Below are 56602 nucleotides of genomic sequence, written 5' to 3'. Positions count from 1 at the left end.
TCGAAGACATGCCCTACATGGCCGACGGTACGCCGTGCGACATCTGCCTGAACCCGCTGGGCGTGCCTTCGCGGATGAACGTCGGTCAGGTGCTGGAAGTGCATCTGGGCTGGGCTGGCAAGGGCATTGGCCAACGCATTGGCGACATGCTGCAAGCCGAAGCCAAGGTGGCTGAACTGCGCAAGTTCCTGGAACAGCTCTACAACACCTCGGGCCGTTCGGAAGATCTGGCCAAGCTCAGCGACGAGGACGTGCTGTCCATGGCGGACAACCTGACCAAGGGCGCGACCTTTGCTACGCCGGTGTTCGACGGTGCTTCGGAAGAAGACATCCGCACCATGCTCAAGCTGGCCTATCCGGACGATATCGCCAAGGCCAAGGGCCTGACCGATACCCGTACCCAGGCTTACCTGATCGACGGCCGCAGCGGTGAGCCGTTCGAGCGCCCAACCACGGTTGGCTACATGCACTTCTTGAAGCTGCACCATTTGGTGGACGACAAGATGCACGCACGCTCGACCGGTCCGTACTCCCTGGTGACCCAGCAACCGCTGGGCGGCAAGGCGCAGTTCGGTGGCCAGCGTTTCGGGGAAATGGAAGTGTGGGCGCTGGAAGCCTATGGCGCTTCCTACGTGCTGCAGGAAATGCTGACCGTGAAGTCCGACGACGTGGTGGGCCGTACCAAGGTGTACGAATCCATCGTCAAGGGCGAACACGCGATCGAGGCAGGTATGCCGGAATCGTTCAATGTGCTGGTCAAGGAAATCCGTTCCCTGGGCCTGGACATTGAGCTGGAACGTTCTTAAGTTGAAAGGGAAAGAGTCACATGAAATCGCTACTCGACCTGTTCAAGCAATTCACCCCGGACGAGCATTTCGATGCCATCCGGATCGGCATGGCATCGCCCGAAAAGATCCGTTCGTGGTCCTTCGGTGAAGTCAAGAAGCCAGAGACCATCAACTACCGTACCTTCAAGCCGGAACGCGATGGCTTGTTCTGCGCCAAGATCTTCGGCCCCATCAAGGACTACGAGTGCCTGTGCGGCAAGTACAAGCGCCTGAAGCACCGCGGCGTGATCTGCGAGAAGTGCGGCGTTGAAGTCACGCAGACCAAGGTGCGCCGCGAGCGCATGGGTCACATCGACCTGGCTGCGCCTTGCGCGCACATCTGGTTCCTGAAGTCGCTGCCGTCGCGTCTGGGCCTGGTGCTCGACATGACGCTGCGCGACATCGAACGCGTGCTGTACTTCGAAGCCTACGTGGTGACCGACCCCGGCATGACCCCGCTGAAGAAGTTCGGCATCATGTCCGAGGACGACTACGACGCCAAGCGCAAGGAGTATGGCGATGAGTTCATCGCCAAGATGGGCGCCGAGGGCATCAAGGACCTGCTGGAAGCGATCGACATCGAGCAATCGATCGAGCGTTTGCGCGGCGACCTGACCGGCTCCGAAGTCAAGGTCAAGAAGAACGCCAAGCGCCTGAAGGTGCTGGAAGCCTTCAAGAAGTCGGGCATCAAGCCCGAGTGGATGGTGCTGGAGGTGCTGCCCGTGCTGCCGCCGGACCTGCGTCCGCTGGTGCCGCTGGACGGTGGCCGCTTCGCGACCTCCGACCTGAACGACCTGTATCGCCGCGTCATCAACCGCAACAGCCGTCTGCGCCGCCTGCTGGAGCTGAAGGCTCCGGAAATCATCGCGCGCAACGAAAAGCGGATGCTGCAAGAAGCCGTGGACAGCTTGCTGGACAACGGCCGCCGCGGCAAGGCCATGACGGGCGCCAACAAGCGCGCGCTCAAGTCCCTGGCCGACATGATCAAGGGCAAGAGCGGCCGCTTCCGTCAGAACTTGCTGGGCAAGCGGGTTGACTACTCCGGCCGTTCGGTGATTACCGTGGGCCCGACGCTCAAGCTGCACCAGTGCGGCCTGCCGAAGCTGATGGCGCTTGAATTGTTCAAGCCCTTCATCTTCTCGCGCCTGGAAGCCATGGGCATTGCGACCACGATCAAGGCTGCCAAGAAGGAAGTCGAATCCGGCACGCCAGTGGTCTGGGACATCCTGGAAGAGGTGATCAAGGAACACCCGGTGATGCTGAACCGTGCGCCTACGCTGCACCGTTTGGGCATCCAGGCTTTCGAGCCGATCCTGATCGAAGGCAAGGCCATCCAGCTGCATCCGCTGGTTTGCGCGGCCTTCAACGCCGACTTCGACGGCGACCAGATGGCCGTTCACGTGCCGCTGTCGGTGGAAGCGCAAATGGAAGCCCGCACGCTGATGCTGGCCTCCAACAACGTGCTGTTCCCGGCTTCGGGCGAGCCCTCCATCGTGCCGTCGCAAGACGTGGTGCTGGGCCTGTACTACACGACCCGCGACCGCATCAACGGCAAGGGCGAGGGCCTGGTCTTCTCCGACACCGGCGAAGTGCAGCGCGCATTCGACGCGGGCGAAGTCGAGCTGACGGCCAAGATCGCCGTGCGCCTGACCGAGTGGACCAAGAACAAGGAAACCGGCGAGTTCGTGCCGGAGACCAAGCTCGTGGACACCACGGCCGGCCGTGCCCTGCTGTCGGAGATCCTGCCCAAGGGCCTGCCGTTCTCCAACATCAACAAGGCGCTGAAGAAGAAGGAAATCTCCAAGCTCATCAACGTCTCGTTCCGCAAGTGCGGTCTGAAGGAGACGGTGGTCTTCGCCGACAAGCTGCTGCAGAACGGTTTCCGCCTGGCGACCAAGGCCGGTATCTCCATCGCCATCGACGACATGCTGGTGCCGCCTGAGAAGGCCAGCATCATCGAGCGCGCCGAGGGCGAGGTGAAGGAAATCGCCCAGCAGTACGCTTCCGGTCTCGTGACCGCGGGCGAACGCTACAACAAGGTGGTGGATATCTGGGGCAAGGCCGGCGACGAAGTGTCCAAGGTGATGATGGCCCAGCTGTCCAAGCAGAAGACCATCGACCGCCACGGCAAGGAAGTGGAGCAGGAGTCCTTCAACTCCATCTACATGATGGCCGACTCGGGCGCGCGGGGTTCCGCTGCCCAGATCCGTCAGGTGGCAGGTATGCGGGGCCTGATGGCCAAGCCGGACGGCTCGATCATCGAGACGCCCATTACCGCGAACTTCCGCGAAGGCCTGAACGTGTTGGAGTACTTCATCTCCACCCACGGTGCCCGTAAGGGTCTGGCCGATACGGCACTGAAGACGGCCAACTCCGGTTACCTGACGCGTCGTCTGGTGGACGTGACGCAGGATCTGGTGGTGACCGAAGACGATTGCGGTACGCACCAGGGCTCGCTGATGCGCGCCATCGTCGAAGGCGGTGAAGTCATTGAATCGCTGCGCGACCGTATCCTCGGCCGCACCGCAGCGGACGATGTGCTGCACCCGGAAAACCGTTCGGTGCTGGCACCGGCCGGCACGCTGCTGGAAGAAGACCTGATCGACGAGCTGGAAGCAGCCGGCGTCGATGAAGTCAAGGTTCGCACGGCGCTGACCTGCGAAACCCGCTACGGCATCTGCGCCAAGTGCTATGGCCGTGACTTGGGTCGCGGTGGCCAGATCAACCTCGGCGAGGCCGTGGGTGTGATCGCTGCGCAGTCGATCGGTGAGCCCGGCACGCAGCTGACCATGCGTACCTTCCACATCGGTGGCGCGGCGTCGCGCGCGGCGGTAGCGTCGAGCGTCGAGGCCAAGTCCAACGGCATCATCGGCTTCAACGCCACGATGCGCTACGTGAGCAACACCAAGGGCGACCTGGTGGTGATTGCACGTTCCGGCGAGATCGTCATCCATGACGAGCATGGCCGCGAGCGTGAACGCCACAAGGTGCCGTACGGCGCCACGCTGGCCGTCAAGGCTGACCAGACCATCAAGGCTGGCGTCATTCTTGCCAACTGGGACCCGCTGACCCGCCCGATCATCACGGAATTCGCCGGCCAGGTGAAGTTCGAGAACGTCGAAGAAGGCCTGACGGTTGCCAAGCAGGTGGACGATGTGACCGGTCTGTCGACCCTGGTCGTGATCGATCCGAAGCGTCGCGGCTCGGCCAAGGTGGTGCGTCCACAGGTCAAGCTGATCGACGCGCAGGGCCAGGAAGTCAAGATCCCTGGTACTGACCACTCGGTGACCATCGGCTTCCAGGTCGGTGCACTGATCCAGGTGCGCGATGGCCAGGACGTGGGCCCAGGCGAAGTGCTGGCCCGTATCCCGGTCGAAGGCCAGAAGACCCGCGACATTACCGGCGGTCTGCCGCGTGTGGCCGAGCTGTTCGAAGCCCGTTCGCCCAAGGACAAGGGCATGCTGGCCGAAATGACCGGTACCGTGTCGTTCGGCAAGGAAACCAAGGGCAAGGTGCGCTTGCAGATCACCGATCCGGACGGCAAGGTCTGGGATGAACTGATCCCCAAGGAAAAGAACATCCTGGTGCACGAAGGCCAAGTGGTGAACAAGGGCGAGTCCGTGGTGGACGGCCCGGCCGATCCGCAGGACATCCTGCGTCTGCTGGGCATCGAAGAGCTGTCGCGCTACATCGTCGACGAAGTGCAGGACGTCTACCGCCTCCAAGGCGTGAAGATCAACGACAAGCACATCGAAGTGATCGTGCGCCAGATGCTGCGCCGTGTCGTGGTCGAAGCGCCGGGCGATTCCGGCTACATAGGCGGCGAACAGGTCGAGCGTTCGGAAATGCTCAACACCAACGACCGTCTGCGTGGTGAAGACAAGGTGCCGGCTACCTACAGCAACCTGCTGCTGGGTATTACCAAGGCATCGCTGTCGACCGACTCGTTCATCTCTGCCGCGTCCTTCCAGGAAACCACGCGCGTGCTGACCGAAGCGGCCATCATGGGCAAGCGCGACGAGCTGCGTGGCCTGAAGGAAAACGTCATCGTCGGTCGCCTGATTCCCGCAGGTACCGGCATGGCCTACCACCAGGCGCGCAAGGCCAAGGACCAGATGGACGAGGCCGAACGCCGCGCCATCACCGAGTCGGAAGAAGCCGAGCTGGCTGCCGCGCATGCGGGTGACGCTTCGACCGATACGGCCGAGACCAGCGAAGGAGCGGCCTCGGCCGACTAAGCCCGGGCCCTCCGGCCGGCCCTGTGTGGCTGTGACCGCGCCCCATGCCCGCCCCAGCGGGCCTGGGGCGTTTTTGTTATTCCTGGGTGCATCTTTTGGCGATACTCTCCCCCATGTTTCCAAGTCTGTGGTGGTGGATGGTGCCCGCGGTTCTGCTGTCCTGGGCTGTCGGGGCGCACAACCGGCTGGTGCGCCTGCGCGGTGCGGTGCTGCAGGCCTTCACCACGGTTGATGTCCAAATGCAGCGCTGGATAGCGCTGGCCGAGTCACCCGCGGTGCCCTGGCCCGCCGATTCTCCAGCCGGTGATGCCGCGCCAGTTGACGGTGCCGTGCCCGCTACGGCGCAGGCGCTGTGGGCCGGGGTCCACGCGGCAGCGCTGCAACTGGGCGCCTCGCTGGCTGCGACCCGCGTCCGGCCGCTGGACCTGGGGGCCTTGGCGGCGTTGGGCGCGGCACGCGAAGTGCTGCGCTCGGCGTGGCTTCGTTTGCTGCAGGATTCGCCAGCCTTTGCCAGCAGCGTGCAGGCCGGGGGCGTTCATGTACTCTGGGACCAGCAGGACACGCAGGTCCAGCTGGCATGCGATCAATTCAACCTTGCCGTGGAGCGCTACAACACGGCCATCGGAGCGTTCCCCGCCGTACTGCTGGCGTGGATCTTCCGTTTCATACCTGCGCGACCCCTATGACGTCTTCCTCCGAGCGCGCCCCCTTGCGTGCCTCCGCCCCTGCGGTTTCCTCCCCGGTCTTCCCGGGGGATATTTCGCTGTGGCAGCAATTGCAGTCGACGGCCCAGACGCTGGTGGCGATCCGCAGCGGCCAGTCGGCGACGGCCGCGCTGCTGCAGGTGCCCGACGTGCTGCGCCCGGGCGTGCGGGCGCTGGTGTTCCATGTGCTGCGCTGGTTGGGCCAGGCTGAAGCCTTGCGCCGCAAGCTGGCCCCGCGCACCCCGCCGCCGCTGCCTGACGCCTTGTTATGCACGGCGCTGGCGCTGGCCTGGCGCGAATCGGATGCACCCTACGAGCCCTTCACCCTGGTGGACCAGGCGGTAGAGGCGGCCAAACGCTCGCCGGCCATGCGTGCCCAGTCGGGCTTCATCAATGCCTGCCTGCGGCGCTTCCTGCGGGAGCGCGATGCGCTGGTGGCGGCCACGTCCCAGGAGCCACTGGCTCTGTGGAACCACCCGCGCTGGTGGATAGACCGGCTCAAGCGCGACCACCCACGCCAGTGGCAGGACATCTTGCGCACCAATAACTCCCATGCGCCGATGGTGTTGCGGGTTAATAAGGAAAAAACGACTGTAGCCCTTGTCCTGCAAGGGCTTGATGCTATTGATTTGGAAGCGGAGGCCGTTGGCGACTGGGGCATCATGCTGCAGCGCGCGCTGCCGGTCGAGCAAATCCCGGGCTTTACCCAGGGCCTGATGTCGGTGCAGGACGGCGGAGCGCAACTGGCTGCGCCGCTGTTGCTGCAGGGCATGGACCTGTCACGACCTTTGCGGGTGCTGGACGCCTGCGCCGCGCCCGGTGGCAAGACGGCCCACCTGCGCGAATTCGCCGGGGCCGCCTCACCCATGCAACTGACCGCGCTGGACATCGATGGCCGGCGCTGCGAGCGCATCCACGAGAACCTGAAGCGGCTCGACCTGCAGGCACAGGTGCTGGTTGCGGATGCGCAGGAGCCGGCCCAGTGGTGGCCGCAACATTGCGGCAGCCAGCTTTTTGATGCCATCCTGCTGGACGCGCCCTGCACCGCATCGGGCATCGTGCGTCGCCACCCCGACGTGCGCTGGCTGCGCCGCGAGAGCGACGTGGAGCAGCTTGCCATCGTCCAGGCCGGGCTGCTGACCACCCTCTGGCCGCTGCTGGCGGCTGGTGGGCGGCTGCTGTATTGCACCTGCTCGGTCTTCCGTGCCGAGGGCGAGCACCAGATAGAAGCGTTTCTTGCGCACAACAGGGATGCGGTTTTGCTGCCATCTCCTGGTCATTTGCTGCCCCGTAACGGGGCGCAGCTGCATCACGTCCCGGACAATCTTCCAAGTGATCACGACGGCTTCTTCTACGCCCTGTTGCAAAAGCGTGCGGCCTGAGCCCTGCGGCTGGCTTGCGCGCCTGCTGTGCGGGCTGCTGCTGGCGTGGTGCGGCATCTGGATGGCGCCCGCTGGCGCGCATGGGGTGGACGTGCCGCAGTTGCGGATCGAGCGCGATGACGATGGCCTGTATCTGTCGGCCATGTTGGGTTTCGAGTTGCCGCCGCTGGTGGAGGATGCCCTCTACAAAGGCATTCCGCTGTTCTTCGCCGTCGAGGCTGACGTCATGCGCGATCGCTGGTACTGGCGTGACGAACGCATGGCCCATGCGGAGCGCTACCTGCGCTTGGCCTACCAGCCGTTGACGCGGCGCTGGCGCTTGATCGTCTCGCCCACGCCCATCGGCAATGCCGGTCTGGGCGTGGCGCTGAGCCAGAATTTCGATGAGTTGGCCGATGCCATGGCCTCGATACGGCGCATTGCGCGTTGGCGCGTTGCCGACCTGGTCGACATCGATGCCGATGGCCGCTACAGCGTGGACTTCCGCTTCCGGCTGGACACCTCGCAACTGCCGCGCCCCTTGCAGATGGGGGTGATCGGCCAGTCCGACTGGAGCCTGTCGGCTGAGCGCAAGCTGCGCCTCGACCAGGACGGCGGGCGGTGAAAGCGTCTAAAGACCGCTACTCGCTGCTGCGCTCGCGCGCCGTGCGCTGGGCGGTGGGCATCGGTGCGGCGACCATGGTCTCGATTGGCCTGGTGTTGATGTTCCTGCTGACCCAGGCCACCAACAACCGCGCGCTTTACGAGCGCAACTACAGCCGCCTGTTCGGGGTGAACGTGGTCGTGGCCGTGCTGCTGCTTGCCGTCATCGCCTGGATCGCGGTGCGCCTGTATGGCCGGCTGCGCCGTGGCCGCTTCGGCAGCCGGCTGCTGATGAAGCTGGCCATCATCTTTGCCATCCTGGGCTTTCTGCCGGGCATGCTGATCTATACCGTGTCCTACCAGTTCGTCTCGCGCTCCATCGAAAGCTGGTTCGACGTCAAGGTCGAAGGCGCGCTGGACGCAGGCCTGAGCCTGGGGCGGGCCACGCTCGATGCACTGGCCAACGACCTGGCATCGAAGACGCGCGCCGCTGGTGCCCAGCTAGCCAACCTGCCCGACGCCGCGGCCGGCCTGACGCTGGAGCGCATCCGCGACCAGCTCGGTGCCAGCGACGTGGTGCTGTGGAACGCCCAGGGGCATTTGATCGCCAGCGCTGGCCAGTCGCGCTTCCAGCTGAATCCGGAGCGGCCCAGCACGCAGTTGCTGCGCACGGTGCGCAGCCAGCGCGCCGTCGCCCAGATCGAAGGGTTGGATGATCTTTCGCCCAATGCCGACATCTCGGGCGCGCGCGTGCGCGCCACCGTGCTGGTGTCTGGCAGCGGGATGGAGCTGGCCACCGATACGCGCTATCTGCAGACCACCCTGCCGCTGCCACCCACCTTGGTCGCCAACGCCGTGGCCGTGCAGGAGGCCAATCGTGAGTACCAGGAGCGTGCGCTGGCACGTGAAGGCCTGCGGCGCATGTACATCGGCACGCTCACCCTGAGCCTGTTCCTTGCGGTCTTCGGGGCGGTGTTGCTCGCGATCCTCCTTGGCAACCAGTTGGCGCGGCCGTTGCTGGTGTTGGCCGAAGGGGTGCGTGAGGTCGCCGCCGGCGACCTGAGTCCCAAGGCCGTGCTGCAAGGCAAGGACGAACTCGGCGGCCTGACCCGCGCCTTCGCAGACATGACGCAGCAGTTGGCCGACGCGCGCGCCGCCGTCGACAAGAGCATGCTGCAGGTCAACACGGCGCGTGCGAATCTGCAGACCATCCTCGACAACCTGACCGCAGGCGTCATCGTGCTGGATGGCGGTGGCCGCATCCTGTCCTCCAACCCTGGCGCCACCCGGGTGCTGCGCGCGCCATTGGCGGCTTCGGAGGGGCGGCTGCTGGCCGAGATCACCGGCCTGGAGGAGTTTGGCCGCGGCGTGCAGGCGCAGTTCGACACCTTCCTGGGCGAGCAGGAGCAGCATGGGATAGACCACTGGCAGCACTCCTTCGAATTGCATGCGGGCGCCTCCGGCCCGCAGCAGGACGTCACCACCGTCGTTGCGCGCGGCGCGGAACTGCCGGGCGCCGCCCGGCTGCTGGTGTTCGACGACATCTCCGAAATCGTCTCGGCCCAGCGCGCCCAGGCCTGGGGCGAGGTCGCGCGCCGACTGGCGCACGAGATCAAGAACCCGCTAACGCCGATCCAGCTCTCGGCCGAGCGGCTGCAGATGAAGCTCGACGGCAAGCTCGGCGCCCCGGAGCAGGCCATATTGACCAAGTCGGTGCGAACCATCGTCGAGCAGGTCGATGCCATGAAGCGCCTGGTCAACGAGTTCCGCGACTATGCGCGCCTGCCGGCTGCCGAGCTGAAGCCGGTAGACCTGAATGCGTTGATCGCTGACGTGCTGCACCTCTACGAACACGACGACGCCGGCGGGGTGCCGGTGCGCGGCGAGTTCGACCCACGCTGCCCGCCGGTGCGCGGCGATGCCCAGCAACTGCGCCAGATCGTGCACAACCTGGTGCAGAACGCACAGGATGCCACCGAGGCCGCGCGACGCGACCCGGTACCGCCGGTCCTGATCCGCACCCGCTTCAGCGAAACCTCCGGACGCGTGCGGTTGACCGTGGTCGACAGCGGCACCGGCTTTGCTGAAAGCATCCTCAAGCGTGCCTTCGAGCCCTATGTCACGACCAAGTCCAAAGGCACCGGACTCGGGCTTGCCGTAGTGCGCAAGATCGCCGATGAGCACCGAGCGCGCATCGACATCGCCAACCGTGTGGAAGATGGCGAGACAGTCGGGGCGCAAGTGTCGCTATCATTGCCGCTCGCCTCGTCTGCCGCCGGTTAGCCGGCTGGCGGGCATTTACTTACAAAGCACCTCTGACACGGTCCACGCGCATTCCGCTATGGCAAATATCTTGGTGGTCGACGATGAGCTGGGTATTCGGGATTTGCTCTCGGAGATCCTCAACGACGAAGGCCACACCGTCGAACTCGCCGAAAACGCGGCGCAGGCGCGTGCGGCCCGCAACCTCGGGCCCTACGACCTGGTACTGCTGGACATCTGGATGCCGGATACCGACGGCGTGTCGCTGCTCAAGGAGTGGGCAGCCGCTGGCACGCTGTCCATGCCGGTGATCATGATGAGTGGGCACGCCACCATCGACACCGCCGTCGAAGCCACGCGCATCGGCGCCCACGCCTTCCTGGAAAAACCCATCACCCTGCAGAAGCTGCTCAAGGCCGTGGAGCAGGGCCTGTCGCGCGGAGAAAGCCGCAAGGCGGCGGCCACGCCGGCAGCGCCTTCGCCTGCGGTCGCGCTGTCGCTGCCTGTTGCGGCAAGCGGTGACGGGGCTGCGGCCGGGGTTGCAGCGCCTGAATCGACCGCACGCAATCGCCAGACTTTTGATCTGGACCGTCCCCTGCGCGAAGCGCGCGATGGCTTCGAGAAGGCGTACTTCGAGTTCCACCTGGCGCAAGAGGGCGGCTCCATGACGCGCGTGGCGGAAAAGACCGGCCTGGAACGCACGCACCTGTACCGCAAGCTGCGCCAATTGGGCGTGGACCTGAGCCGCGGCAGGCGTTCGGCCGGTTGAGACCTATTTTTGAAAAAGCCGAAAAGCTCGTGTTATACTTTAAGGCTCAGGCCCGGTAGCTCAGTTGGTAGAGCAGCGGATTGAAAATCCGCGTGTCGTTGGTTCGATTCCGACCCAGGCCACCATATTCAGCAAAGCGCTGCAGCTTAAAAGTTGCAGCGCTTTTTTGTTGCCTCGGCCACGGAGCTTGGTGCTATTGCAGTTGGGCTGGTGCCGCCGCCACCGGCTTCAGGCTGTAGGTCAGCGTCCCGTAGCCCAACTGGTCATAGCCCCCGCTGTTGGGGCCGTAGTCGCCGCCACCGCCTTCGGGGCGCACCTTGTCCGTGAACATCCGGGTGTAGGGGGCGGGCAGGCCTTTCAGCACTACGTAGTGGTTGTAGAGCAGCTCCCAGATCGGGCGGGTGTCGCCGCGGCCGGCACCGGAAATGACGTCCTGTGTCACGTCACTGTTGCGGTAAGGCGTGTAGGGCACGTCATAGCCCAGGTTGTACTTGGCGATGTACTCGATGCCGCGCAGCAGCCGGTTGTCCTGGTAGCTGAACAGGTCGTCGTTCTGGTTCCAGGCCATCTGGCAGAAGGCGCCCACCAAGGCCAGGTCGAGCATGCTGTGGCCCTGGTCGCGCCCGCTTTCCTGGACCTGGCCCAGGCCTTCCGGGTAGAGCTGCCACACCAGTTGCTCCAGCGCGCCATTGCCCTTGCCGTGCTTGTAGTAGCTGATGGCCTCGTCGTAGATATCGTGCCGGTCGGTCAGGATGCCGATCGCCAGCATGGAATCCAGATTGGCCAGATCCCAGTTGGCCCAGTAGTGGTCGATCTTGGCGCCGTTGTGCCGCACCAGGAAGTCGTGGTTCATGGGGTAGAACACGTCCAGCATCATCTTCTGGAAGCGCTGCTGATGCTCCGCCGGCCACTGCGGGTAGCTGCGCATCATCTCTGCAGCATTGGCCAACTGGTAGCCATAGATGCCAGACGCCAGGAACTTGTCGGAGTTGCCACCGATGCTGGTCAACGAGCCAGCCCAGGCGTCGAGGATGCTCACGGCCTTGTCGGCATAGGCGGTGTCACCGCTGATCTTCCAGCGCAAGGCCAGTGCATAAGCTGCGGCAGCGTCCTGGTACAGGGCAGCATAGTTTTCGGCATGGGTTCCATCCTTGCCGCGGTAGACCGTCACCTGCGGATGGGGCGTCCAATTCAGGGACGCGTGCTTGTTTTGCAGCAGGCGGTTCCAGCCCGCCGTCCAGGGCTGCGCGCCCTCGGCCACCCGGCTCTTCATACGATCGAAGTCTGCCTGCGTATGCAAGGCCCCGGGGTGGACAAAGGAGGCCGCCTGCGCGAGAGGTGCCAGCAGGGCCGCCAAGGCCGTTGCACAAAGGATGCGGGCCCCGGGTCTGGTGAAGAGCATGGACAAGCCTGTCGATGGATGTGGAAAGCATCACAACGCGATGTCTGGCCGAACGTTGACAGGCATCCGGCATACCTTGGCGTGGTGCACAGGTGCTCGCCAGAGGTGAGTCGACACCAAGTACTGCAGTTCTCGTTACCGCTGTTGCCGAAAGAAGGACTGGTTCACCGAATAGCGTCGTCCACGCTCCAGGACGCGTAGACCAGCGCCGGCAGGTCGGGGGAGTTCACCTGGCCCAGCAGATCGCGCACCTGGTCTTTCACGCGGGCGAGTTCCAGCTGCGCGCCGCGTGCGCGCACATAGGCGGCGAAGTCGCACAGGGCTTCGATGCTGGTGGCATCCAGGTCGGGGGATTCTTCCAGGCTCAGCACCATGCGCTGCAGTGTGGGCGTTGCCGCAATCCGGCTGCGGATGCTTGCAAACACCGCATCCGCATTGCCAAAGAAAAGCGGCACTTCGGGGCGTGCGATCAGCACGCCGGCGGGCACTACCGCTTCGGGGTGGCGGCTGGTGTCGACATAGTCGTGGCTTTGGCCCAGGCGGCCAAGCCAGCTCACCGTGGTGCGCGAGAAGCCGCGCAGCAACAACAACAGGCTGACGCCAATGGCAGCGAGCAGGCCATCGAGCACGCCCAGCAGCAGCACCGCGGCCACTGCCACCAAGGCCACCAGGCGGTCGCGCCGCCACTGGAAATAGGGGCGCAAGGCGGCGGGGTTGAGGGTGTGGCTGACGGCATGGATCACGATCGCGGCCAGCAGCGGCTCGGGCGTGTGGGCAATCCAGGGCAGCAGCGTGAGCACGGCTACCAGCACCACGGCGCCCGCCACCAGGCCGGCCGCGCGGCTCTGCGCGCCAGCCGATTCATTGGCCGAGGTGGCGGAGTAGCCCGCACCCACCGGCATGCCCTGGAACAGCGCGGACAGCAGGTTGGCGCCGCCCAGCGCGAGCAGGTCCCGGTTGGCCGACATGTTGTCGCCGTGGCGCAGGGCAAAGGTGCGGATCGAGCCATAGGATTCGGCGTAAAGGATCAATGCCATCGCAAAGGCCAGTTCGCAGAGGCTCAGCCATTGGGCGCGGTCAAGCGATGGCATACGCGGGTGCGAGAAGTCGAGCGAGATCGGCCCGACCGCCGCCACGCCCCAGGCGTGGCACAGCCCGCTCACGTCGAGCGCGATGCCGCACACGATCACCAGCAGCGCGGCCGGCACCGCGCGCCAGCGGGCCAGGCTGCGCAGCAGCAGCAGCGCCACCAGCGCCATGGCGGCACCGGCAAGGTTCCACTGCCGCCAGTCGGCGGCAAGACCGGCGATGAGCCGGAAGAAATCGCTGTGCGCCGGCTGCACGGCCAGTACCGTGGGCAACTGCTTGACCACGATGGTCAGCGCCAGCCCGAGCGCGAAGCCGCGCAGCACCGGCTTGGCGATCAGGCTCGACACGGCCCCGAGCTTGGCAATGCCGGCGATGACAAAGAACACGCCTGTCAGCAGCACGATGCCGGCGCCCAGGATCAGCCGCGTCGTGGCATCGACGCCGGGGAGGGCGGTGGTGGCGGCAAACAGCACGGCGGCGGACGATGACGTTGCAGAAACAATCGCGAAGCGGCTGCTGCCGAAGAGGCCATAGACCAACAGGCCCGCGAAGAGCGCCATCACGCCGGCCTGCGGCGGCAGCCCGGCGATGCCCGAATAGGCCACGGCTTCGGGCAGCAGCAAGCCTGCGATGGACAGGCCTGCCATCAGGTCGGCGAGGCGAGGTGGGTGGCCTGATGCGTTCATGTACCAGGCCTGCGATTCACAGCTGAACCGATGCGTGCCCGATGCCGGCAAATTCGACCGTGACCAGCTCGCCTGCGGCCACTGGGAGCAGGCCGACCCAACTGCCGGTGGTGACCACCGTACCCGCGGCCAGGCTGCGGCCGTCTTGCGTGGCATGGCGCAGCCACGCCGGCAGCAAAAAGGCTGGGTCGCCCAGCGAGTGCGTGCCATGCCGCTCGACCGGCGGCTGCGTGCCTATCTGCACGCAGCAGGCCTGCGCGCCCCAGTCGCGCGGCGCAAAGGCGGTCCAGGCGCCCAGCACCAGTGCGCCATGGGACAGCTGATCGGCCATCTGGCACAGCGCGGGCGCGTCTAGCGCTTCCTGCCAGCGCGAATCCACGATCTCTATCGACACGGCCATGGCGTCGACCAGCGCGCTGGCGCTGTCGGCGTCCAGCCGCGCGGCCAGTTCCTCGTTGACATCGCACGCCAGCCGCAGCGCGATCTCGGCCTCGATGCCGCGCGGCCGCAAGAGCGGCCAGCGGCTGCCGTGGGCCGGGCTCTCACACACCCCTGCTGGCGGCAGTGGCGCGTGGCTGAGCACTGCGTTGCGCGACGGGCCACCCGATTTCCAATACTGCGGCGGCGCGGTGCCAAACCAGCCCAGCTCGTGCGCCACGCGCTGCTGCACCGCATAGGCGGCGTTGGTGTCGTTCAGGGCATGGAGCAATGGCGCGGCCTGGGGCGCCGAGCCGTCGCGGCGCGCGCGGACCAGGGCCTGGGCGACGGCGTCGAGCGGCGATGGGTTCATGTCTGTTTTTTCTGGCCGGGGCGAGTGGGGCCAGAGCGCACCGGCGGGCTCAATGCGCGGTGCGCGAGGCGGTCTTGGCGGCGCGCGGCATCTTGCCGTGCGGCACGCTGGCCAGCCGCTTGAACATGCGGCGGCAGTAGCCGGCGATGTGCAGGCAGTTGTTGATCTCTTCCACCGGCAGCGGGCCCGACACCACGACGATGTCGTTGGCCGCGTCTTGTGCGCCTGCGGCCCGCAGCCGGCGCCGGGCGCCGATGGCCCAGGACTGGATGCGCAGGGGGCTGCCATGCTGGTGCAGCACGCCGGTGCTGGCGTCGAAGGCGATGGCGACCGTGTCGGTCTTGAGCCGGAAGCGGCGCTCCCCGGTGGCACAGCTGGGGGCTTCGCGCATGTCGTACAGGTAGTAGCTGCCGGCCTTGAGCTGGTATTGCAGGTCCATTCTCGAATCTCCTTGTGCGGATTGTCGAAGGTGCCCCCGCATGGGAAGGCGGGGGAAAGGGCGGCAAAACCCGTCTTTCTTGTCCGTTCAAGAGGACTGACGGCCGGACCTGCGCAGCCGGGCGCCATTGTAGGAAAGCGCATGGGCGGCCCATGTGTGCAATGGTGACGGGCCGTGATAATGGCCGGGCGCCACTGTCGGCGCGGCCCTGAACCCTATTGCCCGATACCTGACCGTGCCCCAGCAGAAAGCGTCTACCCGTCCCTCGCGCCGCAGCAGCGGCGGCATCACGCTCAATGATGTTTCCCGGCTGGCGGGCGTCTCGGCCATCACCGTATCGCGTGCGCTGAACACGCCGGCCATGGTGTCGGCAGAGGCGCGCGAGAAGGTGCGCCGCGCGGTCGAGCTGACCGGCTACGTGCCCAACCTGCTGGCTGGCGGCCTGGCCTCCAACCGCAGCCGGCTGGTGGCCGCGCTGGTGCCGACCATTGCCGGCCCGGTGTTCCTGGAAACCATACAGTCGCTGACCGAGGCCCTGGCCGAAGAGGGCTACCAGCTGATGCTGGGGCAGAGCGGCTACAACAACGCCCGTGAAGACGCGCTGATCGACGCCATCGTCGGCCGGCGCCCGGACGGCATCGTGCTGACCGGCATCATGCGCTCGGCCGAGGGGCGGCGCCGCCTGCTGGCCTCGGGCATTCCGGTGGTGGAGACCTGGGACATCACGCCCACGCCGGTGGACATGCTGGTGGGTTTCTCGCACCAGAAGGTGGGCCTGGAGACGGCGCGTTTCCTGTACGCACGCGGCTATCGGCATCCGGCGGTGGTGGCGGGCGACGACCAGCGCGCAGCGCAACGCACGGCAGGCTTTCGCCAGGGCATGGCCAGCCTGGGCGGCGGCGCCGTGCAAGAGCGCCTGGTGGCCGCGCCCACCACGCTGGGCCATGGCCGCGAGGCCCTGGCCGCACTGCTGGCAGAGGGGCGGCCGTGCGACGTGGTGGTCTGCAGCTCGGACGGCCTGGCGCACGGCGTCATCATCGAGGCGCAGGCGCGTGGCCTGCAGGTGCCGGGCGACCTGGGCGTGATGGGCTTTGGCGACCTGGCCTTTGCGCGCGACGCGCACCCGGCCATCACCACGGTGCGCATCGACGGCACGGCCATCGGTCGGCAGGCGGCGCGCTTCATCGTGGACCGCGCGGCGGGCCGCGAGGTCGAGCACAAGGTGCTGGACCTGGGCTTTTCCATCGTCGAGCGCGCCAGCGCTTGATGCCGGCGGCGCTCTCCAGCTAGCGCTTTCCCGAATGCAGGCCGCCGCGGGAATCCTTTAAGATCGGCATGACAGCGCTAACATTTTGATTTCTGCTGCCGCCAGGACAGGGCGGCAGCCTGAATGAAACCGTAGTGCAACGCCTGCCCGAGACGCCCCTGAGAGCGTTGTCGCATTGCGATGGATTCCCCCACACAAGACAGGAGACATGCCATGTCCCGGACACCCTCTTCCCCCGCCCTGCGCGCCCGGCGCACGGCCCTTTCGCGCATTGGCCTGGCCACGGCCGCTGTGGCGCTGCCGCCAGCGGTATTTGCCCAGTCGGGCGAGGCGCCCTGGCCTTCGCGCGCCATCACCTATGTCGTGCCCTTCACGCCGGGCGGCTCCACCGACGTGATCGGCCGGGTCATTGCGCAGAAGCTGGGCGAGGTGCTGGGCCAGCCGGTCATCGTCGACAACAAGCCCGGCGCGGCCGGTGCCGTGGGCGCAACCTATGTGGCCAAGGCCAAGCCCGACGGCTACACGCTGTTTGGCGGCACCATCAGCACCCACGCGATCAACGCCAGCCTGTACAAGAACCTGTCTTATGACCCGGTGAAGGACTTCGAGCCGATCTCGCTGGTGGCCTTCTTGCCCAACGTGCTGATGGTGGCGCCGGGCCTGGGCGTGAACTCGGTGGCCGAGCTGATCGCGCTGCTGAAGAAGGACCCGGCCAAGCGCACCTTTGCGTCTTCCGGCCCCGGCACCTCCACCCATCTGGCCGGCGAGATGCTGGGCGACATGCTGGGCATCAAGCTCACCCACATCGCCTACAAGGGCACGCCGCCGGCGATGCTCGATGTGTCCTCCGGCCAGGTCACCTTCATGTTCGACCAGATGACCGCGGCGCTGCCGCTGGTGCAGGCCGGCAAGCTGAAGCTGCTGGCCGTTACCAGCGCCAAGCGCATGGCGCTGGCGCCGCAGCTGCCGACCATGATCGAGGCCGGCGTGCCGGGCTTCGAGATGGCGTCCTGGCAGGCGGTCTACGCGCCCAAGCACCTGCCCAAGCCGATTGCGCAGCGCCTGGCAACCGAGATCACCAAGATCCTGCAGCAGCCCGAGGTGCACGACAAGCTCACCAACCAGCTGGGCATGGATGTTGTGGCTGGCACGCCCGAGCAGTTGGCGGCCTTGATGCAAAAGGAAATCCCGCGCTGGGGTGAACTCGTCCGCAAATCCGGCGCGGAACCAGGCTGACCATTCCCGTTTTTCTTCCCTCCACCAACTCCCATGACCGCTACCGCCGAACTCTCTCCCACCACCCTTGAGCAACTGCGCAAGGTCAGCACCGCCACGCTCTGCACCCAGTTGTTCAAGCGCGGCTTTCGCAATGTGTTTCTGCAGGGCATTGCGCGCCTCACCACGCCCTCGGGCGGCAACCTGGTTGGGCCGGCCTTCACCATGCGCAACATCCCGGCGCGCGAGGACCTGGACCAGCTCAGCGCTTTCGATGACCCGAATCACCCGCAGCGCAAGGGCATCGAGAGCGTGCCGCCCGGCCACGTGCTGGTGCTGGATTGCCGCGGTGAAACGCGCGTGGCATCCGGCGGGCAGATCCTCACCACGCGGCTCAAGGTGCGCGGTGCCGCCGGCCTGGTGTCTGACGGCCCGGTGCGCGACAGCGGCCGCATCGCCGAGATGGATTTCCCCGTGTACTGCGCCGGCGGCAGCGCGCCGCTGAATCTGCTGCAGCACCATGCCATCGACCTCAACGTGCCCATCGCCTGCGGTGGCGTGGCGGTATACCCGGGTGACGTGCTGGTGGGCGACGACGAGGGCGTGGTGGTCATCCCCCAGCACCTGGCCGCAGAAGTAGCCGCCGACGCCGTCGAGCAGGAACTGATGGAGGTCTTCATCCTGGAGAAGGTCGAAGCCGGCGCCAAGCTGGCCGGCACCTATCCGCCCAACGCCGAGACCCGCGCCGCCTACGCGGCCTGGCGCGCCCAGCGCTGAGAGGCGGGGGTACGCCGGGCGTGAAGCTATAAAAATAATAGCTATATGCCCAGGTGGGTATTGGGCTAAGGCCACTTTTGACTAAAAAACGGTAACTACTCACCCCCGTTCGCCCTGAGCCTGTCGAAGGGCTTGCCCCACACGGGCAGGGCTTCGACAGGCTCAGCCCGAGCGGTGAGAGGAGCTGAGTAGTTACAAAAACGGAGACCTGCCATGTGCAATCCCCAACGGCCCATCACACGCCGCCGCGCCCTGCATGCGGCCCTTGTCCTGGCGGCCAGCCTGCCGCTGGCCGGCCCGCTGCATGCGCAGGCGCCAGCCTTCCCGAGCAAGCCGCTCACCATCGTCGTGCCGGCCTCGCCGGGCGGCGCCATCGACCTTGCCGCGCGCCTGATCGGCAACAAGCTGACAGAGGCCTGGGGCCAGCCGGTGCTGATCGACAACCGCACCGGCGCCACCGGCATCATCGGCACTGACTTCGTTGCCAAGAGCGCGCCCGACGGCCACACCCTGGTGCTGGTGGCCAGCAGCCATGCGATCAACCCGAGCATGGTGAAGAAGCTGCCCTTCGACACCGTCAAGAGCTTTGCGCCCGTGGTGCTGACCCATGTCGTGCCGCTGGTGCTGGTGGTCTCGCCCACGCAGCCCTTCAAGACCGTGGCAGAGCTGATCGCCTACGGCAAGGCGAATCCGGGCCAGCTCACGTTTGCGTCCAGCGGCAGCGGCGGCGCGCCGCATTTCTCGGGCGAGCTGTTCAAGACCATGGCGGGCTTGGAGATGACGCACATCCCCTACAAGGGCAGCACGCTCGCGCATCCCGATTTGATCAGCGGGCGCACCGCGCTGATGTTCGACACCGTGGCCGCCACCCATGCGCAGATCAAGGCCGGCCGCCTGCGCGCGCTGGCCGTGACCACGGCGCGGCGCTCTTCCATCCTGCCCGAGGTGCCGACCATGCAAGAGGCCGGCATGCCCGGCTTTGAGACCAGCACCTGGGGCGGCCTGCTGGCACCGGCCGGCACGCCGCCGGCTACCGTGGCCAAGCTCAATGCCGAGGTCAACCGCATCCTGCAGCTGCCCGACGTGCGCAAGAGCCTGCAGGACGCGGGCATAGAGCCGGGCGGCGGCACGGCGCCGCAGTTCGCCGACTTCATCGGCAGCGAGATGATCAAATGGGCCAAGGTTGCCAAGGACGCGGGCATACAGCCCGAGTGATCGCGCCCTGCCGTTTTCCACTTCCACTCTTCACTTTTCAACGATGCGACACCGTGTTCTTCTGCAGCAGGGCGCCTTGCTGCCCGCCCTTGAATCCCGCCTGACTGCGCAGTACGAGGTGCAGCACCTGCCGCCGGCCGGCGCCGAGCGCAGCGCTTTTCTGGCGGCGCACGGCGCGGGCGTGCAGGGCCTGGCGACATCGGCGCGCTTTGGTGCCGATGCCGCGCTGATCGCGGCACTGCCAGACCTCAAGGTCATCTCCAGCTTCGGCGTGGGCCTGGACACGCTGGACCTGGCCGCCGCGCGCGCCCGCGGCATTGCCGTGGGCTACACGCCCGACGTGCTCAACGACTGCGTCGCCGACACCGCCTTTGCGCTGCTGATGGACGTGGCGCGCAACACCAGCGCGGCGGATCGCTTCGTGCGCCGTGGCGACTGGCTGAAGGGCCAGTTCCCGCTGTCCACCCAGGTCTCGCACAAGCGCCTGGGCATCCTCGGCATGGGCCGCATCGGCCGCGTCATCGCGCGCCGCAGCAGCGGCTTTGACATGCAGGTGCGCTACCACAACCGCAAGCCGCTGCAGGACGTGGACTATGCCTACGAGCCCACCTTGAAGGGCCTGGCCGAGTGGGCGGACTTCCTCGTCATCGCCAGCGCCGGCGGCGCCGAGACGCGTGGCCTGGTGTCGGCCGAAGTCCTGCAGGCGCTCGGCCCCAAGGGCTACCTGATCAACATCTCGCGCGGCACCGTGGTGGACGAGGCCGCGCTGGTCGATGCACTGGTGCACCGGCGCATCGCCGGCGCCGGGCTGGATGTGTTCGAGCGCGAACCGCAGGTGCCCGAGGCACTGCTGGCCCTGGACAACGTGGTGCTGCTCCCGCATCTGGCCAGCAACACCCACGAAACCCGCGCCGCCATGGCCCAGCGCGTAGAAGACAACCTGGCCGCATTCTTTGCAGGCCAGCCGCTGGTAAGCGCCGCGCTATAGAGCAGAGCATGCCCGTAGCCAAAGACACCGTGGATCTGGCTCCGCCAGTCCACAGGTGTCGCCCCCGGAAGGGGGAAGGCGAAGACGCGAAGCGCGTAGCCTGGGGGCGAGCTAAAAGTCCACAATGCTGAACCCCACGCTGAACACCGTGCGCTTGTTGTTGTAGTCGATGATGCTGTCGCCATAGCCGCTGAACAGCTGCGTGTGCAGGCGCAGGCCGCTGTAGCTGTTGCCCACGCCATCGCCCAGCGAGCGCAGCCATTCCAGCCGCACCGAGCCGCGGTTGCTGCCGCCGAACGAGTTGCGCACCGTGCCCATGAAGGTGTTCTTGCGGTCCGGGTTCCAGGTCGCAAGCAGCTCGCCGCGGCCGACATAGTTGCTGATGCCGGGGTTGTTGTCGTTCAGCGCTGATTCGCTCAGGCGCTTCCAGATGCGGGCGTTGACGCTGTACTCGTTGCCGTGCTCGAAGCCGGTCATCAGGTAGACCCGGTTCCAGCTGCGTGACAGCGGATCGCTCTGGCCGTTGGACTGGTGCACCAGCCCGGCGCCGCTGTAGCGCCAGTTCCAGCCAAAGGGCAGGGCGGCGGTGGTCGGGTAGACGTAGATCAGCTCGGGCTCGTAGTCGGTGCTGCGGAATGGGCGCGAAAGTTCGGTGTTGAAGAACTGCCAGTACGACTGCTGGCTGTAGGCCACCCAGAGCGAGTCGCGCAGCGTGGAGCCGGCCGGCGTCAGCAGGCCGCTGGCCAGTTTGGTACGCACCGACAGCTGCAGCCGCAGCTCTTGCTTTTGGTAGTCGATCGCCGTGCTGGCGCTGTTGTTCGGGTTGCCGGAGGTCGGCTGCCGGTTCACGTTGTTGGCGGTGACCACCGACAGGCCGTTGGCGCGGAAGCCACGGAAGCTGAAGGTCGGGCAGCTGCTGCCCGATTCCAGCTCCCAGAAGCGCGAGACGGTGGAGTACTGCCGGTCCTTGCAGCCCTGCTCCAGCCCCACGCCGACGATGCCGACCGAATCCGTGGCCGTGGTGGCCCCTGCCGCCGGCGCGGGCTGGGCCGATGCCAGGGCGGCCGCCACGTCGGCGCGGATCGCCGAAGCCGCCGCGCCGGGCGGTGCTGCGTTGCCGATGCTGGCCGAGGCCGCTGCGGCGGCGCTGGAGCGTGACTCCACCGCATTGACCAGCGTTTGCTGGGCATGCGCCCACTGGTCGAAGCAGGCCAGGCGCACGGCGCTGTCGCTGAGGGCCGCGCACTGCTGCCAGGCGGTGGCGCTGGCGATGCGGCCTTCGGTCACCGGCGCCAGCGGCGTGGCGGCGCTGGGTACTGGCTGCGGCTTCTTGGCCGTCTGCGCGCTGGCGCCTGCGCTGGCCAGCAGCAATGCTGCGGCCAGGGCGACGGCCCGGTGGTGCGTCAGGGGCTTAGCTTGCGCAGCACGAAGGCGCGCTTGCTGTCGGTGGCGGAGTCGGTCCATGTTCCCTCGATCTTTCTGCCGCAACTGCCGGCGCTGACTTGCCCTTCCCAGAGGGCGGTGATGGATTTGCCGGTAGAGGATGCATCGATGGCGACGATGCCCTCGTCCGCGTCGCCGGCGACCTGGGCGGTGGCGTCGCCATAGCTCACGCTGCCACGCACCGCATTGGCAAAGTCGGGGTGCGGCGCCAGCGTCATGGTGCCGGTATCGCTGCGGTCGGCAAAGCGCACCTCCCAGCGGCCCACCAATTGCGCCTGGCCGACCTTGTTGGCGGCGATGCAGCCCGGGGCCGATGAAGTGGCAGGCGCGTCGGCCGCGTGCGCGCTGGCCGCGCCCAGGGCGCAGGCCAGCAAAAGGGAATGCAGTAGCTTGTTCATGTCGGTCATGTCCGGGCTTCGCTGGCAGCGGCGGCTGCTACGCCGGCTTGAGCCTTCTTGGCAAATTCGGCGCGCAGCGCGCGCAGCTTTTCGCGCGGGTCTTCTTTGGTGGTTTCCTTGTCCAGCGCCATCTCGGCGATGAAGCGGCTGGGTTGCACGGCGACCATCTCGCGGCCCTTCTTGCGCCGGCGCGTCCAGCTCACGGCCAGGCTGCGCTGGGCGCGGGTGATGCCCACGTACATCAGGCGGCGCTCTTCCTGCAGGCGCTGGGCGGTTTCGTCGCTCACCATCTTTTGCCGGCCGCCGTCGTCGTCGAGCTTGAAGGGCAGCATGCCCTCGGTCACGCCCACCAGCACCACGTGCGGCCACTCCAGGCCCTTGGAGGCATGCAGGGTAGAGAGCGTGACCATGTCCTGGTCTTTCTCGCGCTCGCTGATGGTGGACAAGAGCGAGATCGTCTGCGCCACTTCCATCAGGCTCTTGGTCTCGCTGGCCAGCACCGGGTTGGCGCCAGAGGCATCGTCGATCTGGCCACCGCAGCGCTGCGACATCCATTCGCAGAAATCGATCACATTGCCCCAGCGCGCGGCGGCGACCTTGTCGCTGTCTTCGCCTTCGAGCAGGTGCTGCTCGTAGTCGATCTCTTTCAGCCATTCCATCAGGAAGGCGAGCGCGGCCTCGGCGCCCATGGTCTGGCGCGCGCGGTATTCCAGGTCGTTCATGTAGCGGCCGAACTCAAGCAGGCCGTCCATGGCGCGCTCGGGCAGCATGCTGGGCAGCGACGCCGAGAACAGCGAGGCGAACAGGCTCAGCTTGTACTTGCTGCCGAACTCGCCGAGCTTGCCCAGCGTGGTGTGGCCGATGCCGCGTTTGGGCGTGGTGACCGCGCGCAAAAAGGCCGGGTCGTCGTCGTTGTTGACCCACAGCCGAAACCAGGCGCACAGGTCGCGGATCTCGGTGCGATCGAAGAAGCTGGTGCCGCCCGACACCTTGTACGGAATGTTGTACTTGCGCAGCGCCTTCTCGAAGGGCTTGGCCTGGTGGTTGGCGCGGTAGAGGATGGCGAAGTCGCGCCACTCCTTGTGCTGCGAGGTCTCGCGCAGGCCCATGATGCGGGCGGCGGCGCGCTCGGCCTCGTGCTCTTCGCTGTCGGCATCGACCACGCGCACCGGCTCGCCTTCGCCCAGCTCGCTGAACAAGGTCTTGGGAAACAGCTTGGGGTTGGGCCCGATCACGTTGTTGGCGGCGCGCAGGATGGCGCTGGTGGAGCGGTAGTTCTGCTCCAGCTTGATGACCTTGAGCTGCGGGAAATCAACCGGCAGCTTCTTCAGGTTGTCCAGCGTGGCGCCGCGCCAGCCGTAGATGGACTGGTCGTCATCGCCCACGGCGGTGAAGTGGCCGCGCTCGCCGACCAGGTGCTTGAGCACCTCGTACTGCGTGGCGTTGGTGTCCTGGTACTCGTCCACCAGCACATGGCCGAGCGCGGCCTGCCACTTGGCGCGCACCTCGGGGTAGTCGGACAGCAGCTTGAGCGGCATGCCGATCAGGTCGTCGAAATCCACGCTCTGGTAGGCGGTCAGGCGCTCTTGGTACAGCTCCATCACGCGCGCGATGATGCGTTCGTTGTCGTCCGCCGCCAGGGCCAGGGCCTGCTCGGCGTTCAGGCCCATGTTCTTCCACTTGCTGATGACCCACTGCCATTGGCGCGCGGTGGCCGCGTCGGCGGTGCCGCCGGCGGCGTCCTTCAGGATGCTGGTGACGTCGTCCGCATCCAGGATGCTGAACTGGGGCTTCAGGCCCAGCACCTTGCCGTCTTCCCGCATCATGCGCACGCCCAGCGCGTGGAAGGTGCACACCACCACTTCCTTGGCCTGGCGCCCGATCAGGTCCTTGGCGCGCTCGCGCATCTCGGCCGCCGCCTTGTTGGTGAAGGTGATGGCGGCGATGCGCTTGGGCGGCATGCCGCTCTGGATCAGGCGCCCTATCTTGTGCGTGATCACCCGCGTCTTGCCCGAGCCGGCACCGGCGAGCACCAGGCAGGGACCGTGCAGGTAGTTCACGGCTTCTTGCTGGGCGAGGTTCAGACCGGCGGACATGGAACGGGTGGGGAATGGGGAGCGAGGGACGGCAGGAGCGCGACGGGCCCCGGCACGGGGGTGTGCGGGGCGCGGGCAATGATAGCGGGCAGGTGTTGGCCGCCTGCAGCAGATGTAACAGGGGCTTGGCGGCAGCTTATTTGCCCCCCGGATAAGCAGGCGCGATTTCCTTGGTTCGCGTTTGCACCCGCTGACCCTAGAGTGCCGCTACCCCTGCCGTTGGCGGGGGGCTTACGGCCCCTGAACTGAAAGGAATTCCATGCCACAGCACATTCCCGCCGCCGCTCGCCCGACCCGCATCCGCCGCCTGGCCGGCGCCTGCGCGCTGGGCGCTGCAGCGCTGCTGTCGGGCGCGGCCTTTGCGGCCACGCCGATTCCCGCCGGTCCCCTGGTCTCGACTGATTGGCTCGCCCAGAATCTTGACAACAACAAGGTGCGCGTCATCGAGGTCAGTGTGAATCCCGGCCTGTACGAGCGCGCCCATGTCCCGGGCGCCGTGAACCTTTCCTGGCACAACGACCTGAACGACCGCGTGCGCCGCGACATCGTCGGGCAGGAGGCCTTCGAGGCCCTGCTGTCCACGGCGGCGGTGACGCCCGACACCACGGTGATCCTGTACGGCGACAACAACAACTGGTTCGCCGCCTGGGCCGCCTGGGTGTTCGACATCTATGGCGTGAAGGAGGTCAAGCTGCTCGACGGCGGCCGCAAGAAGTGGGAGGCCGAGAACCGCCCGCTGAACAACCGCGCGCCCGAGCTCACCGCCACCCGCTACAAGGCCGGCCCGCCCAATACCGCGCTGCGTGCGCGCCTGGTCGATGCGCTGGCCGTGGCCGAGGGCCGCAGCGATGCGCAACTGGTCGACATCCGTTCGGCCGACGAGTACAGCGGCAAGATCTTCGCCCCGCCCGGCGCGGCCGAGCTGGCCGTGCGCGCCGGCCACATCCCCGGCGCGGTGAACGTGTCCTGGGGCCAGGCGGTGCGTGAGGACGGCACCTTCAAGTCTGCAGAAGAACTGAAGAAGCTCTATGCCGCCGCCGGCATCGACGGCAGCAAGCCGGTCATCACTTATTGCCGCATCGGCGAGCGCTCCAGCCACACCTGGTTCGCGCTCAGCAAGATTTTGGGTTACAGCGTCAGGAACTACGACGGTTCCTGGACCGAATACGGCAATGCCGTGGGCGTGCCGGTGAAGAACCCGGCCGGCACGGTGTGGGCCGCCAAGTAGGAGAGGGTGCTTAGTTAGGTAGGTAGTGAGGATGCTGGGGATGTGTCTCCCCTTTGAGGCCCGCCGCGTGCGGGCCTTTTTTTTGAACGCATGAAAAGGACGTACCGATGATCTCCCTGCGTTGGGCGCTGCCCGCCTTGCTGCTGCTGGCCCTGGCGCTGGCCACGCCGCTGCTGCAGGGGCAGTCTGGTGGCCGCACGCTGGCCTTTGCGTTGTGGACGGGTGCCGTGCTGGGCCTGGTGCTGCAGCGCACGCGCTTCTGCTTTTACTGCCATGCGCGCGACTGGTTCGAGCAGCGCGATCCGCGCGGCTTGCTGGCCATCGTGCTGGCGCTGGCGGTGGGCCTGGTCGGCTACACCGTGGTGCTGGGCGGCTGGCTGCCGGTGCCCACGCCGGGGCGCCTGCCGCCGGACATCCACATCGGCCCGGTCAGCAGCGTGCTGGTGGCTGCGGGCCTGGCCTTTGGCGCGGGCATGGCGGTGTCGGGCTCGTGCATCAGCGCGCACTGGTACCGGCTGGCCGAGGGCTCGCCGGTGGCGCCGTTTGCGCTGCTGGGCACGGCAGCGGGTTTCGGGCTGGGCTTCTTGAGCTGGAACCCGCTCTACAGCCTGGCGGTGGCAGACGCGCCCGTGGTCTGGCTGCCGGCCCACCTGGGCTATGGCGGCGCGCTGCTGCTGCAACTGGGCGTGCTGGCGGCCTGTGCGGCCTGGCTGTGGCGCGGCTTCCGGGGCGCAGCCGCCAGGGCGGGGGCCGCGCCGCCGCCGCTGGGCGAGGCCTGGCAGCGCCTGTGGCAAGGGCGCTGGCCCTACTGGAGCGGCGGCCTGCTGGTGGGCGCCATCGGCGTGCTGACGGTGTTGCGCATGCGCCCGCTGGGCGTCACCACCACGCTTGGCAGCGCCACGCGCAGCGCGCTGGCGCAGCAGGGCTGGGTGCCACAGCGGCTGGAGGGCCTGGACGGCTTTGCCGGCTGCGCCACCCTGCCTGGCGCTGAGTGGCTCACGCCCCATGCGGTGTTGCTGGCGGGGCTGCTGGCCGGCGCCCTGGCTGCGGCGCTGGCCAGCGGCCAGTGGGCGCCGCGCCGGCCGACCGGCCGCGACGCGGCGCGCGGCCTGGCCGGCGGCGTGCTGCTGGGCTGGGGCGCCATGACCGGGCTGGGCTGCAGCATTGGCACGCTGCTGTCGGGCACCATGGCCGGCGCGCTCTCGGGCTGGGTGTTTGGGGTGGCGGTGTTCGCCGCGCTGGCGGCCGCGTTTGCGCTGCGCCGGCGCCTGGGCGGCGGCAGGGCGGCATAGCGGCCCCTGCGAGAATCCGGCGGTGCTTGCCGTTCTTGCCACCACCTTTCCCTTTTTTGCGCTGATCCTCTGCGGCTACCTGGCCACGCGGCGCGGCATGCTGCCGCTGGCGGCTATTCCCGGCCTGAACGGCTTCGTGCTGTTCTTTGCGCTGCCCTGCATGCTCTACCGCTTTGGCGCGCGCACGCCGATCCACCAGTTGCTGGATGCGCGCGTGATCGGCGTCTATCTGGCTTGCGCGCTGCTGATGGTGGGGATCACCGTGTTGGCCTCGCGGCGCAGCGGCACCAACTGGAACGACGCGGCCTTTGGTGCGCTGGTGGCGGCCTTCCCCAACACCGGCTTCATGGGCGTGCCGCTGCTGAGCGCGCTGCTGGGCTCCGCCGCCGCCGGCCCGGCGATCCAGACCATGGCGATCGACATGGTGCTGACCACCTCGCTCTGCATTGCCTTGTCGCGGCTGGATGGCGCGGGCGCGCATGGCGTGGCGGCGGCGGTGCGGCGCGCGCTGCGCGGCATGCTCGGCAACCCCATGCCCTGGGCCATCGTGCTGGGCGTGCTGGCCTCGGCCGTGGGCTTTGTGCTGCCGCGTCCGCTGGACCAGACGGTAGGCCTGCTGTCGGACGCCGCATCGCCGGTGGCGCTGTTCACCATTGGCGCGGTGCTGGCGCGCTCGGGCATGGACCGCGCCGAGCACGCGCCCTGGCGCAGCTACGTGCCGCTGGCGCTGGCCAAGCTGCTGCTGCACCCGTTGCTGGTGCTGGCCGCCGGCGCCGTTGCCCGGCTGCTGGGCGCGCCGCTTGATCCGCTGGCGCTGACCGCCCTGGTGCTGGTGGCGGCCCTGCCCAGCGCCAGCAATGTGTCCATGCTGGCCGAGCGCTTTGGCGCGCACAACGGGCGCATCGCCCGCGTCATCCTGGTGTCTACCGCGCTGGCGTTCTTGAGCTTTTCGGCGGCGGTGGCGCTGTTTGCGGCGTCGGGAATTGCTCCTAAATAGATAGCTGTATGCCGGGGTGTATCCTGCACTTCAGGTATAAAACTACCTGAAACACAGGGTATACGCCGGCATGGCGCTATGCATTTTGATAGTCGCCTTATACGGCCAGCGGGTCCACATCCACCGCCCAGCGGATCACGCCCTTGTGCGTCGGGTCGGCACGGGTGCTGTGCAGCAAGGGCTGCCAGCCGGCCAGAAAGCGCTGCAGCGCCTGGCGCGATGAGCTCTCCAGCAGCATCTGCGCGCGCTCGACGTTGGCCACGCGCTGCACCGTCATGGGCACGGCGCTGAAGGCGACGACCTCGCCGCTGGCGTCCAGGCCGGCGGCGGTGGCGGCCTCGCGCGCGGCGGTGAGAAAGGCCTGGGCCACGTCCTGGCTGCGCGCCTCGGCGCGCACCAGCGCCTGGGCGGCGAAGGGCGGCATGCCGGCGGCTTCGCGCTCTTTAAGCTGGTCGGCGGCAAAGGCCGGGTAGTCATGTGCCTTGAGCGCGGCAAACAGCGGGTGCGCGGGCTGGAAGGTCTGCACCCACATCTCGCTGCTGGCGCTGTGCGCGGCGTCGCGGCCGGCGCGGCCGCCGGCCTGCATCAGCAGCGCAAACAGGCGCTCGGGCGCACGGAAGTCGCTGGAGAACAGCGAGCCATCCGGGTTGACCGCAGCCACCAGCGTGATGCGGCGGAAATCGTGGCCCTTGGCGATCATCTGGGTGCCGACCAGCACATCGACATCGCCCGCATGCACCTGGGCCAGTTGCGCCTCCAGTGCGCCCTTGGCCTTGGTGGTGTCGGCGTCGATGCGGGCGATGCGCACCGTGCCGCCGTCGGGGCGGCGCAGGTCGGCCAGCAGCTCGGCCAGGTGTTCTTCCAGGCGCTCGGTGCCGCGTCCCAGCGGCGCGATGTCAAGGTTGCCGCAGGCCGGGCAGGCGCGCGGCACGCGCTCGGTGTAGCCGCAGTGGTGGCAGCGCAGCGTGCGGTCGATCTTGTGGAACACCCTGAAGGCGCTGCAGTGCGGGCATTCGCTCTTCCAGCCGCAGTCGTGGCAGGTCAGCACCGGCGCATAGCCGCGCCGGTTGAGGAAGACCATGGCCTGCTCGCCGCGCGCGATGCGCTCGCCAATGGCGGCCAGCAATTGCGGCGAGAACACGGTTTTCTGCGGCAGCAGGTTCATGTCCACCAGCCGCACGCGGGGCAGGGCGCCGGCGCCCACGCGCTGCGGCATCTCCAGCCGCTGGTAGCGGCCGCCCGCGTCTTCGGCCGTGGCCGGGCGGCTGGCGTGCCAGCTCTCCAGCGCCGGCGTGGCCGAGCCCAGCAGCACCTTGGCGCCCTCGGCATGGCCGCGCCACAGTGCCAGGTCGCGCGCCGAGTAGCGCGCGCCTTCCTGCTGCTTGTAGCTGGGGTCGTGCTCTTCATCGACCACGATCAGCTTGAGGTGCGGCAGCGAGGCAAACACCGCCATGCGCGTGCCCAGCACGATGCGCGCGCGCCCGGTGTGCGCGGCCAGCCAGCTGCGCAGGCGCTGCGGCGGCGTCATGCCGCTGTGCATGGAGACCACGGCCGGCGCGTCGCCGGTGGCGGGGAAGCGGGCGTGGAAGCGTTCTTCCAGCTGCGGCGTGAGGTTGATCTCCGGCACCATCACCAGCACCTGGGCGGCCGGGTCGGCCTGCAGCGCGGTCTGCACGCAGCGCAGGTAGACCTCGGTCTTGCCGCTGCCAGTGGCGCCAAATAGCAGGAAGGGGCCCGTTTCTGCATCAAATCGGGTCAAAGCCAAGGACTGGTCTGGGGTGGGTGCTATTGATTCAGTAGTGAATGCGATGCCCGCCGGCCCTTCTGCGCCGGCGCTGCGCTTGAGGCGCCGGGCCAGTTGCACGGCATCGAGCGTGCGCAGCGGCGGCGGCAGCGCGGCCAGCGCCACCTCGCCGGCCGAGCGCTGGTAGTAGCGCGCGGCAAAGTCCACCAGCCGGCGCCAGCCCGCGGCCAGCGGCGGCAGGGCGTCCAGCGCCTCGGTCACGGCGCGCAGCTCGGCGCCGGGCGGCGCCAGCGCCTCGGCGGCGCTGTCCCAGACGATGCCCAGCGTCTCGCGCCGGCCCAGCGGCACCCGCACCAGGGTGCCGGGCGCCAGCGCGCTGGCGGCGGCATAGGTCAGCGGCCCGGCCACCGCGCTGTGTGCGGGCATCTGCACCAGCACGGCCACGCGGAATGGCGTCGCAAGCTGAAGTGGATTTGTCGGATCGGCGTGCAAGGGCTTGATGGAAAAGGAGTTTCTGGATTACGGCCACGCCTGTGGACAAGTTTGTTGACAGGCTTGGGCAGTGGGCGCTAGTGCGGTGGGCCGTGGCTGCCGAAATTCCCGGCCGGGCGACCGAAGTGGCCTTTAAATGTTATTTAAATCAATGACTTGCAAGAATGTCCACAGATGCTTGGCGAACTGTCATTGTGCCCCACCCGCTCGCTCCCAGCTGTGTACAACCCGGTGCCGTCAAGGCGGAAAGCCGCGCCAGACGGGCCTTTTCGCCCTGTCCAGGGCGAGTGTCTCAGGGTTTTTCCCGGTCTGATGGGGATAACTTTGTTGATAGCCACTGTCGAGTCGTGCCAAAGCCGCGCCCCGTGGGGCTTTGCGCGTTTTGCCTGCAAAAAAGGCATGGGACGGAGTCCTTATGAATCAAAGACTTACAGATGGCCGACGGGCTGCAGGGGGCGATCCCGGTGTTTTCCCCGGAAAAACACCTGGATCACGTTTTGTGTGCATAAGCAAGAGGACGAGCGCTCATTTTTCGCTTGACACCGGCGGGTTCGGCCGCAGGCGGGAGGGGCGCAAAGGCCAGAGCCAGCAATGGCGCGGCCTGGCAGGGAAGGAGACACTGCGGTGCGCACGCCGGGGCCGCTGCACCCGCGGGAATACCCCTGCAAATCCCGACAAACGGCCCAAAAAGGCTTGACTGCGCCCAAACGCGCGCCTGCGCTGGCAGAAAGAAAGCTAAGTGATTGATTTACAAGTGCTTTACCGTGGACGCCTGATTTCTGTGGATAACTTTGTTGATAGTCCTGTGGCCACACCGCCCGGGCCGCATGGAATAAGGCTTTCGCCAAGTTGCCCGCAAAAAAAGCAGTTTGTTAGATCCTTATGAATCAAGGACTTAGCGTCACTATTCCTTTGATAGCGCCGTGCACGCTTGCGTGCACTTGCTGCGCTGCCGCACCACCAAATTTGTGCATAACCAAATGCGCGCACAAAGTGATGGGCGCCAAAAAGTCAAGTGCGCGGCTGGCGTAGCTGGCGCGAGTGGCGGTGCACCGCCTCCACCAGGGCCGACACGTGCTCTGGCGGCGTGTGCTGGCTGATGCCGTGGCCCAGGTTGAAGATATGGGTCGGGCCGGTGGTGCTGCGGTCGGTGTGCGGGGGGCCGAAGCGCTCCAGCACTTGGGCTACCTCGGCATCAATGCGCGCGGGCGGGGCAAACAGCACGTTGGGGTCGATATTGCCCTGCAGCGCCTTGCCCGGGCCGCCCACGGCGCCGCCCACGGCCGCGCGCGCGGCAGCCAGGTTCACCGTCCAGTCCAGGCCCAGTACCTCGCAGTCGAGCCCGGCCATTTGCTGCAGCCACAGGCCGCCGCCCTTGGTGAAGACGATGCGCGGCACGTCCTGGCCATCCGGCCCGGTGCGCTTCAACTGCGCCAGCACGCGCGCGGTGTAGGCCAGGCTGAACTCCTGGAAGGCGCCATCGGCCAGCACGCCGCCCCAGCTGTCGAAAATCATCACCGCCTGGGCGCCGGCGTCGATCTGGGCGTTGAGGTAGACCGCCACCGCGTCGGCGTTCACGGCCAGCATGCGGTGCATCAGGTCGGGCCGGGCATAGAGCATGGTCTTGACCAGCCGGTAGTCGTCCGAGCCCGCGCCCTCGACCATGTAGCAGGCCAGCGTCCACGGGCTGCCCGCAAAGCCGATCAGCGGCACCCGGCCATTCAGCGCCTTGCGGATCGAGGCCACCGCGTTGAACACGTACTGCAGCTTGGCCATGTCTGGCACCCGCAACGCGGCCACGGCGGCCTCGTCGCGCACCGGGTGCGCAAAGCGCGGCCCCTCGCCCAGCTGAAAGGACAGGCCCAGGCCCATGGCGTCGGGCACGGTCAGGATGTCGCTGAACAAAATGGCTGCGTCCAGCGGGTAGCGCTCCAGCGGCTGCAGCGTGACCTCGGTGGCGTAGTCGGTGTTGGTGGCCAGGCCCATGAAGCTGCCGGCCTGGGCGCGCGTGGCGCGGTATTCCGGCAGGTAGCGGCCGGCCTGGCGCATCAGCCAGACGGGGGTGTGGTCAGTGGCCTGGCGCCGGCAGGCACGCAGGAATGTGTCGTTTTGCAGTGGGGCGAAAGGCATTTCTCCATTGTCGCAGGGGCCCGCGCAGCTACCCCTGCAGCACGGCAGAGAACAGGATGCAGGCATCCCCGGCGATGGCAACCGCGCTGGGTTCGCCATCCACCACGGCGACTTCGACGTGCACGATGCCATCCCGCCGCAAGGCGCGCCCCTGGCGCCCCTGGAAGCGCAGCGCCAGGCCGTCGTGCGGCATGAGCCTGTGGCGCACCAGGTAGGCGCCGAGCGGCCCGTTGGCGTTGCCCGTCACGGGGTCTTCCAGGATGCCTATCGCGGGCGCAAACATCCGCCCATCCGTGACGGCGTTTTCCCCGGCCGGCTGCTGAAACACGAAGTAGCCGTTGCAGCCGATCTCCCGGCTCAGTTGGCTGAGCGCGGGCATGTCGGGTCGCAGCGCGTCGAGGTCGACCTCTGGCATCAGCGGAATGGTGAGCTTGCTGTGCCCGGTCGAGACGACCTGCACGGGAAGCGTGCCCACCACATCATTGGGCGCAAGCCCCAGTGCTGCCACGATGCGCTCGCGCAGCGCGCCTTCCAGTGGCGCCTCAAACACCGGTGCGCCCTGGTGCATGACGATCCGGTGCGCGCCCGTGGCGCTTCGGCCAATGAGAATGGTCTGGATGCCGGCCCCGGTTTTCTGCCGCAGCGTCAGCTCATCGAGCTGCAAGGCCGTGGCACGCGCGAAGTGCGCCGCAATGGTGGCGTGCCCGCACAGCGGGACCTCGGTGGTCGGCGTGAAGTAGCGTATGCGCAGATCGTGGTCGGGCGCATCGGCGCGCCAGACAAAAGCCGTCTCGGAATGCTTGAGCTCGCGCGCCAGATCCTGCATCTCGGCGTCGGACATGCCATCCGCGTTCAGCACGACCCCCGCAGGGTTGCCGCGATACGGCGTGCGGGTGAATGCATCCACATGGAAGAGGGTTCTCTGGGCCGGCGTGATGGCGGCCTCGCATGCATGCTTTGTCATGGCTCCGAGCTTGGCAGGGGTGGCGCCTGAATCGCGAGAATGAAAGAAATACACTCGTTCCCAGGAGGAATGAATGCCTGATCTGCCGCTGGAATTGATACGCGCCTTTGTCCGGGTGGCTGCGCACCAGAGCTTTGCGCGTGCCGCGCAGGACTTGCGGGTCACGCCCTCTGCCGTCAGCCGGCAGATCAAGCTGCTGGAGCAGACCCTTGGGGTGCAGCTGTTCCTGCGCACCACCCGCACCATGTCGCTCACGGATGCGGGCATGACCTACCTCGCTGCGGCGCGCGAGGCATTCGATCGGCTCGACGTTGCCGGGCAGGCGCTGGGCCGCATGCGGGACGAGGTGCGGGGCGCCTTGCGGATCAGCGCACCGGTCGCGTTCGGGCGCCGCTACATCGTGCCGGCGCTGCCCGCGTTTATGGACCGGCACCCCAAGCTGTCGGTGGATCTGCTGATGACGGACAGCTTTGTCGATCTGGCGGGCGAGGGCGTGGATGTGGCCGTCCGCATTGGCCGGCTGGAAGACTCGGCCCTGCGGGCGCGCAAGCTGGCCGCCAACCGCAGGGTTCTGGTGGCCAGCCCGGGCTACCTCAGGCGCCGCGGCTCACCCAAGACGCTGGAAGACCTGAAGCAGCACAGCTGCATCGTCCTTACGGTGAACCGGGATGGCGAGCAATGGCGCTTCTGCGACGAGCAGGGCAAGGAGATTTCCATCAAACCCAAGGGCGTGCTGCGCGCCAACAACGGGGACGCAGTGCTTGAGTTTGCCAAGGCAGGGCGCGGCATTGCGTTCTTGTCCGAGGTGCTGGTGCGCAGCGCACTAGAGGACAAGTCGCTGCTGCGGGTGCTGCCCAAGCACGGCGGCGCGGACGCCAGCGTGCATGCCGTCTTCCTGGTCGACCCGCTGCTGAACCCGAAGGTGCGCGCCTTGGTCGACTTTCTGGTCGAGCTGCTCAAGCCGCCGTCTGAGGCCCGGTAGCGGGCGGCGTGCCTGCCTTGCGCCGGTACAAGACCAGCGTGGCGACCAGGCCGCAGATCGCGGCCGCCGTCATCCACAGCCCTGGCGCGCCCTTGTCGCCGGTCATCTCGATCAGGCCGGTGGCAATCGCCGGCGTGAAGCCGCCAAAGATCGCGGTGGCCAGGCTGTAGGCCAGCGAGAAGCCGGCGGTGCGCACGCTGACCGGCATGACCTCGGTCAGGGCCACCACCATGGCGCCGTTGTAGCTGGCGTACAGGAAGGACAGCCACAGCTCGACTTCGAGCATGCGCACAAAGCTCGGCGCGCCCACCAGCCACTTGAGCGACGGGTAGGCGGTGAGGATGGTCAGTACGGTGAACACGATCAGCAGCGGCTTGCGGCCGACGCGGTCTGACAGCGCGCCCATGATGGGCAGCCAGATGAAGTTGGAGATGGCCACGCACAGCGTGACGACCAGGGCGTCGGTGGTGCTCAGGTGCAGCACGGCCTTGCCGAAGGTGGGCGTGTAGACGGTGATCAGGTAGAAGGACACGGTGGTCATCGACACCAGCAGCATCCCGGCGACGACCAGGCCCCAGTTGCTGACCATGGAGCGGAAGATCTCGCGCACATCGGGGCGGTGCTTGCGCGCCATGAACTCTTCCGTCTCTTGCAGCGAGCGGCGGATGATGAACAGCGCCGGCACGATCAGGCAGCCGACGAAGAAGGGCACGCGCCAGTAGAAATCACCGATCTCTTGCGAGGTGAAGGTGACGTTGAGCCAGTAGCCCAGCGCCGCTGCCACCACGATGGCGACCTGCTGGCTGGCCGACTGCCAGCTCACGTAGAAGCCCTTGTGGCCCGGCGTGGCCATTTCTGACAAATAGACCGACACGCCGCCCAGCTCCACGCCGGCCGAGAAGCCCTGCAGCAGGCGCCCGATCAGCACCAGCAGCGGCGCGGCCAGGCCGATGGTGGCGTAAGAGGGCACGCAGGCGATCAGCAGCGTGCCGGTGGCCATCAGCGCCAGCGTGACGATCAGGCCCTTGCGCCGGCCAACGCGGTCGACATAGGCGCCGAGAAAGATCGCGCCCAGCGGGCGCATCAGGAAGCCTGCGCCAAAGGTCATGAAGGTCAGCATCAGCGAGGCGAACTCGTCGCCTGCGGGGAAGAAGGCCTTCGATATCTGCGTGGCGTAGAAGCCAAACAGGAAGAAGTCGAACATCTCCATGAAGTTGCCGCCGGTCACGCGCAGGACGGTGGCAGCCTTGGAGGAGGGTTGGGGTGAGTGGAGTGCGGACATTCTGTAGAACCGGAGCGGGAAACCCGCTCAAGCATAGGCATGGCCGCGGCCCGCGCCATGCGGGGAATTGCGCAGCCGTTTTGTCAGGGTGTACTCAGGCTGTGTGTGTTCCAAATCGAACGGCTACAGCGCCGCCACCGCGGCTTTCACCTCGTCGCGCGACAGCAGCTCGGTCAGCACCAGCGGCGCGCGGCCGGGGGCATGCAGCACATAGACCGGCACGCCGCTGCGGCCCAGCGCGCGCAGCGCGGCGGTGATGGCCGGGTCCTGGCGCGTCCAGTCGGCGCGCAGCAGGGCCACCTTCTTGCCGTCCAGCGCGGCCAGCACGCCGGCATCAGACAGCGTGGTTTTCTTGTTGACCTGGCAGGTCACGCACCAGGCGGCGGTGAAGTCGACAAACACTGGCTGGCCGGCGGCGGTGAGATCGGCCACGCGCTGCGCGCTCCAGGGCTGCCAGCGCTCATTGGCGCTGGCCTGCGCCAGGCCGCCTTCGGGCAGCGGCCGCGTGACATGCGGCCCCAGCCCGGCAACCAGCGCGGCCAGCAGCAGCACCGACAGCATGCCCAGCACGGCGCGCGTGCGCCCGCGCAGCGACAGCGCCCAGGCCACGGCGGCCAGCGCCACCAGCAGCACCAGCAGCGCGCCCGCGCCGTCGATGCCGCTTTGCTGGCCCAGCACCCAGACCAGCCAGGCCACGGTGGCAAACATGGGGAAGGCCATCAGCCGGCGGAACACCTCCATCCACGGCCCCGGGCGCGGCAGCGCGCGCGCCACGGCTGGCAGCCAACTGGCGGCCAGATAGGGCAGGGCCATGCCCAGGCCCAGCACGGCAAACAGCGGCAGCGCCTGCGCCGCCGGCAGGCCCACGGCCAAGCCCAGCGATGCGCCCATGAAGGGCGCGGTGCAGGGCGATGCAATCGCCACTGCCAGCACGCCTGACAGAAAGGCATCGGCCGTGGGATGGCGCAACTGCCTGGCGGCCAGGCCGCTGGGCGCCAGCAGGCCAAACTCGAACACGCCCGCCAGGTTCAGCCCCAGCAGCGTGAACAGCGCCGCCAGCGCCGCCACCACGGCCGGTGACTGCAGCTGAAAGCCCCAGCCCAGTTGCGCGCCGGCCGCGCGCAGCGCCAGCATCAGCGCGCCCAGCGCCACAAAGGACAGCACCACGCCCGCGCTATAGGCCAGCCCCGCGCTGCGGTGGCTGCGCCGGTCGTCGCCATGGCGCGCAAAGCCCACTACCTTGACGGCCAGCACCGGGAACACGCAGGGCATCAGGTTCAGGATCAGCCCGCCCAGCAGGGCGGCGGCCAGGGCGGCGAACCAGGTGGGCAGCGGCGCTGCGGTAATGGTGGGCGGCAGGGCTGCGGCGCGGTTGGCGTCCAGTGCTTTGGCCAGGGCAGGCGACAGCTCGGCCGCAGCGGGTGCATGGGGCGGCGCGGGCCAGCCGCCTTCGACCTTGGCCTCTACGCGGAAACCATGGCGTTGCCCGTCCGGCCCGGTCGCGGCCAGCACCAGCGGCAGCAGTGCCGGGCTTTCGGTGCGCAGGGACGACAGCGGCACGCTGCCGCTCCAGCTGGCGCCGTTCCAGGATTGGCTGGCGTTGGCGGCGTGGTCCAGCACGTCTTGTGTCTCGGGGAACAGCTCCAGCGTGGCGCCGCGCAGCGCGGCGGGCAGGCCTTGCACCGAGATGGCCATGCTGTCGCCTTCGGCCTTGGCCGTGGCCGGGCCGGCCAGCGCCACCGGCCGCGCGGCCAGCGCCTGCTCGAAGTCCACGCCATCCAGCGCGGTGGCGCTGTGCACCGGCAGCGCCAGGCTGAAGTCGCCCTGCTCGGGAATGCATTCCTGCCGGCACACCAGCCATTGGGCGTGCAGTTGCAGCGTGATGCTGCTTTGGCCAAAGGCGGGGCGAAAGTCAGGCGCCACCTGCAGCGGCACGGGCAGCAGCACCGTGTCTTCGTAGCCGTAGTTGGCCAGCGCGCCGATGCGGATCTTCTGCGGCAGCGGCCAGTCCACCGCGCCGGCGCTTACGCCGGCCGGCAGCGTCCAGGTGAGCTGCGTCGGCAGGCCGGAGTCGCCGGAATTCTTCCAGTAGGTGTGCCAGTGCGGCTGGTGCGTGATGCGCAGCCCGGCCCACACGGCCCGGCCCGGCGCCACGCCATCGGGCGCATGGGCGACCAGCTCGGCGCGCACATGGGGCGTGCTGACCACTTCGGCGCCATCGACCGCAGCTTTTGAAAGAAATTGGGCACTAGCCGTTGCTGCGCCTAGGCATGTAGCTACGAAAAGAAGAGCGTTTGCGAAGCCGAGCGCAGAGCGCGGCAGGCGAAAGAGGGCTGGCGGCATGGTGCGGGTGGGAGCGGGCCGCGGCCCGGGAAGTTCCGGCCACTGGCGCCGGGGGATGGTAGCCCCGTGGCGAGCCCTGCGCGGGCAAGGGGATTTGCGCGTTCAACTGCCCGGCAGCGGCAACGGCTCTTCCAGGTTGGACAGCAGCCGCTCCCGGCCGGCATGCACGTGGCGCTCGGCAGCGGCGCGGGCCCGCGCCCGGTTGGCGGCCACGAGTGCGTCGAAGATGGCGCGGTGCTCTACGTTGGAGCGGCGCATATTGCCCGGGGCGTTGAAGTACTTGCGCCGCACCAGGTGCAGCTCCTTCACGTAGTCGTCGTAGGCCTGGTGGGCGCGCCGGTTGTTCGAGATGATGAGGATCAGCGAGTGGAACTGCAGGTTCAGCTCGTAGTAGAGCGTGCCGTCTTCGGCCTCGCAGGCGGCGTCCATCGCGTCCAGCAGGTCTTCGCACTGCTTCTTGCGCTCTTCGGTGAAATGCTCGCAGGCGCGTTCGGCTGCGTAGCCAAACACGAGTGCGCGCAGGTCGTAGATCTCCAGCATGTCGCGCAGCGAGAGCTGGCGCACGAAGACGCCGCGGTTGGCCACGGCGGTGACGATGCCCAGGCCCGCCAGCACCTTGATCGCCTCGCGGATCGGGCCGCGGCTGGTGCCCATGCGCAGGGCCAGCGCCGCCTCATTGAGCCGCTCGCCGGGCTTGAACTCGCCCGTGTAGATGAGTTGCTTGAGCTCGGTGACGATGGCCTGTGACAGGCCGGCGCCGCGGGGGCGAGGAGTGGGAGTCGGCATGGCGCGAATGCTAACGCGCGGATCGTGCCGTGCCGCGTACCTAGTCCACCTTCACGTTTGCGCTTTTAACCAGCTTGACCCAGAACTTGCCGTCCTCCGCCAGGAAGCGGTTGAAGTCCTCGGGCGAGGACGAGATAGATACCTCGGTGCCGTCGCGTGCCAGCGATGCCTTGACCGAGGGCTGCTGCATGGCCGTGATGGTGGCGTCGTAGATCTTGCGCACGATGGCCGGCGGCGTGGCGGCCGGCACGAACATGCCGTACCAGAACTCGATGTTGTATTCCGGCAGGCCGGCTTCGCGCATGCCGGGCAGGCCCGGCACCAGCGGCGAGCGTTCGCGCGTGCTGACCGCAAGCGCGCGCAGCCGCCCGCCGGTGGCCATGGGCAGCACCGAGGGCGAGGTGCCGAAGGTCAGCTGTGTGTCGCCCGCCATCACCGACTGGATCGCCAGGCTGCCGCCGCGGTAGGGGATGTGCGTCATCTCCACGCCCGTGACCTGGCTGAACAGCGCGGCGCCCAGGTGCGGCGCCGAGCCGTTGCCCGAGGTCGAGTAGTTGAGCTTGCCCGGGTCCTTCTTGGCCATGGCGATCAGGTCGGTGACCGAGTTGATGCCGGTGGCGGGGTTGACTGCCAGCACCAGCGGCGAGGTCGTCATCTTGGTGACGGCCGCGAGATCACGTGCCGTGTACGACAGCTTGGGGTTGAGCGCCGGGTTGACCGAGATGCTGCTGGGGCTGGCGATCAGCAGGGTGTAGCCGTCAGGCGGCGCCTTGGCCACCATCTCGGCTGCGATGCTGGAGCCGTTGCCCGGCCGGTTGTCGATCAGCACCGGCTGGCCAAGCGCCTTGCCGAGCGCATCGCTCATGGCCCGCGCCACATAGTCGGCCGCCCCGCCAGGCGCAAAGCCCACCAGCAGCCGTATCGGCTTGCTAGGGTAGTCCGCAGGCTGCGCCCCTGCTCCGCCGCCCAGCGCACACAGGCCGAGCGCCAGGATGAGTTTCTTCGTCTTCATGGGTTTGTCTCCTTCTTGGTTTTGAAGTCAGTTATCCATGGCGGCGCTGCGCGCCACCCGCAGGGCACAGACCGCACCTCTCCAAAGGCCGCGGTGCGGGCCATGCGCAGACATCCGCGGAACCGGCTTTGCCGGTCCGCTGGATGTGCCCCCTTTAGGGGGTGGCGAAGACGCGAAGCGCGAAGCCTGGGGGTTAGCCCAGCGTGATTACGATCTTTCCGACATGGCCACCGGCCTCCATATGCGCCTTGGCCTCCCGCAGCTGGGCGAAGCCGAACACGCGGTCTATCTGCGGCGTGATGCGGCCTGCGGCGATGTGCGGCAGCACGTCGGCGACAAAGCCGGGGACGGCGGCCGCGCGCTGCGCCTTGCTGCGCTGTTTGTTGGATACGCCAAAGAGCGTGAGCCGCTTGGCGTGCAGCGCGGCCAGGTCCAGCTCGGCGTGCACCACGCCATCCACATAGCCCACGGTGGCAAGCCGGCCTTCGAAGGCCAGCGCGCGGATGTCTTCGGCAAAGACGGTGCCGCCCACCGTATTGATGACCAGGTCGGCGCCATGCTGGCCGGTGGCCTGCAGCACTGCGCCGGCAAAGTCGGCCGCGCGGGTCTGCAGGGCCACGTCCAGGCCCAGGGGCGCGAGCTGGGCCAGCTTGCCGGCCGAGCCCGAGGTGCCTATGACCTTCGCGCCCAGCACCTTGGCCAGCTGCAGCGAGGCCACGCCCACGCCGGAGGACACGCCATTGATCAGTACCCATTCGCCGGCCTGGATGCGGCCCTGCAGCACCAGCATGTCGTAGGACACGAGGAAGGTCAGTGCGACGCTGGCGGCCTGCTCCCAGGACAGCGTGGCGGGCACGGCCATGGCCTCGGCCAGGTCCATCAGCGCGTACTCGGCAAACGCACCGGCGCAACGGCCCATCACGCGGTCGCCGGGCTTGAAGCGGGTGACTTCAGCGCCCACTGCCACAACCTCGCCCGCGCCTTCGCCGCCGATCGCCTTCCAGCTGCCTGCCGGGCCGTGCAGGCCGTGGCCCGACACGAACTCGCCACGGTTGAGGGCGGCGGCATGCATGCGCAGCAGCAGTTGCTGCGGCCCGGGCTGGGGCACGGGCGTGTCGCGCAGCTCCAGCAGCGTGGCCGTGGGGCTCATCTGCATCCAGTAGGACTGCATGGTGTCTTTTGCTGTTGTGGTCATGGCGGCGGGCTCAGCGGCCGGTGAAGACCGGTTTGCGTTTTTGCATGAAGGCAGTGCGGCCCTCGGTGTAGTCGGCGCTCTCGAAGCAGCCGCGTATCAGCGCGGTGCACAGGGCCTGGTCCAGCTCGGGCGAGGGCTTGAGGATTTCGCGCGTGATGGCCTTGCCGGCGGCGATGGTGAGCGGGGCGTTGTCGGCCAGGGCGCTGGTGTACTCGGCCAGCAACTGCGGCAGGGCGGCAGGTGCGCTGACGCGGGTGATGAGCCCTAGCGCCTTGGCCTCTGCCGCGTCGATGCGGCGCGCGGTAAAGAACAGGTCCTTGGCCGCGCCGGGGCCGATCAGGTCGACCAGGTTCTTCATGGCGGAGTAGCGGTAGCCCAGGCCCAGGCGCGCGGCGGGAATGGCAAACACCGAGTCGTCAGAGGCAATGCGCATGTCGCAGCTGATGGCCACGTTGACGCCGCCGCCTATGCAGTAGCCACGGATGCAGGCCAGCGTGGGCTTGGGGAAGTCGTGGATGCTCATCAGCGCGTCTTCGGCCATGGCCTCGTAGCGGGACACGGCCTCGCGTGCGGCGCGCATGTCCTCGAACTGCGAGATGTCGGCGCCCGAGACAAAGGCCTTTTCGCCTGCGCCGGAGAAGACCACCAGGCGCACGCGCGCATCGCTCTGCGCATCTTTCAGCAGCGGCGGCACGGCTTCCCACATGTCGACCGACAGCGCGTTGTGCCGCGCCGGGTTGTTGAAGCGGATGTGCAGCGTGCTGCCGTCGAGCCAGGCCTGGACGCGTTCGGTCTGGGTGGCGTAGGCGGGTTGATGGATGGGTTGGGGCATCAATAGACTCCGATGGCTTTCATGCGGGTGAGGTCCTGCGGGGCAATGCCCAGCTCCAGCAGGATTTCTTCGGTGTGCTCGCCCCGGCGCGGGGCAGAGCGGGCGATGGTGCTGGGCGTGCGCTCCAGCTGCACCGGCTGGCCGACCAGCCGTTGCGGCCCCAGCTGGGGCGAGACCACGTCCTTGACCATGCCCAGGTGGGCGATCTGCGGCTCGGCAAACACTTCGCGCATGTCGCTGATGAGGCCGCAGGCCACGCCGCCGGCGTTGAACAGCTCGATCCAGTGGTGGCGGTCGTGCGCGGCCAGGCGCTGGTTGATCTCGGCGTTGAGCGCGTCGCGGTTGATCGAGCGCGCCGGCTTGTCGTGGTAGCGCGGGTCGGTGATCCATTCCGGCGCTTCGAGGATGGCGCAGAAGCGCTCCCAGATCTTGGAGCCGAACACGGCGATGTTCAGGTAGCCGTCGCGTGCCTTGTAGACGCCGGTGGGGATGCTGGTCGGGTGGAAGTTGCCGGCCTGCGTGCCGACCTCGCCGTCGATCAGGTAGCGCGAGGTCTGGAAATCCATCATGTAGACCATGGACTCCAGCAGCGAGGTGTGCAGCCACTGGCCCTTGCCAGAGGTCTCGCGCTCCAGCAGCGCGACCAGGATGCCCTGCGCCGCAAAGATGCCGGCGCACAGGTCGGCGATCGGGATGCCCACGCGCACCGGGCCGTCGCCGGGCAGGCCGGTAACCGACATCAGGCCGCCCATGCCCTGCGCGATCTGGTCAAAGCCCGGCCGCGCCGCGAGCGGGCCGGTCTGCCCGAAGCCGGAGATGCTGGCGTAGACCAGGCCGGGGTTGTCGGCCGCGAGCGACTCGTAGTCGATGCCCAGTCGAAATTTCACATCGGGGCGGAAGTTCTCCACCACCACGTCGGCGCCGGCGATCAGGCGCTTGAGCGTCTCGATGCCTTCGGCTTCCTTGAGGTTGAGCGTGATCGAGCGCTTGTTGCGGTGCGTGTACTGGTAGTCGGAGCCGTCCTGCCCGCCCAGGGTGTCGTCGCCCCGCATGTGCTCGGGCATTTGCACCTGGACGACATCGGCGCCCCAGTCGGCCAACTGGCGGCAGGCCGTGGGGCCGGCACGTACCTGGGTGAGATCGACAACGCGGAAGCGTTGCAGTGCAGAGGAGGCGGGCAGGTGGGGCATTCGGCGGCAGACAAGTGGCTTGGAATGGATTTATTGTTTTCATATCTATTTAAAGTGTCAACACTTATGAATAAATTGAGGACTGATTTCGGGAAGACCCTAGGAAGCAGGGAGTGCGAGGAAGGCGATGGCGGTGTGCGCCGCGGCGGGGTCTTTGCGGCGAACGGCATGCCGCGGGCGAAGCGCCGGGCTGGCCGCTACGGCCTGGCAATCAAAGTGAAAACAAGGCGCGAAGCCGCACACGGTGCGGCCAGGCCAGGCAATGCGGCTATCGCCTGGATGGCGAAGCCGTATCAGTCCTTCCAGCGGCGCAGGCCCAGTTCGGTGGCCAGTTGCCGGTAGCGGCTTAGTTCGCGCTGCACAAAGTCATCCAGCGCCGCGCCGGTCAGCGAGAACGGGTAGAGCCCATGGCGCTCGCGCAGCGCCGCGTAGCCGGGCGCGGCCATGGCCTGGCGCAAGGCTTCGGCCCAGGCGCGCGCGGCGGGCTCGGGCACGTCGGCGCTCAGGTACAGGCCGCGCACCGTGGGCCAGACCAGGTCCAGGCCCTGCTCGCGTGCGGTGGGTACGCCGGCCAGCGCGCCGGGCAGGCGGGCCTCGGCCAGCACCGCCAGCAGGCGCAGCGGGGCGCCGGCATCGATGGCCTGGCGCGCCTCGGCCACGTCACCAGAGAACAGGGCGACATGGCCGCCGCGCAGCGCCGCCAATGCCTCGCCGCCGCCCTCGAAAGAGACAAAGCGCATGGCCTTGTGGTCGAGCCCGGCGGCGCGCAGCATCAGCGCGGCCTTCATCCAGTCCTGGCTGCCGACGGTGCCGCCGGCGCCAAAGGCGAGCCGCGCCATGTCTTGCCGCAGCGCGGCGACCACGTCCTGCAGGCGCTTGAAGGGCGAATCGCTGCGCACCGCGATCACGCCGTAGTCGGTGCCCAGCGCCGCCAGCCAGCGCACGGCTGAGGCCGGATGCGGCCCGAAGCGGCCCTGCGCCAGGTTCAGCAGCGAGCCGCTGGAAAACGCCACCAGCGTGCCCGGCCCGCCCATGCGGCCGGTGGCGATGCGGTCAAAGGCCAGCGCGCCGATGCCGCCCGGCAGGTAGCGCTGCGCCAGTGGCGGGCGCAGCGGGCGCACGGCCTGCAGCGCGTCGCGCGCCAGGCCGCAGGTCAGCTCGAAGCCGCCGCCGGCCTTGGCCGGGATCACGCATTCGGCGGCGCTGTTGCTGGGGTCCTCAGCGGCGGCGCTGGCGTGGCTTGCCGCGAGCAGGGCGGCCAGGCTGGCCAGGGTTTGGCGGCGCTTCATGCATTCCCCCGTGGCCACCAGAGCGCCGCGTGCAATCCAGGGCCGGCATCGCGCGGCTCCAGGCGCAGCACGCCGTGGTGCCGCTCGGCGATGGAGCGCGCAATCGCCAGCCCCAGGCCCGAGCCGCCGGCCACGGCGCGCACGCCGCGCCTAAAGCGCTGGCCCAGGCTGCCGCGTTCTTTCTCGCTCAGGCCGGGGCCGTTGTCTTCGACACCCACGCTCCAGCCCACCGCGTCACCCGCGGCAAAGAGGGTGATGGTGCCGCCCTCGGGCGTGTAGGCGATGGCGTTGGCGACCAGGTTGGCCAGGGCCTCACGCAGCAGTGGCTGGTCGGCCATGGCGGGCAGACTGGGCGCGGGCGTGTCGATGCCCAGGTCGATCTGTTTGGCGCGTGCGCGTGGCAGCAGCTCCAGTGCCACTTCGCGCAGCAGCACGGCCAGATCCAACGCGGCCATGTCGACGGCGGCGGTGTCGCTGCGGCCCAGCGCCAGCAGCTGCTGGGTGCTGCGCGTGGCGCGGGTGATTTCGGTGCCGAGTGCGGCCAGCGCGGCGCGCACCTGGCTGGTGTCGTGCGCGCGCTGGGCGTAGTCGGCCTGCATCTGCAGCGTGGTGAGGTGGGTGCGCAACTGGTGCGAGGCGTCGTCCAAGAACTGGCGCTGCTGCGCCACCAGGCCTTGCGTGCGCGCCAACTGCTGGTTGACGGCGGCCACCAGCGGCCGTACGTCGGCGGGCAGGTCGGTGTCGGCCAGCGGGGTCAGGTCCTCCGGGCGGCGGCCGCTGACTTCGCGCGCCAGCCGGGCCAGCGGGCGCAGCGCTGCGGCCAGCGCGGCCACGGTGCACACCAGCAGCAGGGCCAGCACCAGCGCATCACGCAAGGCCGCGCGCTGCACAAAGCGGCGCGTGAACTCCTGGCGCGAGCGCGTGCTTTCAGCCACCTGCACCAGCACGCTGCGCGCAGCGCTGCCGGCGGGGGCGCGGTCCAGCTCGCGCCGGTAGGCGGCCAGGCGCACGGCCTCGCCAAAGTAGCTGGCGTCGTAGAACACGGGCACCTCGGGCGTCAGCACGCCGGGTGGCGCGGGCAGGTCGGCGCTGCCCAGCTCCACCAGCCCGTCAGAGGTGGCGACGCGGAAGAACACCTGGCCGCTCGCGGTCAGCTCAAAGAACTCGAACATGCGGTAGGGCAGCTCGACCGACAGCCCGCCCGAGGCGGTGGAGATATTGGCGTCTATGGACTTGAGCGCGCCCAGCAGCGAGCGGTCATAGGCCGCGTTGGCGGCCTCCAGCGCGTCGTGCCGCGTCATCCACAACTCCACGCAGGTGAGCAGCGCCAGCACCGGCAGCAGCAGCAGGGCCAGGCGCTGGCGCAGGCTGGCGCGGTGGAGCCAGTTCAGGTCGCCTCCAGTGCATAGCCGAGGCCGCGCAAGGTGGTGATGCGCACGCCGCGCCCTTCCAGGCGCTTGCGCAGGCGGTGCACAAAGACCTCGACCGCCTCGGGGTGCACGTCTTCATCGTCGGGGAACACGCGCTCCAGGATCTGCTGCTTGGAGAAGGGCTCGCCGCTGCGTTGCACCAGCACGCGCAGCACGGCTTGCTCGCGCGGGGACAGCGCCAGCGCCTCGCCCTGCAGCGTGAACTGCTTGCGCGCACTGTCGTAGGCCAGCGGGCCGCAGGCCAGGCGCGGGTGCTCGTTGCCGCGCGCGCGGCGCACCAGGGCGTGCAGGCGTGCCTCCAGCTCGGCCAGCGCAAAGGGCTTGGCCAGGAAGTCGTCGGCGCCGGCATTGAGCGAGCGCACCCGCTCGTCGAGCGAATCGCGCGCCGTCAGGATCAGCGCCGGCAGCCGCTGGTCGCGCGCGCGCAGCCGCTCCAGCACCGCATGGCCGTCAAGCCCGGGCAGGCCCAGGTCCAGCACCAGCGCATCGTGGTCATGCCGCTGCAGCGCCAGGTCCGCCAGCCGGCCATCGTCCACCCACTCGACCTGAATGCCGGCGTGCTCCAGCGCCTTGCAAAGCCAGGTGCCCAGGGTGTGTTCGTCTTCAGCCAGCAGGATGCGCATCGGTGGATGCTACGGGGTGGCCGGGCTTGCCCGCCACGCGGCTTTCCCGGGGCGGTATGTCTGGATGTATATACTTGGTATTTACGTTGTATGGAGGTTGCGCCATGTCCAAGGAAGCCGTTTTCACGATGAAGCTGGAGCCGGAATTGCGCGCCGATTTCATGGCAGAGGCCGAGGCCGCCCACCGGCCGGCCTCGCAGGTTCTGCGCGAGCTGATGCGCGAGTTCATCAAGCGCCAGCGCGAGGCGCGGGAATATGACGAGTTCCTGGACCGCAAGGTAGAAGCCGGCCGCGTCGCCATGCGCGCCGGTGTTGGCCACTCCAATGACGAGGTCGAAGCCGCATTCGCCGCCCGCCGTGCGGCCGTGGCAGACCAAGAGTGAAGGTCGTCTGGACCCCCGAAGCGCTGCAGGACCGCTTTATCGGCGCGTGACCATGATGTTTGGGGAGCTTGCTGGCCCTTGGCTTGAAAAAATTGATATTTGCATCAAAAATAAGCGCGTAAAAGCAAATACTTGATATAAATATCAAATGCAAACCCTTCAGGAAGTCGGTCAGGCCGTGGCGGCGCGGCGGCGCGGCCTGGGCCTGAAGCAGGCCGACGTCGCCGCCCTGGCTGGTATCACGGCGGAGTCCCTGTCGCGGTTCGAGCGTGGCCGGGCGGCGGAATTTGGCGCGCGCAAGCTGTTGGCGGTGCTGGCCGTGCTGGGCGCCGAGCTGGAGCTGGCCGCGCAAGGCCAGTCTGGCAATCTGGACGAGCTGCGCCGCGAGCGCGCGCAAGCCACAGAACCCAACCCGGAGCCCGGGCGCGGATGAAGCTGGCCGTCCATGTCCTGGGCCGCGAGGTCGCCACGCTGGAGCAGGTGGGTGACTTCAAAAGCGTCTTGGCTTACCACGCCCATGCGGCGGTTGACGACTTCGTGTCGCTCACCATGCCCGTGCGCACCGAGTCCTATGTCTGGGACGACCAGCTCCCGCCCGTGCTGCAGATGAACCTGCCCGAGGGCTATCTGCTGCAGGTCTTGCAGGAGCAGTTTGGCCCGCATATCGGCGCCAGCCCCATCGCCTTGCTGTCGGTGATCGGTCGCAACATGGTGGGCCGTGTGCAGGTGGCCGCGCCCGGTGCAGACCTGCAAGAGCCGGCCCGGCCGATCGAGGTGGCCGAGCTGCTGCGCGGCGACAACTCGGAAGAAGCCTTTGCCGAGCTGGTGCGCCAGCACGCCACCAGCGGCGTCTCGGGCGTGGTGCCCAAGTTTCTGGATGCGCAGAACGAGTCGCTGCCTGAGCCGGGGGCTGCGCTGGCGGCCCACAAAAAGGCCAGCCTGATCACCCGCCGCCACATCATCAAGGGCTCCAGCAAGCAGCTGCCGTTTGTGGCCTTGAACGAGCACTTGTGCATGCAGGTGGCCAGCCGCGTCATGCCGACGGCCAAGACCGAGGTGTCTGACGACGGGCAGGCGCTGCTGGTGCATCGCTTTGACGTGGATGGGCACGGCCAGGCGCTGTGGGGCATGGAAGATTTCTGCTCGCTGCTGGGCCTGCGGCCCGCAGCCAAGTACGACACCACCTGGGAGCGCATCGCGCGCGCGGTGCGCGACCACGTGCCCGGTGAACGCCGTCTGGAAACCTACCGCCGGCTGGCCACCACGCTGCTGCTGACCTATGCGCTGCGCAATGCCGATTGCCATGCCAAGAATCTGGCCCTGCTCTACAGCTCGCGCGCCGACGCCCACCTTTCACCCGCCTACGACATGCTGAGCACCAGCGTGTATGCAGGCTTTCAGCAGCACCCGCCTGCCATCGAGTTCATGGGCAAAAAAACCTGGGCGCCGGGCAAGAACCTGCAGAGGTTCATCGCGGCGACCTTTGGCATTCAACCCAAGGAGCAGGCGCAGATGGTCGAGGCGATCAGTGATGCGGTGGCAGAGGTGGGGCTGCAGGTGCGGCAGGCCATGGCGGAGCATGCGGGCTTTGCCGATGTGGGCAAGCGCATGCTGATGGCCTGGGCAGAGGGCGTGCAGGGCCTGCGCGACCAGCGCGTGTACGCCGTGGGCGAATGGACGGCTGGGGCGGCCTTTGAAGGCTTTTCTGCACCATCCAAACTGAAGACGGGCGCGAGCAAACCCGGTCGCTCGCCATTGCCAAAGGGGTGATGGCGCGTGAGGAAGGGGGCGCGCGCGCCCAACCCTCAATCCGGCTTGATCTGCGCCCGCGCAATCACCGTCTTCCAGCGCGCTTGCTCGGTGGCGATGAACTGCGCGAACTGTGCCGGCGTGTCGCCAATGGCTTCGGCCGCGTCGCCGTTCAGGCGCTGCAGCGAGGCCGGCGCCTTGACGGCCTTGGCGGTTTCGACAGCGAGTTTTTCGAGGCGGGCCTGCGCCAGGTTGGCCGGGGCCAGCATGCCGTACCACTGGGTCATCTCGAAACCGGGGAAGCCTTGCTCGGCCACGGTGGGCACGTCGGGCAGCAGCGGCAGGCGCTGGGCCGAGCCGGTGGCGATGCAGCGCACCTTGCCCGACTTGATGAAGGGCAGCATGGCAGCAGCGCCCACGGCCGAGGCCTGGAGCCGGCCCGACAGCAGGTCGGTCAGCATCGGGCCGGTGCCGCGATAGGGCACGTGCAGCATGAAGACGTTGGCCGTCATCTTCAGGTACTCGAAGGCCAGTTGCCCGGCGCTGCCGTTGCCGGCCGAGCCATAGCTCAGCTTGCCTGGCTGCTTGCGTGCGTACTCCAAAAACTCCTTCAGGTTTTTGGCGGGCACATCCGGGTGCACCACGTACAGGCTGGGCACCTTGGCCAGCAGGCTGACCGGCTTGAAGTCCTTGTTGGCGTCGTAGGGCAGCTTGTCGAAGATGTAGGGGTTGACCGCCAGCGTACCGATGTGGCCCAGGATGAGGGTGTGCTGGTCGTCGCTGCGCGCCACTTCGGCCATGGCGATGTTGCCGGCCGCGCCGGGCTTGTTGTCGACGTAGACGTTCTGGCCCAGGGTCTTGGACAGCTCTGCCGCGGTGGAGCGCGCCACGATCTCCGAGCTGCCGCCCGGCGCAAAAGGCACGACAAAGCGCAGCGACTTGGTGGGCCAGTCGGACTGGGCTGCCGCCATGCCCGGCAGCAGGCCGCCCAGCGCCAGCGCGCCGCCGGTGCCGAGCAGGCCGCGCCGGGTGGTCGCGGCCAGGGGGGCGAAGTTGCCGAAGGGGCCTGAAGAAATGCGTTCCATGTTGTCTCCGTTGTGCTCTGCAAAGGGACGCCATGCTGGCGCCTTCATGCTTTCAGGAAGCTGTCAGTGCTGCGGTGTTTTTTATTTTTAAAGAAAAAGTGGCTCTAGCCCAGGTGCTGCCTGGGCTTATAGCTATCAATAATGAAGTTCACCCGGCGGCACGCCCGCTACTAAGATGGCGCCCATGACCGCCGCCGCCTCCTTCCCTTCCTCCCGCTACTGGGCCGATTGGCGCACCACCGACTTCGCGCGGCTGCAGGCCGAGGGCCTGGCCGATGCGACCGTGGCGGTGCTGCCGGTGGCGGCCACCGAGCAGCACGGCCCGCATCTGCCGCTGAGTGTGGATACGACGCTGATCGACGGCGTGGTGACGGCCGCGCTGCCGCACCTGCCCGCTGCGCTGCGCGTGCTGTTCCTGCCCACGCAGGCGGTGGGCTTCAGCCCCGAGCACACGGCTTTTCCCGGCACGCTGAGCTTCAGCGCCGAGACCTTGCTGCGCATCTGGACCGAGATCGGCGAGGCGGTGGCGCGCACCGGCATCCGCCGGCTGCTGCTGCTCAACGGCCATGGCGGGCAGGTCGGTGCGATGGACTTGGTGGCGCGTGATCTGCGCGCGCGCTGCGGGCTGCTGGTGTATTCCACCAGTTGGTTCGCGCTGCCGCTGCCGCCTGAGGTCGAGCAGCAGTTTCCGCCGCACGAGCACCGCTTCGGCATCCACGCGGGCGACATCGAGACTTCGATGATGCTGCACCTGCGGCCAGGCCTGGTGCACATGGAGGCGGCGCGCGATTTCCCCTCCACCTCGGCCGACCGCGCCGCGCGTTATCCCATCCTGGGCAATGGCCGCAGCGCCAAGTTCGCCTGGCAGATGCAGGACTACAACCCGCAGGGCGCAGCCGGCAATGCCGCCGCCGCCACGGCCGACAAAGGCGCGGCGCTGGTGCAGGCCGCGGGCAGCCAGTTGGCTCTGCTGTTGCAGGAGCTGGCGGCGCTGCCGTTGTCCACCTTGGTTGATGCGCCGGACCTCGGGTCCCATCGATAAACACCCAGCCCGGACCTCTCGAAAACCCTGAGAGGGAGCGGGCACGGGCATTGCTACTAGCTGGGGATGCTGGTCCCCGCACTGTCCCTTCTTGCCACGTCGCCCTCGGGTGCGGATGCGGCTGCGCGGCTGCCGGCGCGCGATGACATCGACAAGCTGCTGTTGGCGCTGCGCATGGAGGTGAGCTGGATCGACAAGCGCCTGGGCGATCTGCCCGGCTGCTCGCCCGACGACGCGCAGGCGATGCGGTTGGAGATGCGCTGCAAATGCCACGCCATGGCCAGCCTGATCGAGCGCGCGCTGCAGCGCGATGGCGAGCCGCTTGTCGACCCCGCCCACGTGGCATGACCTTCCCCCAACCTGCTGGAGCCTCCATGAACCGCAACGACGTCACCGAGAAAATCATCACCGTGAAGGTGTCCAAGGGCATCCAGTGGGCCGACGTGGCCAAGAAGGTCGGCCTGTCGAAGGAATGGACCACGGCCGCCTGCCTGGGCCAGATGACGCTGGACGACAAGCAGGCCAAGGTCATCGGCAAGATCTTTGGCCTGACGCCCGAAGAGCAGAAGTGGCTCAAGGTCGTGCCCTACAAGGGCTCGCTGCCCACGCCGGTGCCGACCGATCCGCTGATCTACCGCTGGTACGAGGTGGTGAGCGTCTACGGCACGACGATCAAGGAACTGATCCACGAGGAGTTTGGCGACGGCATCATGAGCGCCATCGACTTCAGCATGGACATCGAGCGCCAGCCCGACCCCAAGGGCGACCGCGTCAAGGTGGTGCTGTCGGGCAAGTTCCTGCCGTACAAGAGCTACTGACGCGGCAGCCGCCATGGAATCCCGTCCGCCGCTGCCGCCCTTCACGCTTGAGACCGCCACCAAGAAAATCCAGGCCGCCGAAGACGCCTGGAATTCGCGCGACCCCGTGCGCGTGAGCCTGGCCTACACGCCCGACACCGAATGGCGCAACCGCGCCGACTTCATCAACGGCCGCGAGCAGGTGGTCGAGTTCCTCACGCGCAAGTGGCAGCGCGAGAACGACTACCGCTTGAAGAAGCAGCTCTGGGCGTTCATGGACAACCGCATCGCGGTGCGCTTCGAGTACGAATGGCATGACGCCGCGGGCCAGTGGTTTCGCAGCCATGGAAACGAGAACTGGGAGTTCGCCGAGAACGGCCTGATGCAGCGCCGCTACGCCAGCATCAACGACCAGCCCATCGCTGAGTCCGATCGCAAGTTCCACTGGCCGCGCTGACCGGGGTCTGCTCGGAAAATATCGGTTAAATATGCCTCTAGCCCAGGTGTGGCCTGGGCTATTAGCTATATATTTAATAGCTATGGCGCCAGCGCAGTCGCCTCGACTTCCACCTTCACCCCAAAGTGCAGGCGCCCGGTGGGCACGATGGCGCGCGCCGGCCGCGCGTCGCCGGCCCATTGCGTGTACAGCGTGTTGAAGGCCGGCCAGTTCTCGATGTCGTCCAGGTAGACCCGCACCTGCACCAACTGGCCGATGCTGCTGCCAGCGGCCTGCAGCACGGCGGCGACATTGGCCAGCACCTGCAGCGCCTGTTCTTCGAAAGGTGCGTCGACCAGCTTCTCGCCTTCGGGCGTGATCGGCAATTGGCCCGACACAAAGACAAAGCCATTGGCCACGGTGCCGTGGCTGTAGTGGCCGCCCGGCGGGCGCAGGCCGGCAGGGTTGATGGGTTGGATAGCAGTGGTCTCACCAGCCATGAAAGCGGCTCCAGGGGGTGACGCTGCCGTCTTCGGCCAGCGCCTGGTACTCAGGGAACTGCGCACCGGTGGCGCAGGCGTGGTTGGGCAATATGCGCAGCCGCGTGCCCAGCGGGAAGCGCGTGGCAATGTCTGCATCTGGCGCGCCGCTGTGCGACAGGATGCCGTGCTCCTGGTTGGCGCCGCTCAGCAGGTAGCCGGGCAGCAGCGTGCCGTCGGCGCTGCAGACCTGGCCGTAGCCGTAGTCTTGTTGCTGCTTCTGCGTGCCACGGTCGCGGCTCATGGCCATCCAGCCGGCATCGACAATGGCCCAGCCCTTGTCGGCCTGGTGGCCGATCACCGTGGTCAGCACGCCCAGCGCGATATCGTCGGTGCTGCAGACGCCCACGTTGTGCATCACCAGGTCAAAGAACACGTAGACGCCGGCGCGCACCTCGGTCACGCCCTGCAACTGCGTGGCCGACAGCGCCGTGGGCGTCGAGCCCACGCTCACCACCGCGCAGGGCAGGCCGGCGGCGCGCAGGCGCTCGGCCGCGTGCACGCAGCCGGCGCGCTCTTGTTCGGCCATGGCCTGCAGGGCTTCGGGCGTATTCAGTTCGTAGCTGGAGCCGGCATGTGTCATCACGCCGCCCAGGCGCATGCCGCCTTCGTGCAGCGCGCGGCCCACGTCCAGCAGCGCGGCCTCGTCCGGCTTGATGCCAGAGCGGTGGCCATCGGTATCGACCTCGATCCAGACCTCGAACACCTCGCCTTGCTCGCGGCCAAAGTCGGCAATCGCCTGGGCCGAGGCCAGGCTGTCGGTGATGATCTTCAGGTCGCAGCCCTGGCGCCGCAGCGCCAGCGCCTGCGGCAGCTTGGCCTGCACCATGCCCACGGCGTAGACGATGTCGGTGATGCCATCGGCAAAGAACTGCGCCGCTTCTTTCAGCGTGGACACGGTGATGCCGCGCGCGCCGGCGGCGATCTGCGCCTGCACCACAGGGGTGCATTTGCTGGTCTTGGCGTGCGGGCGAAAGCGCACGCCCAGCGCGTCCATGCGCTGCTGCATGCGCTGGATGTTGCGCTGCATGCGCGGCAGGTCGATCAGGGCGGCGGGGGTGTCGAGGGTGGCAAGCAAGGCAGGCATGGTCGGGGGCGCGGGGCCGGCAATGGGATGCCGTGACTGTAGGTGCTCTGGCAATAGCTGTGATTCAATGCCGCAACATCAATCGTTAAGCCATGCTGAATGATCAACATCGAGGACATGCAGCTCGCCGCAGCCCTGCTGCGCGAGCCATCGCTCAGCGCCGCGGCGCGGCTGCTGGGCGTCACGCCGCCGGCGCTGTCGATGCGCCTGCGCAAGCTCGAAGCCAGCCTGGGCCTGGCGCTGGCCACGCGCAGCGCGCGCCGGCTGAGCCTGACGCCCGAGGGCGAGCGCTTTGCGCTTGAGGCCACGGCGCTGCTGGCGCAGATCGAGGGCCTGCGTGAATCGATGCAGCGCGACGACCGGCAGTTGACCGGCACGCTGCGCATCGCCGCGCCCTTTGGCTATGGGCGTGACCGCCTGGCGCCAGTGCTGGCGCGCTTCGCCCGGCTGCACCCGGGGCTGCAACTGCAGCTGGACCTGCGCGAAACCCCCTGGCCTGACCGGCACGACGCGGACGCGGTGCTGCACATAGGCACGGTGCGCGATTCATCCTGGGTGGCGCGTGTGCTGGCGGCCAACGAGCGCTGGCTGTGCGCCAGCCCGGCCTACCTGCGCGCGCACGGCACGCCGCAGACCCCGCGCGAGCTGCCGTCGCACGCCTGCATCTGCATCCGCGAGAACGAAGAGGATGTGACGCTGTGGCACTTCCGGCGCCTGGCAAGCGGCACTGCCGCACGGCCCGGCGCGCGCGAGTCGCTGCGCATCGCGCCAGCGCTGCTCACCAACGACGGCAGCGTGGCGCGCCACTGGGCCGAGCAGGGGCTGGGCCTGGTGCTGCGCTCAGAGTGGGACGCGGCCGACGCCGTGGCCAGCGGCAGCCTGGTGCGGGTGCTGGCGGATTGGCAGTTCGACAGCGCGCCGGTCACGCTGCTGGTGCCCACGCGCAAGGGGCGCAGCGCACGGGTGCAGGCCTTGCTGCAGTTCCTGGAGCAGGCGCTGGGGGCAGAACGGTTCTCTTCGGATGACTAGTCGGTAGTACCGCGCACCGCCTCGCCAGCCCGCTCCAGGCCACGGCCCGTGGCGTCAGCGGCGCGGTGCAGGCCCCGACCGGTGGCGGCTGCGGCGCGTGACAAGCCATTGCCCGTGGCACTTACCGCGCGCTCCAGGCCGTTGCCAGTGGCCTCGGCCGCGCGCTTCACGCCGTGTTCGGTGGCGTGGGCGGCGCGCTTCACACCATGCTCGGTAGCCTCGGCCCCGCGTGCAATGCCGTGGCCGGCAGCGGCCAGTGGCCCGGGGGATTCAGCGGGTGCGGTGGTCTGCGCGCCGGCAATGGCAGCCTGTGCGCAGGCCGCGATCAGGGCGGTGCGCAGAAGTGTTCGGAGAAGAGGATGGGTCATGGGTACGCCTGGGGCTTTGCTTGATCACCACTGTGCCCCGAAAAACCCGCTGCGACTCTGGGGCAGCGCCGCCAAAACGTGTCAGTGCGTATCGGCCGGCGCCAGCCCGTGCGGCTTTGCATGGCGCAGGCGCAGCGAGCTGAACACGCCGGCCGTGGCCGCAAACGCGGCGGCCAGCGCCAGCGCGATCACCGGCCCGTGCGCGTTGTGCGCGCCCGCAGCACTGAACACCACCGCCAGCAGTACCGCGCCGGCCGTCTGCCCGGTCAGGCGGGCCGTGCCCAGCATGCCGCTGGCGCCGCCCGAGCGGTGCGCCGGCGCGCTGGTCACGATGGTGTGGTTGTTGGGCGACTGGAACAGCCCAAAGCCAATGCCGCACAGCGCCATGCGCCAGACGATGTTCAGGTCAGACGGCTGCGCCGGCAGCGCCGCCAGCAGCGCCAGCCCGCAGGCCATGATGCCCAGGCCGATGCCGCCCAGCAGCCCGTCCGGCACGCGGCCGATCAGGCGGCCGGCCACCGGCGCCGTGGCCACGATGGCCAGCGGCCAGGCGGTGATCAGCAGGCCGGCCTCCAGGTGCGAGCGGCCAAAGTGGTCCAGCAGCATGAAGGGCAGGGCGATGTAGGCCAGCATCTGCGCGCCAAAGGCGCCGATCGAGGTGCACATCGACAGCCGGAACACCGGTATGCGCAGCAGGTCGATCGGGAACAGCGGCAGCGGCTGCGCCAGTTGCCGGCGCACATAGACCACGCCCACCAGCACGCCCGCGCCCAGCATCGCCGCGCCGCCGATCAGCGCCTCGGGCGCCTGGCCGGCACGCGTGCCCAGTGCATCGGCGCCCAGAAACACCAGGCCGAACATCAGCGCATTCAACGCCACGTCCAGCCACGACAGGCGCGCGCCAACGGGCCGCGCCGTGGCATTGGGCGGCAATGACTTCCAGCCCATAGCCAGCACCAGCAGGCCCAGCGGCACGTTCACCGCAAACAGCCAGGGCCACGAGGCGACCGACAGAATGCCCGCCGCCACCGACGGCCCGGCCACCGAGGCCGTCGCCACCACCATCGAGTTGATCGCCACGCCCCGGCCCAGCATGTTGCGCGGGTAGATCAACCGCAGCAGCGCCGCGTTCACCGCCATGATGCCGGCCGAGCCCATGCCTTGCACCGCGCGCGCCACCACCAGTTGCTCCAGCGAGCCGGCAAACACGCAGCCGAAAGAAGCCGCCGTGAACAGCAACACCCCACCCAGGTAGATGCGCCGGTAGCCCACCAGATCGCCCAGCGTGGCCAGCGGCAGCAGCAGCGCCAGCGTGGCCACCTGGTAGGCGTTCACCACCCAGATCGACTCCGAGGGCGTGGCCCGCAGGTCTTGCGCAATGCCAGGCAGCGCCAGGTTGAGGATGGTGCCGTCCAGCACCGCGAGCGAAATGCCCAGAATGATGACCGCCATGGCGCGGTAGCGCGCGGGCGTCGGAAGACCATCGGGAGCGGACATGGGGGCGTGGATTGGTAGCGGCAAGGCGCGGGATGAAGCCGCCGGGCGTGTGGCGGGAAGCCGCTTATTGTGGCTGTTTGTGCGGAATCCTGCCGGCGCCCCTAAACTGCCGCTCCCATGACACAAGCCTCTCCTGCACCTGCCTACGCTGCGGAGTACGCCCAGCGGATGAACCGGGTGCTGGACCACATCGACCGGCACCTGGACGCG

Annotated in this window: 50 protein-coding genes and 1 tRNA gene (2 of these 51 running past the window's edge); 26 read left to right on the top strand and 25 right to left on the bottom strand. The window is 67.8% G+C overall.

Annotated elements, in window-relative coordinates; translation table 11 throughout:
• From rpoB to AAFF27_24620, 8 genes are all read left to right on the top strand, one after another.
• Positions 1 to 806, top strand: partial view of a DNA-directed RNA polymerase subunit beta gene (gene rpoB / locus AAFF27_24655; GenBank protein XAH23139.1) — the 3' portion only. It extends 3307 nt beyond the left edge of the window; 806 of the gene's 4113 nt are visible here — the last part of the coding sequence; its start codon lies beyond the left edge, outside the window; the stop codon is at positions 804 to 806.
• A gap of 20 nt (positions 807 to 826) precedes the next feature.
• A complete protein-coding gene (gene rpoC, locus AAFF27_24650; GenBank protein ID XAH23138.1) occupies positions 827 to 5065 on the top strand; it encodes a DNA-directed RNA polymerase subunit beta' in 4239 nt (1412 codons plus the stop codon).
• A gap of 113 nt (positions 5066 to 5178) precedes the next feature.
• On the top strand, positions 5179 to 5751 hold the full coding sequence (locus tag AAFF27_24645; protein XAH23137.1) for a LemA family protein: 573 nt from the start codon (positions 5179 to 5181) through the stop codon (positions 5749 to 5751).
• Entirely contained in the window at positions 5748 to 7151 is a 1404-nt protein-coding gene (rsmB, locus tag AAFF27_24640; protein ID XAH23136.1) for a 16S rRNA (cytosine(967)-C(5))-methyltransferase RsmB, read from the top strand. Before AAFF27_24645 ends, rsmB begins: the two co-directional genes overlap by 4 nt.
• A complete protein-coding gene (locus tag AAFF27_24635) occupies positions 7141 to 7755 on the top strand; it encodes a DUF4390 domain-containing protein (GenBank protein ID XAH23135.1) in 615 nt (204 codons plus the stop codon). The genes rsmB and AAFF27_24635 overlap by 11 nt, the downstream gene beginning before the upstream one ends.
• On the top strand, positions 7752 to 10016 hold the full coding sequence (locus tag AAFF27_24630; GenBank protein XAH23134.1) for an ATP-binding protein: 2265 nt from the start codon (positions 7752 to 7754) through the stop codon (positions 10014 to 10016). The genes AAFF27_24635 and AAFF27_24630 overlap by 4 nt, the downstream gene beginning before the upstream one ends.
• A gap of 58 nt (positions 10017 to 10074) precedes the next feature.
• The gene (locus AAFF27_24625; GenBank protein XAH23133.1) at positions 10075 to 10764 is read left to right on the top strand and encodes a response regulator; all 690 of its coding nucleotides are present in this window, start codon (positions 10075 to 10077) and stop codon (positions 10762 to 10764) included.
• A gap of 49 nt (positions 10765 to 10813) precedes the next feature.
• Positions 10814 to 10889: transfer RNA gene (locus AAFF27_24620), tRNA-Phe, on the top strand.
• Positions 10890 to 10957: 68 nt separating this feature from the next.
• On the opposite strand, the gene AAFF27_24615 is transcribed toward AAFF27_24620, so the two are convergent.
• The 4 genes from AAFF27_24615 to AAFF27_24600 all read right to left on the bottom strand — a co-directional run bounded on the left by AAFF27_24615 (position 10958) and on the right by AAFF27_24600 (position 15170).
• On the bottom strand, positions 10958 to 12166 hold the full coding sequence (locus AAFF27_24615) for an alginate lyase family protein (GenBank protein XAH23132.1): 1209 nt from the start codon (positions 12164 to 12166) through the stop codon (positions 10958 to 10960).
• 164 nt (positions 12167 to 12330) lie between these two features.
• Positions 12331 to 13941 (bottom strand): SulP family inorganic anion transporter, encoded by a 1611-nt coding sequence (locus AAFF27_24610; GenBank protein XAH23131.1) that lies wholly within the window; start codon positions 13939 to 13941, stop codon positions 12331 to 12333.
• A gap of 16 nt (positions 13942 to 13957) precedes the next feature.
• Complete coding sequence (locus AAFF27_24605; protein ID XAH23130.1) at positions 13958 to 14731, bottom strand: fumarylacetoacetate hydrolase family protein; 774 nt, start codon at positions 14729 to 14731, stop codon at positions 13958 to 13960.
• Positions 14732 to 14780: 49 nt separating this feature from the next.
• Entirely contained in the window at positions 14781 to 15170 is a 390-nt protein-coding gene (locus tag AAFF27_24600) for a hypothetical protein (protein ID XAH23129.1), read from the bottom strand.
• Positions 15171 to 15405: 235 nt separating this feature from the next.
• Between AAFF27_24600 and AAFF27_24595 the strand changes: the two genes are divergently transcribed.
• The 5 genes from AAFF27_24595 (at position 15406) to AAFF27_24575 (ending at position 20632) form a co-directional block, all read left to right on the top strand.
• Complete coding sequence (locus tag AAFF27_24595; protein XAH23128.1) at positions 15406 to 16437, top strand: LacI family DNA-binding transcriptional regulator; 1032 nt, start codon at positions 15406 to 15408, stop codon at positions 16435 to 16437.
• A 213-nt stretch (positions 16438 to 16650) separates the two neighbouring features.
• On the top strand, positions 16651 to 17673 hold the full coding sequence (locus tag AAFF27_24590; protein ID XAH23127.1) for a tripartite tricarboxylate transporter substrate binding protein: 1023 nt from the start codon (positions 16651 to 16653) through the stop codon (positions 17671 to 17673).
• 33 nt (positions 17674 to 17706) lie between these two features.
• Positions 17707 to 18429: a ribonuclease activity regulator RraA gene (locus AAFF27_24585; GenBank protein XAH23126.1), complete on the top strand. Its 723-nt coding sequence runs from the start codon at positions 17707 to 17709 to the stop codon at positions 18427 to 18429.
• 213 nt (positions 18430 to 18642) lie between these two features.
• Positions 18643 to 19644 (top strand): tripartite tricarboxylate transporter substrate binding protein, encoded by a 1002-nt coding sequence (locus AAFF27_24580; GenBank protein ID XAH23125.1) that lies wholly within the window; start codon positions 18643 to 18645, stop codon positions 19642 to 19644.
• A gap of 43 nt (positions 19645 to 19687) precedes the next feature.
• Positions 19688 to 20632 (top strand): 2-hydroxyacid dehydrogenase, encoded by a 945-nt coding sequence (locus AAFF27_24575; protein ID XAH23124.1) that lies wholly within the window; start codon positions 19688 to 19690, stop codon positions 20630 to 20632.
• A 111-nt stretch (positions 20633 to 20743) separates the two neighbouring features.
• Here AAFF27_24575 and AAFF27_24570 read toward each other — a convergent pair whose 3' ends face one another.
• Genes AAFF27_24570 through AAFF27_24560 form a run of 3 tightly spaced genes read right to left on the bottom strand, consistent with a single transcriptional unit; the run spans position 20744 to position 24569 of the window.
• Positions 20744 to 22096, bottom strand: a complete 1353-nt coding sequence (locus tag AAFF27_24570; GenBank protein XAH23123.1) for a phospholipase A — start codon at positions 22094 to 22096, stop codon at positions 20744 to 20746.
• Complete coding sequence (locus AAFF27_24565; GenBank protein XAH23122.1) at positions 22036 to 22473, bottom strand: hypothetical protein; 438 nt, start codon at positions 22471 to 22473, stop codon at positions 22036 to 22038. Before AAFF27_24565 ends, AAFF27_24570 begins: the two co-directional genes overlap by 61 nt.
• A 5-nt stretch (positions 22474 to 22478) precedes the next feature.
• Positions 22479 to 24569 (bottom strand): UvrD-helicase domain-containing protein, encoded by a 2091-nt coding sequence (locus tag AAFF27_24560; GenBank protein XAH23121.1) that lies wholly within the window; start codon positions 24567 to 24569, stop codon positions 22479 to 22481.
• 259 nt (positions 24570 to 24828) lie between these two features.
• Here AAFF27_24560 and AAFF27_24555 point away from each other — a divergent pair, with 259 nt between their 5' ends.
• The 3 genes from AAFF27_24555 (at position 24829) to AAFF27_24545 (ending at position 28086) form a co-directional block, all read left to right on the top strand.
• Positions 24829 to 25797 carry a sulfurtransferase gene (locus tag AAFF27_24555; protein XAH23120.1) on the top strand — a complete coding sequence of 323 codons (969 nt, stop codon included), beginning with the start codon at positions 24829 to 24831 and terminating at the stop codon, positions 25795 to 25797.
• Positions 25798 to 25904: 107 nt separating this feature from the next.
• Complete coding sequence (locus AAFF27_24550; GenBank protein ID XAH23119.1) at positions 25905 to 27089, top strand: YeeE/YedE family protein; 1185 nt, start codon at positions 25905 to 25907, stop codon at positions 27087 to 27089.
• Between the two features lie 22 nt (positions 27090 to 27111).
• Positions 27112 to 28086, top strand: coding sequence for an AEC family transporter (locus tag AAFF27_24545; GenBank protein XAH23118.1), 975 nt, complete (start codon positions 27112 to 27114; stop codon positions 28084 to 28086).
• A gap of 97 nt (positions 28087 to 28183) precedes the next feature.
• Here AAFF27_24545 and priA read toward each other — a convergent pair whose 3' ends face one another.
• The 3 genes from priA to AAFF27_24530 all read right to left on the bottom strand — a co-directional run bounded on the left by priA (position 28184) and on the right by AAFF27_24530 (position 33416).
• Complete coding sequence (gene priA / locus AAFF27_24540) at positions 28184 to 30256, bottom strand: primosomal protein N' (GenBank protein ID XAH23117.1); 2073 nt, start codon at positions 30254 to 30256, stop codon at positions 28184 to 28186.
• 1077 nt (positions 30257 to 31333) lie between these two features.
• The gene (gene hemE, locus AAFF27_24535; protein XAH23116.1) at positions 31334 to 32452 is read right to left on the bottom strand and encodes a uroporphyrinogen decarboxylase; all 1119 of its coding nucleotides are present in this window, start codon (positions 32450 to 32452) and stop codon (positions 31334 to 31336) included.
• A gap of 28 nt (positions 32453 to 32480) precedes the next feature.
• Positions 32481 to 33416: a PhzF family isomerase gene (locus AAFF27_24530; protein ID XAH23115.1), complete on the bottom strand. Its 936-nt coding sequence runs from the start codon at positions 33414 to 33416 to the stop codon at positions 32481 to 32483.
• 73 nt (positions 33417 to 33489) lie between these two features.
• On the opposite strand from AAFF27_24530, the gene AAFF27_24525 reads away from it, so the two are divergent.
• The gene (locus AAFF27_24525) at positions 33490 to 34398 is read left to right on the top strand and encodes a LysR family transcriptional regulator (protein ID XAH23114.1); all 909 of its coding nucleotides are present in this window, start codon (positions 33490 to 33492) and stop codon (positions 34396 to 34398) included.
• Here AAFF27_24525 and AAFF27_24520 read toward each other — a convergent pair.
• The 10 genes from AAFF27_24520 to AAFF27_24475 form a co-directional block, all read right to left on the bottom strand.
• Entirely contained in the window at positions 34373 to 35680 is a 1308-nt protein-coding gene (locus AAFF27_24520) for an MFS transporter (GenBank protein XAH23113.1), read from the bottom strand. The two genes, AAFF27_24525 and AAFF27_24520, sit on opposite strands and share 26 nt — an antisense overlap.
• Before the next feature lie 123 nt (positions 35681 to 35803).
• Complete coding sequence (locus AAFF27_24515; GenBank protein ID XAH23112.1) at positions 35804 to 38023, bottom strand: thioredoxin family protein; 2220 nt, start codon at positions 38021 to 38023, stop codon at positions 35804 to 35806.
• Between the two features lie 102 nt (positions 38024 to 38125).
• The gene (locus AAFF27_24510) at positions 38126 to 38809 is read right to left on the bottom strand and encodes an FCD domain-containing protein (GenBank protein ID XAH23111.1); all 684 of its coding nucleotides are present in this window, start codon (positions 38807 to 38809) and stop codon (positions 38126 to 38128) included.
• 40 nt (positions 38810 to 38849) lie between these two features.
• On the bottom strand, positions 38850 to 39821 hold the full coding sequence (locus AAFF27_24505; GenBank protein XAH23110.1) for a tripartite tricarboxylate transporter substrate binding protein: 972 nt from the start codon (positions 39819 to 39821) through the stop codon (positions 38850 to 38852).
• Positions 39822 to 40014: 193 nt separating this feature from the next.
• Positions 40015 to 41016 (bottom strand): zinc-binding dehydrogenase, encoded by a 1002-nt coding sequence (locus AAFF27_24500; protein XAH23109.1) that lies wholly within the window; start codon positions 41014 to 41016, stop codon positions 40015 to 40017.
• A gap of 10 nt (positions 41017 to 41026) precedes the next feature.
• A complete protein-coding gene (locus tag AAFF27_24495) occupies positions 41027 to 41836 on the bottom strand; it encodes an enoyl-CoA hydratase (protein XAH26319.1) in 810 nt (269 codons plus the stop codon).
• A gap of 11 nt (positions 41837 to 41847) precedes the next feature.
• Positions 41848 to 43038 carry a CoA transferase gene (locus AAFF27_24490; GenBank protein ID XAH23108.1) on the bottom strand — a complete coding sequence of 397 codons (1191 nt, stop codon included), beginning with the start codon at positions 43036 to 43038 and terminating at the stop codon, positions 41848 to 41850.
• Positions 43039 to 43331: 293 nt separating this feature from the next.
• Positions 43332 to 44327, bottom strand: a complete 996-nt coding sequence (locus AAFF27_24485; GenBank protein XAH23107.1) for a tripartite tricarboxylate transporter substrate-binding protein — start codon at positions 44325 to 44327, stop codon at positions 43332 to 43334.
• Positions 44324 to 45718, bottom strand: coding sequence for a sensor histidine kinase N-terminal domain-containing protein (locus tag AAFF27_24480; protein ID XAH26318.1), 1395 nt, complete (start codon positions 45716 to 45718; stop codon positions 44324 to 44326). The genes AAFF27_24485 and AAFF27_24480 overlap by 4 nt, the downstream gene beginning before the upstream one ends.
• A complete protein-coding gene (locus AAFF27_24475) occupies positions 45715 to 46380 on the bottom strand; it encodes a response regulator (protein ID XAH23106.1) in 666 nt (221 codons plus the stop codon). The genes AAFF27_24480 and AAFF27_24475 overlap by 4 nt, the downstream gene beginning before the upstream one ends.
• A gap of 104 nt (positions 46381 to 46484) precedes the next feature.
• Between AAFF27_24475 and AAFF27_24470 the strand changes: the two genes are divergently transcribed.
• The 3 genes from AAFF27_24470 (at position 46485) to AAFF27_24460 (ending at position 48533) form a co-directional block, all read left to right on the top strand.
• On the top strand, positions 46485 to 46763 hold the full coding sequence (locus tag AAFF27_24470) for an antitoxin of toxin-antitoxin stability system (protein XAH23105.1): 279 nt from the start codon (positions 46485 to 46487) through the stop codon (positions 46761 to 46763).
• Between the two features lie 148 nt (positions 46764 to 46911).
• Positions 46912 to 47196 carry a helix-turn-helix transcriptional regulator gene (locus AAFF27_24465; GenBank protein ID XAH23104.1) on the top strand — a complete coding sequence of 95 codons (285 nt, stop codon included), beginning with the start codon at positions 46912 to 46914 and terminating at the stop codon, positions 47194 to 47196.
• On the top strand, positions 47193 to 48533 hold the full coding sequence (locus tag AAFF27_24460) for a type II toxin-antitoxin system HipA family toxin (GenBank protein XAH23103.1): 1341 nt from the start codon (positions 47193 to 47195) through the stop codon (positions 48531 to 48533). The genes AAFF27_24465 and AAFF27_24460 overlap by 4 nt, the downstream gene beginning before the upstream one ends.
• A gap of 35 nt (positions 48534 to 48568) precedes the next feature.
• Here AAFF27_24460 and AAFF27_24455 read toward each other — a convergent pair whose 3' ends face one another.
• Positions 48569 to 49597 carry a tripartite tricarboxylate transporter substrate binding protein gene (locus AAFF27_24455; GenBank protein ID XAH23102.1) on the bottom strand — a complete coding sequence of 343 codons (1029 nt, stop codon included), beginning with the start codon at positions 49595 to 49597 and terminating at the stop codon, positions 48569 to 48571.
• 184 nt (positions 49598 to 49781) lie between these two features.
• Here AAFF27_24455 and AAFF27_24450 point away from each other — a divergent pair, with 184 nt between their 5' ends.
• The 4 genes from AAFF27_24450 to AAFF27_24435 all read left to right on the top strand — a co-directional run bounded on the left by AAFF27_24450 (position 49782) and on the right by AAFF27_24435 (position 51893).
• The gene (locus tag AAFF27_24450; GenBank protein XAH23101.1) at positions 49782 to 50639 is read left to right on the top strand and encodes a creatininase family protein; all 858 of its coding nucleotides are present in this window, start codon (positions 49782 to 49784) and stop codon (positions 50637 to 50639) included.
• A gap of 66 nt (positions 50640 to 50705) precedes the next feature.
• On the top strand, positions 50706 to 50987 hold the full coding sequence (locus tag AAFF27_24445) for a hypothetical protein (GenBank protein ID XAH23100.1): 282 nt from the start codon (positions 50706 to 50708) through the stop codon (positions 50985 to 50987).
• Between the two features lie 26 nt (positions 50988 to 51013).
• Positions 51014 to 51457: a cyanase gene (gene cynS, locus AAFF27_24440; protein ID XAH23099.1), complete on the top strand. Its 444-nt coding sequence runs from the start codon at positions 51014 to 51016 to the stop codon at positions 51455 to 51457.
• A gap of 13 nt (positions 51458 to 51470) precedes the next feature.
• Positions 51471 to 51893 (top strand): nuclear transport factor 2 family protein, encoded by a 423-nt coding sequence (locus AAFF27_24435; protein XAH23098.1) that lies wholly within the window; start codon positions 51471 to 51473, stop codon positions 51891 to 51893.
• Positions 51894 to 51973: 80 nt separating this feature from the next.
• On the opposite strand, the gene AAFF27_24430 is transcribed toward AAFF27_24435, so the two are convergent.
• Both AAFF27_24430 and AAFF27_24425 read right to left on the bottom strand, forming a co-directional pair.
• Positions 51974 to 52372 carry a RidA family protein gene (locus tag AAFF27_24430; protein ID XAH23097.1) on the bottom strand — a complete coding sequence of 133 codons (399 nt, stop codon included), beginning with the start codon at positions 52370 to 52372 and terminating at the stop codon, positions 51974 to 51976.
• Positions 52362 to 53498, bottom strand: a complete 1137-nt coding sequence (locus AAFF27_24425; protein ID XAH23096.1) for a DSD1 family PLP-dependent enzyme — start codon at positions 53496 to 53498, stop codon at positions 52362 to 52364. Before AAFF27_24425 ends, AAFF27_24430 begins: the two co-directional genes overlap by 11 nt.
• Before the next feature lie 99 nt (positions 53499 to 53597).
• On the opposite strand from AAFF27_24425, the gene AAFF27_24420 reads away from it, so the two are divergent.
• Positions 53598 to 54527 carry a LysR family transcriptional regulator gene (locus AAFF27_24420; GenBank protein ID XAH23095.1) on the top strand — a complete coding sequence of 310 codons (930 nt, stop codon included), beginning with the start codon at positions 53598 to 53600 and terminating at the stop codon, positions 54525 to 54527.
• Here AAFF27_24420 and AAFF27_24415 read toward each other — a convergent pair.
• Both AAFF27_24415 and AAFF27_24410 read right to left on the bottom strand, forming a co-directional pair.
• Positions 54524 to 54895 (bottom strand): hypothetical protein, encoded by a 372-nt coding sequence (locus AAFF27_24415; GenBank protein XAH23094.1) that lies wholly within the window; start codon positions 54893 to 54895, stop codon positions 54524 to 54526. The two genes, AAFF27_24420 and AAFF27_24415, sit on opposite strands and share 4 nt — an antisense overlap.
• 81 nt (positions 54896 to 54976) lie before the next feature.
• Entirely contained in the window at positions 54977 to 56392 is a 1416-nt protein-coding gene (locus AAFF27_24410) for an MFS transporter (GenBank protein XAH23093.1), read from the bottom strand.
• A 117-nt stretch (positions 56393 to 56509) separates the two neighbouring features.
• Here AAFF27_24410 and AAFF27_24405 point away from each other — a divergent pair, with 117 nt between their 5' ends.
• Positions 56510 to 56602 carry the beginning of a GyrI-like domain-containing protein gene (locus tag AAFF27_24405; GenBank protein ID XAH23092.1) on the top strand. It continues 888 nt past the right edge of the window, so 93 of the gene's 981 nt are visible here — the first part of the coding sequence; the start codon lies at positions 56510 to 56512; its stop codon lies beyond the right edge, outside the window.

Origin of the sequence: Xylophilus sp. GW821-FHT01B05, assembly GCA_038961845.1 — a bacterium.
GTDB lineage: Bacteria > Pseudomonadota > Gammaproteobacteria > Burkholderiales > Burkholderiaceae_C > Xylophilus.
The sequence above is the reverse complement of the archived record's forward strand: the minus strand, read 5'-3'. Positions and strand labels throughout refer to the sequence as shown.

Coding starts and splice junctions, on each gene's coding strand:
- AAFF27_24425 (XAH23096.1), bottom strand. CDS start 53,498: ATGCCTGCCTTGCTTGCCACCCTCGACACCCCCGCCGCCCTGATCGAC.
- hemE (XAH23116.1), bottom strand. CDS start 32,452: ATGCCTTTCGCCCCACTGCAAAACGACACATTCCTGCGTGCCTGCCGG.
- AAFF27_24605 (XAH23130.1), bottom strand. CDS start 14,731: ATGAACCCATCGCCGCTCGACGCCGTCGCCCAGGCCCTGGTCCGCGCG.
- AAFF27_24565 (XAH23122.1), bottom strand. CDS start 22,473: ATGAACAAGCTACTGCATTCCCTTTTGCTGGCCTGCGCCCTGGGCGCG.
- AAFF27_24645 (XAH23137.1), top strand. CDS start 5,179: ATGTTTCCAAGTCTGTGGTGGTGGATGGTGCCCGCGGTTCTGCTGTCC.
- AAFF27_24560 (XAH23121.1), bottom strand. CDS start 24,569: ATGTCCGCCGGTCTGAACCTCGCCCAGCAAGAAGCCGTGAACTACCTG.
- rpoC (XAH23138.1), top strand. CDS start 827: ATGAAATCGCTACTCGACCTGTTCAAGCAATTCACCCCGGACGAGCAT.
- AAFF27_24505 (XAH23110.1), bottom strand. CDS start 39,821: ATGAAGACGAAGAAACTCATCCTGGCGCTCGGCCTGTGTGCGCTGGGC.
- cynS (XAH23099.1), top strand. CDS start 51,014: ATGAACCGCAACGACGTCACCGAGAAAATCATCACCGTGAAGGTGTCC.
- AAFF27_24490 (XAH23108.1), bottom strand. CDS start 43,038: ATGCCCCACCTGCCCGCCTCCTCTGCACTGCAACGCTTCCGCGTTGTC.
- AAFF27_24475 (XAH23106.1), bottom strand. CDS start 46,380: ATGCGCATCCTGCTGGCTGAAGACGAACACACCCTGGGCACCTGGCTT.
- AAFF27_24580 (XAH23125.1), top strand. CDS start 18,643: ATGTGCAATCCCCAACGGCCCATCACACGCCGCCGCGCCCTGCATGCG.
- priA (XAH23117.1), bottom strand. CDS start 30,256: ATGCCCGCACACAGCGCGGTGGCCGGGCCGCTGACCTATGCCGCCGCC.
- AAFF27_24550 (XAH23119.1), top strand. CDS start 25,905: ATGATCTCCCTGCGTTGGGCGCTGCCCGCCTTGCTGCTGCTGGCCCTG.
- AAFF27_24450 (XAH23101.1), top strand. CDS start 49,782: ATGACCGCCGCCGCCTCCTTCCCTTCCTCCCGCTACTGGGCCGATTGG.
- AAFF27_24615 (XAH23132.1), bottom strand. CDS start 12,166: ATGCTCTTCACCAGACCCGGGGCCCGCATCCTTTGTGCAACGGCCTTG.
- AAFF27_24575 (XAH23124.1), top strand. CDS start 19,688: ATGCGACACCGTGTTCTTCTGCAGCAGGGCGCCTTGCTGCCCGCCCTT.
- AAFF27_24470 (XAH23105.1), top strand. CDS start 46,485: ATGTCCAAGGAAGCCGTTTTCACGATGAAGCTGGAGCCGGAATTGCGC.
- AAFF27_24460 (XAH23103.1), top strand. CDS start 47,193: ATGAAGCTGGCCGTCCATGTCCTGGGCCGCGAGGTCGCCACGCTGGAG.
- AAFF27_24570 (XAH23123.1), bottom strand. CDS start 22,096: ATGGACCGACTCCGCCACCGACAGCAAGCGCGCCTTCGTGCTGCGCAA.
- AAFF27_24430 (XAH23097.1), bottom strand. CDS start 52,372: ATGGCTGGTGAGACCACTGCTATCCAACCCATCAACCCTGCCGGCCTG.
- AAFF27_24500 (XAH23109.1), bottom strand. CDS start 41,016: ATGACCACAACAGCAAAAGACACCATGCAGTCCTACTGGATGCAGATG.
- AAFF27_24465 (XAH23104.1), top strand. CDS start 46,912: ATGCAAACCCTTCAGGAAGTCGGTCAGGCCGTGGCGGCGCGGCGGCGC.
- AAFF27_24590 (XAH23127.1), top strand. CDS start 16,651: ATGTCCCGGACACCCTCTTCCCCCGCCCTGCGCGCCCGGCGCACGGCC.
- AAFF27_24610 (XAH23131.1), bottom strand. CDS start 13,941: ATGAACGCATCAGGCCACCCACCTCGCCTCGCCGACCTGATGGCAGGC.
- AAFF27_24445 (XAH23100.1), top strand. CDS start 50,706: ATGCTGGTCCCCGCACTGTCCCTTCTTGCCACGTCGCCCTCGGGTGCG.
- AAFF27_24415 (XAH23094.1), bottom strand. CDS start 54,895: ATGACCCATCCTCTTCTCCGAACACTTCTGCGCACCGCCCTGATCGCG.
- AAFF27_24625 (XAH23133.1), top strand. CDS start 10,075: ATGGCAAATATCTTGGTGGTCGACGATGAGCTGGGTATTCGGGATTTG.
- AAFF27_24485 (XAH23107.1), bottom strand. CDS start 44,327: ATGAAGCGCCGCCAAACCCTGGCCAGCCTGGCCGCCCTGCTCGCGGCA.
- AAFF27_24530 (XAH23115.1), bottom strand. CDS start 33,416: ATGACAAAGCATGCATGCGAGGCCGCCATCACGCCGGCCCAGAGAACC.
- AAFF27_24455 (XAH23102.1), bottom strand. CDS start 49,597: ATGGAACGCATTTCTTCAGGCCCCTTCGGCAACTTCGCCCCCCTGGCC.
- AAFF27_24600 (XAH23129.1), bottom strand. CDS start 15,170: ATGGACCTGCAATACCAGCTCAAGGCCGGCAGCTACTACCTGTACGAC.
- AAFF27_24520 (XAH23113.1), bottom strand. CDS start 35,680: ATGTCCGCACTCCACTCACCCCAACCCTCCTCCAAGGCTGCCACCGTC.
- AAFF27_24555 (XAH23120.1), top strand. CDS start 24,829: ATGCCACAGCACATTCCCGCCGCCGCTCGCCCGACCCGCATCCGCCGC.
- AAFF27_24410 (XAH23093.1), bottom strand. CDS start 56,392: ATGTCCGCTCCCGATGGTCTTCCGACGCCCGCGCGCTACCGCGCCATG.
- AAFF27_24525 (XAH23114.1), top strand. CDS start 33,490: ATGCCTGATCTGCCGCTGGAATTGATACGCGCCTTTGTCCGGGTGGCT.
- AAFF27_24510 (XAH23111.1), bottom strand. CDS start 38,809: ATGCCGACTCCCACTCCTCGCCCCCGCGGCGCCGGCCTGTCACAGGCC.
- rsmB (XAH23136.1), top strand. CDS start 5,748: ATGACGTCTTCCTCCGAGCGCGCCCCCTTGCGTGCCTCCGCCCCTGCG.
- AAFF27_24420 (XAH23095.1), top strand. CDS start 53,598: ATGATCAACATCGAGGACATGCAGCTCGCCGCAGCCCTGCTGCGCGAG.
- AAFF27_24585 (XAH23126.1), top strand. CDS start 17,707: ATGACCGCTACCGCCGAACTCTCTCCCACCACCCTTGAGCAACTGCGC.
- AAFF27_24435 (XAH23098.1), top strand. CDS start 51,471: ATGGAATCCCGTCCGCCGCTGCCGCCCTTCACGCTTGAGACCGCCACC.
- AAFF27_24515 (XAH23112.1), bottom strand. CDS start 38,023: ATGCCGCCAGCCCTCTTTCGCCTGCCGCGCTCTGCGCTCGGCTTCGCA.